This is a genomic window from Salinicola sp. MIT1003, assembly GCF_001858555.1.
Classification (GTDB): Bacteria; Pseudomonadota; Gammaproteobacteria; order Pseudomonadales; family Halomonadaceae; genus Salinicola; species Salinicola salarius.
In genome coordinates, this window is sequence record NZ_MCAP01000022.1 from 230,687 (window position 1) to 288,357 (window position 57,671).

At 64.7% G+C, this 57,671-nt stretch carries 51 protein-coding genes (2 of these 51 running past the window's edge); 20 read left to right on the forward strand and 31 right to left on the reverse strand.

The features are described from left to right. Positions 1-372, reverse strand: partial view of a primosomal protein N' gene (locus BC443_RS10875; RefSeq protein ID WP_071231849.1) — the 5' portion only. It extends 1,878 nt beyond the left edge of the window; the window shows 372 of its 2,250 coding nt (coding positions 1-372); its start codon is at positions 370-372; its stop codon lies off the left edge, out of view. 204 nt (positions 373-576) lie between these two features. Between BC443_RS10875 and rpmE the strand changes: the two genes are divergently transcribed. Further along, positions 577-792, forward strand: a complete 216-nt coding sequence (gene rpmE / locus BC443_RS10880) for a 50S ribosomal protein L31 (protein WP_071231850.1) — start codon at positions 577-579, stop codon at positions 790-792. A gap of 351 nt (positions 793-1,143) precedes the next feature. Further along, positions 1,144-2,412, forward strand: coding sequence for a malic enzyme-like NAD(P)-binding protein (locus tag BC443_RS10885; protein WP_071231851.1), 1,269 nt, complete (start codon positions 1,144-1,146; stop codon positions 2,410-2,412). 151 nt (positions 2,413-2,563) lie between these two features. Here BC443_RS10885 and BC443_RS10890 read toward each other — a convergent pair whose 3' ends face one another. Beyond that, entirely contained in the window at positions 2,564-3,310 is a 747-nt protein-coding gene (locus BC443_RS10890; RefSeq protein ID WP_071231852.1) for a DUF481 domain-containing protein, read from the reverse strand. 90 nt (positions 3,311-3,400) lie between these two features. After that, complete coding sequence (locus BC443_RS10895) at positions 3,401-5,923, reverse strand: penicillin-binding protein 1A (protein ID WP_071231853.1); 2,523 nt, start codon at positions 5,921-5,923, stop codon at positions 3,401-3,403. A gap of 280 nt (positions 5,924-6,203) precedes the next feature. On the opposite strand from BC443_RS10895, the gene pilM reads away from it, so the two are divergent. From pilM to BC443_RS10945, 10 genes are all read left to right on the forward strand, one after another. Beyond that, positions 6,204-7,220: a type IV pilus assembly protein PilM gene (pilM, locus tag BC443_RS10900; protein WP_244179810.1), complete on the forward strand. Its 1,017-nt coding sequence runs from the start codon at positions 6,204-6,206 to the stop codon at positions 7,218-7,220. Continuing rightward, the gene (locus BC443_RS10905) at positions 7,217-7,786 is read left to right on the forward strand and encodes a PilN domain-containing protein (protein WP_071231854.1); all 570 of its coding nucleotides are present in this window, start codon (positions 7,217-7,219) and stop codon (positions 7,784-7,786) included. The genes pilM and BC443_RS10905 overlap by 4 nt, the downstream gene beginning before the upstream one ends. Then, a complete protein-coding gene (locus tag BC443_RS10910) occupies positions 7,783-8,457 on the forward strand; it encodes a type 4a pilus biogenesis protein PilO (RefSeq protein WP_071231855.1) in 675 nt (224 codons plus the stop codon). Before BC443_RS10905 ends, BC443_RS10910 begins: the two co-directional genes overlap by 4 nt. After that, a complete protein-coding gene (locus BC443_RS10915) occupies positions 8,454-9,008 on the forward strand; it encodes a pilus assembly protein PilP (protein WP_083387333.1) in 555 nt (184 codons plus the stop codon). The genes BC443_RS10910 and BC443_RS10915 overlap by 4 nt, the downstream gene beginning before the upstream one ends. A gap of 11 nt (positions 9,009-9,019) precedes the next feature. Next, on the forward strand, positions 9,020-11,077 hold the full coding sequence (pilQ, locus tag BC443_RS10920) for a type IV pilus secretin PilQ (RefSeq protein ID WP_071231856.1): 2,058 nt from the start codon (positions 9,020-9,022) through the stop codon (positions 11,075-11,077). After that, positions 11,077-11,637 (forward strand): shikimate kinase AroK, encoded by a 561-nt coding sequence (aroK, locus tag BC443_RS10925; RefSeq protein ID WP_071231857.1) that lies wholly within the window; start codon positions 11,077-11,079, stop codon positions 11,635-11,637. Before pilQ ends, aroK begins: the two co-directional genes overlap by 1 nt. 85 nt (positions 11,638-11,722) lie before the next feature. Next, positions 11,723-12,835 (forward strand): 3-dehydroquinate synthase, encoded by a 1,113-nt coding sequence (gene aroB / locus BC443_RS10930; protein WP_071231858.1) that lies wholly within the window; start codon positions 11,723-11,725, stop codon positions 12,833-12,835. Positions 12,836-13,550: 715 nt separating this feature from the next. Further along, on the forward strand, positions 13,551-18,002 hold the full coding sequence (gltB, locus tag BC443_RS10935) for a glutamate synthase large subunit (protein WP_071231859.1): 4,452 nt from the start codon (positions 13,551-13,553) through the stop codon (positions 18,000-18,002). Positions 18,003-18,100: 98 nt separating this feature from the next. Further along, entirely contained in the window at positions 18,101-19,531 is a 1,431-nt protein-coding gene (locus tag BC443_RS10940) for an FAD-dependent oxidoreductase (RefSeq protein ID WP_071231860.1), read from the forward strand. A 137-nt stretch (positions 19,532-19,668) separates the two neighbouring features. Next, a complete protein-coding gene (locus BC443_RS10945; RefSeq protein ID WP_071231861.1) occupies positions 19,669-19,908 on the forward strand; it encodes a hypothetical protein in 240 nt (79 codons plus the stop codon). Between the two features lie 110 nt (positions 19,909-20,018). On the opposite strand, the gene BC443_RS10950 is transcribed toward BC443_RS10945, so the two are convergent. Further along, a complete protein-coding gene (locus tag BC443_RS10950; RefSeq protein ID WP_071231862.1) occupies positions 20,019-21,215 on the reverse strand; it encodes an NAD(P)/FAD-dependent oxidoreductase in 1,197 nt (398 codons plus the stop codon). 277 nt (positions 21,216-21,492) lie between these two features. Here BC443_RS10950 and BC443_RS10955 point away from each other — a divergent pair, with 277 nt between their 5' ends. From BC443_RS10955 to eno, 4 genes are all read left to right on the forward strand, one after another. After that, positions 21,493-22,800 (forward strand): solute carrier family 23 protein, encoded by a 1,308-nt coding sequence (locus BC443_RS10955; RefSeq protein WP_071231863.1) that lies wholly within the window; start codon positions 21,493-21,495, stop codon positions 22,798-22,800. 134 nt (positions 22,801-22,934) lie between these two features. Continuing rightward, positions 22,935-23,660: a gamma-glutamylcyclotransferase gene (locus BC443_RS10960; protein ID WP_071231864.1), complete on the forward strand. Its 726-nt coding sequence runs from the start codon at positions 22,935-22,937 to the stop codon at positions 23,658-23,660. Between the two features lie 138 nt (positions 23,661-23,798). Beyond that, entirely contained in the window at positions 23,799-25,457 is a 1,659-nt protein-coding gene (locus BC443_RS10965; RefSeq protein ID WP_071231865.1) for a CTP synthase, read from the forward strand. 186 nt (positions 25,458-25,643) lie between these two features. Next, a complete protein-coding gene (gene eno / locus BC443_RS10970) occupies positions 25,644-26,936 on the forward strand; it encodes a phosphopyruvate hydratase (protein WP_071231866.1) in 1,293 nt (430 codons plus the stop codon). A gap of 182 nt (positions 26,937-27,118) precedes the next feature. On the opposite strand, the gene fdxA is transcribed toward eno, so the two are convergent. Both fdxA and mutS read right to left on the reverse strand, forming a co-directional pair. Beyond that, entirely contained in the window at positions 27,119-27,442 is a 324-nt protein-coding gene (fdxA, locus tag BC443_RS10975) for a ferredoxin FdxA (protein ID WP_071231867.1), read from the reverse strand. Positions 27,443-27,683: 241 nt separating this feature from the next. Beyond that, positions 27,684-30,266, reverse strand: a complete 2,583-nt coding sequence (gene mutS, locus BC443_RS10980) for a DNA mismatch repair protein MutS (RefSeq protein WP_071231868.1) — start codon at positions 30,264-30,266, stop codon at positions 27,684-27,686. A gap of 224 nt (positions 30,267-30,490) precedes the next feature. On the opposite strand from mutS, the gene BC443_RS10985 reads away from it, so the two are divergent. Continuing rightward, positions 30,491-30,679 (forward strand): hypothetical protein, encoded by a 189-nt coding sequence (locus tag BC443_RS10985; RefSeq protein WP_071231869.1) that lies wholly within the window; start codon positions 30,491-30,493, stop codon positions 30,677-30,679. A 133-nt stretch (positions 30,680-30,812) separates the two neighbouring features. Here BC443_RS10985 and fabG read toward each other — a convergent pair whose 3' ends face one another. The 17 genes from fabG to hexR all read right to left on the reverse strand — a co-directional run bounded on the left by fabG (position 30,813) and on the right by hexR (position 47,658). Continuing rightward, entirely contained in the window at positions 30,813-31,550 is a 738-nt protein-coding gene (gene fabG, locus BC443_RS10990; protein ID WP_071231870.1) for a 3-oxoacyl-ACP reductase FabG, read from the reverse strand. Between the two features lie 41 nt (positions 31,551-31,591). Then, positions 31,592-32,086 (reverse strand): hypothetical protein, encoded by a 495-nt coding sequence (locus tag BC443_RS10995; RefSeq protein WP_071231871.1) that lies wholly within the window; start codon positions 32,084-32,086, stop codon positions 31,592-31,594. 50 nt (positions 32,087-32,136) lie between these two features. Continuing rightward, positions 32,137-33,318 (reverse strand): beta-ketoacyl-ACP synthase, encoded by a 1,182-nt coding sequence (locus BC443_RS11000; protein ID WP_071231872.1) that lies wholly within the window; start codon positions 33,316-33,318, stop codon positions 32,137-32,139. A gap of 19 nt (positions 33,319-33,337) precedes the next feature. After that, entirely contained in the window at positions 33,338-33,925 is a 588-nt protein-coding gene (locus BC443_RS11005) for a DUF3261 domain-containing protein (RefSeq protein WP_071231873.1), read from the reverse strand. After that, positions 33,922-35,220 (reverse strand): NAD(P)/FAD-dependent oxidoreductase, encoded by a 1,299-nt coding sequence (locus BC443_RS11010; RefSeq protein WP_071231874.1) that lies wholly within the window; start codon positions 35,218-35,220, stop codon positions 33,922-33,924. The genes BC443_RS11005 and BC443_RS11010 overlap by 4 nt, the downstream gene beginning before the upstream one ends. After that, positions 35,213-37,543, reverse strand: a complete 2,331-nt coding sequence (locus BC443_RS11015) for a hypothetical protein (protein WP_071231875.1) — start codon at positions 37,541-37,543, stop codon at positions 35,213-35,215. The genes BC443_RS11010 and BC443_RS11015 overlap by 8 nt, the downstream gene beginning before the upstream one ends. Further along, complete coding sequence (locus BC443_RS11020) at positions 37,540-38,094, reverse strand: outer membrane lipoprotein carrier protein LolA (RefSeq protein ID WP_071231876.1); 555 nt, start codon at positions 38,092-38,094, stop codon at positions 37,540-37,542. The genes BC443_RS11015 and BC443_RS11020 overlap by 4 nt, the downstream gene beginning before the upstream one ends. A gap of 41 nt (positions 38,095-38,135) precedes the next feature. Continuing rightward, positions 38,136-39,125 (reverse strand): glycosyl transferase, encoded by a 990-nt coding sequence (locus BC443_RS11025; RefSeq protein WP_071231877.1) that lies wholly within the window; start codon positions 39,123-39,125, stop codon positions 38,136-38,138. Further along, positions 39,122-39,877, reverse strand: coding sequence for a glycosyltransferase family 2 protein (locus tag BC443_RS11030; RefSeq protein ID WP_071231878.1), 756 nt, complete (start codon positions 39,875-39,877; stop codon positions 39,122-39,124). The genes BC443_RS11025 and BC443_RS11030 overlap by 4 nt, the downstream gene beginning before the upstream one ends. A gap of 3 nt (positions 39,878-39,880) precedes the next feature. Next, on the reverse strand, positions 39,881-41,629 hold the full coding sequence (locus tag BC443_RS11035) for an AMP-binding protein (RefSeq protein WP_083387336.1): 1,749 nt from the start codon (positions 41,627-41,629) through the stop codon (positions 39,881-39,883). Next, positions 41,616-42,242 carry a hypothetical protein gene (locus BC443_RS11040; RefSeq protein ID WP_071231879.1) on the reverse strand — a complete coding sequence of 209 codons (627 nt, stop codon included), beginning with the start codon at positions 42,240-42,242 and terminating at the stop codon, positions 41,616-41,618. The genes BC443_RS11035 and BC443_RS11040 overlap by 14 nt, the downstream gene beginning before the upstream one ends. Before the next feature lie 16 nt (positions 42,243-42,258). Continuing rightward, positions 42,259-42,525: a phosphopantetheine-binding protein gene (locus tag BC443_RS11045; RefSeq protein ID WP_071231880.1), complete on the reverse strand. Its 267-nt coding sequence runs from the start codon at positions 42,523-42,525 to the stop codon at positions 42,259-42,261. A 149-nt stretch (positions 42,526-42,674) separates the two neighbouring features. After that, positions 42,675-43,364 carry a beta-ketoacyl synthase chain length factor gene (locus BC443_RS11050; protein WP_071231881.1) on the reverse strand — a complete coding sequence of 230 codons (690 nt, stop codon included), beginning with the start codon at positions 43,362-43,364 and terminating at the stop codon, positions 42,675-42,677. Between the two features lie 249 nt (positions 43,365-43,613). Beyond that, positions 43,614-45,110 carry an ABC transporter permease gene (locus tag BC443_RS11055; protein ID WP_071231882.1) on the reverse strand — a complete coding sequence of 499 codons (1,497 nt, stop codon included), beginning with the start codon at positions 45,108-45,110 and terminating at the stop codon, positions 43,614-43,616. Beyond that, positions 45,107-45,805: an ATP-binding cassette domain-containing protein gene (locus BC443_RS11060; protein WP_071231883.1), complete on the reverse strand. Its 699-nt coding sequence runs from the start codon at positions 45,803-45,805 to the stop codon at positions 45,107-45,109. Before BC443_RS11060 ends, BC443_RS11055 begins: the two co-directional genes overlap by 4 nt. Before the next feature lie 5 nt (positions 45,806-45,810). After that, the gene (locus tag BC443_RS11065) at positions 45,811-46,665 is read right to left on the reverse strand and encodes a putative selenate ABC transporter substrate-binding protein (protein WP_071231884.1); all 855 of its coding nucleotides are present in this window, start codon (positions 46,663-46,665) and stop codon (positions 45,811-45,813) included. Between the two features lie 132 nt (positions 46,666-46,797). Then, positions 46,798-47,658, reverse strand: a complete 861-nt coding sequence (gene hexR / locus BC443_RS11070) for a transcriptional regulator HexR (RefSeq protein WP_071231885.1) — start codon at positions 47,656-47,658, stop codon at positions 46,798-46,800. A gap of 238 nt (positions 47,659-47,896) precedes the next feature. On the opposite strand from hexR, the gene zwf reads away from it, so the two are divergent. The 3 genes from zwf (at position 47,897) to BC443_RS11085 (ending at position 50,769) form a co-directional block, all read left to right on the forward strand. Then, positions 47,897-49,381, forward strand: coding sequence for a glucose-6-phosphate dehydrogenase (gene zwf, locus BC443_RS11075; protein WP_071231886.1), 1,485 nt, complete (start codon positions 47,897-47,899; stop codon positions 49,379-49,381). Beyond that, on the forward strand, positions 49,368-50,042 hold the full coding sequence (pgl, locus tag BC443_RS11080; RefSeq protein WP_071231887.1) for a 6-phosphogluconolactonase: 675 nt from the start codon (positions 49,368-49,370) through the stop codon (positions 50,040-50,042). The genes zwf and pgl overlap by 14 nt, the downstream gene beginning before the upstream one ends. A 64-nt stretch (positions 50,043-50,106) precedes the next feature. Then, complete coding sequence (locus BC443_RS11085) at positions 50,107-50,769, forward strand: bifunctional 4-hydroxy-2-oxoglutarate aldolase/2-dehydro-3-deoxy-phosphogluconate aldolase (RefSeq protein ID WP_071231888.1); 663 nt, start codon at positions 50,107-50,109, stop codon at positions 50,767-50,769. A 91-nt stretch (positions 50,770-50,860) separates the two neighbouring features. Here BC443_RS11085 and BC443_RS11090 read toward each other — a convergent pair whose 3' ends face one another. From BC443_RS11090 to glk, 8 genes are all read right to left on the reverse strand, one after another. Continuing rightward, the gene (locus BC443_RS11090) at positions 50,861-51,148 is read right to left on the reverse strand and encodes a DUF4235 domain-containing protein (protein WP_071231889.1); all 288 of its coding nucleotides are present in this window, start codon (positions 51,146-51,148) and stop codon (positions 50,861-50,863) included. A gap of 192 nt (positions 51,149-51,340) precedes the next feature. Beyond that, entirely contained in the window at positions 51,341-52,513 is a 1,173-nt protein-coding gene (locus BC443_RS11095) for an acetyl-CoA C-acetyltransferase (RefSeq protein WP_071231925.1), read from the reverse strand. A 22-nt stretch (positions 52,514-52,535) separates the two neighbouring features. Further along, positions 52,536-53,183, reverse strand: coding sequence for a CoA transferase subunit B (locus tag BC443_RS11100; protein WP_071231890.1), 648 nt, complete (start codon positions 53,181-53,183; stop codon positions 52,536-52,538). A 1-nt stretch (position 53,184) separates the two neighbouring features. Next, positions 53,185-53,886, reverse strand: coding sequence for a CoA transferase subunit A (locus BC443_RS11105; RefSeq protein ID WP_071231891.1), 702 nt, complete (start codon positions 53,884-53,886; stop codon positions 53,185-53,187). A 230-nt stretch (positions 53,887-54,116) separates the two neighbouring features. Then, positions 54,117-55,085, reverse strand: coding sequence for a carbohydrate kinase (locus BC443_RS11110; RefSeq protein WP_071231892.1), 969 nt, complete (start codon positions 55,083-55,085; stop codon positions 54,117-54,119). Between the two features lie 110 nt (positions 55,086-55,195). Next, positions 55,196-56,071 carry an aldo/keto reductase gene (locus BC443_RS11115; protein ID WP_244179809.1) on the reverse strand — a complete coding sequence of 292 codons (876 nt, stop codon included), beginning with the start codon at positions 56,069-56,071 and terminating at the stop codon, positions 55,196-55,198. Next, positions 56,068-56,979 (reverse strand): D-hexose-6-phosphate mutarotase, encoded by a 912-nt coding sequence (locus BC443_RS11120; protein ID WP_071231893.1) that lies wholly within the window; start codon positions 56,977-56,979, stop codon positions 56,068-56,070. Before BC443_RS11120 ends, BC443_RS11115 begins: the two co-directional genes overlap by 4 nt. Beyond that, positions 56,976-57,671, reverse strand: the 3' portion of a protein-coding gene (gene glk, locus BC443_RS11125) for a glucokinase (RefSeq protein ID WP_071231894.1). The gene runs 264 nt beyond the window's last position; only the last 696 of its 960 coding nucleotides appear in the window; the start codon falls outside the window, past its right edge; it ends in the stop codon at positions 56,976-56,978. Before glk ends, BC443_RS11120 begins: the two co-directional genes overlap by 4 nt.

A 57,671-nucleotide genomic window follows, 5' to 3' on the forward strand; every position in this document is an offset into this window, starting at 1 on the left:
CGGCCGTCCCTGGCGTAGCGGGCCGGGCAGGGCATGATGCAGCGTATCGCCCAGCGAATGCTGATAGTAGCGGGCGGTGAACTGGCACAGCCATAGCCAGTCCGCCGGCAGTGGCTCGTCGTCGAGGCGCTCCGTGATCGGCTTGAGCTGCTGGGCGGGCAGTTCGCTGTGCGTGGTACATTCCATCACGACCCCGACCAGGTGGCGCCGGCCGAACGGGATCTTGACGCGCAGCCCCGGTCGCCACCCGCCTGCGGGCGGTTGACCGGCGGGGCGATAGTCGAAAAGTCGCCTCAGCGGCGTAGGAACGGCAACGCGAAGAATCCGAGGAGGCGTTGATGCGCTCTCGGGGGCGATACGGGAATCTGCCAATTGGCCTCCATGAAGAGTTCTGCTAAAATACGCCGCCTTCCGACGTAGGGTTCGTCTTTTATCCGTGGTGCGATCATCGCCTGGCGATGCCGACTACGGGATTCCAGGCGGGCCGGTCGCGCGGGAGTGAACCGCGATTCCCTATCCGTGTACGGTGCCTGGCAAGAGATCAGGTGGCGGTACACCGCAAAGCGAGGCTTCACGATGAAACAGTCTATTCATCCCGAATACAAGACAGTCACGGCGACCTGTTCCTGTGGCGCGACCCATTCGATCGGCACCACGGCCAGCGAAGATTTCCACATCGACGTCTGCTCGCAGTGTCATCCGTTCTACACCGGCAAGCAGAAGCAGGCGACCACCGGTGGCCGCGTCGAGCGTTTCAACAAGCGCTTCGGTGCTGCAGTGCGTCGCGGTTAAAAGCGCGTCTCGCTACAACCGATTGGTTGTCGAAAAGCCCGCCTTGATGGCGGGCTTTTTTGTGCCCGCTCGATGGCTTTTTAAGTTTTAAAAGGCAAGGGTTAAGTTTTAAAAGATAAGGGGCATCGGATTTATCGACTGCCCCGAAGAGATGGATAAGGAATGTTTTATGGCTGAGGCTCTAGATATAAGTGTCGCCAAATGCACCCAAGTGGTTCAAACAGGCGCTTAAAATTCGCGAAAGGCAGAAAATGGGCAAAAGTTGTGTGGGGTGGGTTTTTTCTATAATCTGATCCGACTTCAGGCAAGACACTGTCGAAAATTCCCATCATTTGTCTTTGGAAAATCCTCATGAGTGACGATAAGAGACAGGCGGCGCTCGATTACCACGCAAAGCCGATTCCGGGTAAGTTGTCGGTCGAGCTGACCAAGCCGACCAACTCCGCCAAGCATCTTGCGCTGGCCTACAGTCCCGGCGTGGCGGAACCGTGCCGGGAAATCGCGCTGGATCCGGAAAACGCCTACCTCTATACCGGCAAGGGGAACCTGGTAGCCGTCGTTTCCGACGGCAGCGCCATTCTGGGGCTGGGCAATCTGGGACCGCTGGCGAGCAAGCCGGTCATGGAAGGCAAGGGCGTTCTGTTCAAGCGCTTCGCCGGCATCAACTCGGTGGATATCGAGGTCGAGGCCGACTCGGCCCAGGCTTTCATCGATACCGTGGCCAACATCGCCAATACCTGGGGCGGCATCAACCTGGAAGACATCAAGGCGCCGGAGTGCTTCGAGATCGAGGCGGCGCTCAAGGCGCGCTGCAGCATTCCGGTATTCCACGACGACCAGCATGGTACCGCGATCGTGACCGCGGCAGGGTTGCTCAACGCGCTGGATATCGCCGGCAAGACGCTGGCCGAAGCGCGCATCGTCTGTCTCGGGGCCGGTTCCGCCGCCATTGCCTGCATGAAGCTGCTCATCGAATGTGGCGCCAAGGCCGAGAATATCTTCATGCTGGATCGTAACGGCGTCATCCATAGCGGCCGCAACGATCTCAATCAATACAAGGCGCAGTTCGCGACCGAAACGCCGCTGCGTACGCTGGACGACGCCATCGAAGGCGCCGATGTCTTCGTCGGTCTGTCCGGGCCGAACCTGTTCAAGCCCGAGCAGCTCGAGAAGATGGCCGCGAACCCGGTGGTCTTCGCCTGTTCCAATCCGGACCCGGAGATCCACCCCGACGTGGCGCGGGCGACCCGGAGCGACGTGATCATGGGTACGGGGCGCTCCGATTACCCCAACCAGGTCAACAACGTGCTGGGGTTCCCGTTCATCTTCCGGGGTGCGCTGGATGTCCGGGCCACGGCCATCAACGAGCAGATGAAGATCGCGGCCGTTCATGCCCTGAAGGATCTGGCGCGAGAGCCGGTGACCCAGGAAGTGCTGGATGCCTACGAGCTCGACTCGCTGGAGTTCGGTCGCGGCTACATCATCCCGACGCCGGTGGATTCGCGCCTGCTCGAGAAGATTCCGGCGGCCGTCGCCCAGGCTGCGGTGGAATCCGGCGTGGCACGCAAGCCATATCCCGCGCACTACCCGCTGAAGAGCGTCAAGGAGATCTACGGCTGATCGCGAGCCTGTCATCTCCAGACGACGATGCCGCCCACAGGGGCGGCATCGTCGTTTGTGGCATCCAGTGCAGGTCTTCCACGCTGTCTCGCTACACTTCTGCGGCTCGTGGCTCGTGGCTCGTGGCTCGTGGCTCGTGGCTCGTGGCTCGTTACCAGCTGTAGAGAAGCGATACCGATGTCGTGGTATCGGTGCGCGCTTCGGCATCGGGCGGCGGGTGCGTGTTGCTCCTGACATCGTAGGAGACGCGTAGCGCGAGGTGGGAGTTCAACTGCGAGGTGATCGTCGACAGCGAACGGGTCGTGACGCTGATATGCGTTGCTTCCGCGGACAGCTCCTGGTCGAAGGAGATGTCATCGCTGAAGTGGTAGGTGTAGTCCAGTGCCGAGTAGGCCAGGGTCAGGTCGTCGCTACCGCCGGCCGCGTAGGCGTCGTGACGATAGCCCGGGCCGACTTCGGCGGAAAGCGTATGCGTCGGCCCGGTCAGCAGTTGACGGCCGTAGCCGGCGATAGTGGTGAGCTGCGAGTCGTAGCCGCTGAACCGGTCGCGCTCCCAGCGCGCAAAGCCGAACAGGTAGTTGTTGTTCTCCAGTTCGTAGCGTTCACGGGCACCGACCAGATACCGCTCGGAGGTGGTGTCGTCGTTGTCCTGGACACTGCGGGTTTCGGCGCGGAACGTATGGGTGTTGCGCCCGGTCAGCCAGGTCAGGCGAGCCTTGGCGAGCAGCGTCTGGGTATTGGCGTTGCCGGTCAACTTCGTATAACCGAGTTCCGCACTGCCGCTGAAGTTGGGGGCGTTCTCTTCCGGCGCCGGCGGTGCGTAGAAAAGCTCTGCATATGACGGTGATGCCATCAGGCAGGTGGTCAACAGCCACCAACGGCAACTAGGCAGGGACATGATATTTCTCTCAGCGTCGCTGCGACGTCCTGTTGCGGTGAAGAGCGAGTGTGGGACGAAAAAGTCGGGGCCAGAGCCCCGACTCATGTATCAGAAGATCGCTTCGTAAGTGCCGGTGCCCTGCGAGCCGCTCTCGTCTTCCAGTTCCGGACGAATACCGCGCGGCTGATACTCAGGCAAGTTGTCCTTGCGGAATATCTCGCTGATGCCGCCGGGCTGGTCATCGTGCAGGCGCTTGCCGGTATCCGGGTCGATGCGAACCTGAACGATATCGTCGGGGGCGTCCGGGATCACCTCGGGCGTGCCTTCCAGTGCCGGACCCATGAACGCTTTCCAGATCGGCAGGGCGGCTTGAGCGCCGTATTCCGCCGTGGTGGTGTTATCGTCCTTGCCGACCCAGACCGTGGCCACGAGCGAGTTGTTGAAGCCGGAGAACCAGGCGTCACGCTGATCGTTGGTGGTGCCGGTCTTGCCGACGATGTCGCTGCGATCGAGCGACAGGGCGCCGCGTCCGGTGCCGTGTTCGATGACATCACGCAGGATGCTGCGCAGGATGTAGAGCGCGTCGGGTTCCACCACGCGGGGGGCGATGCGACGCGGCTCGCCATCGATGACGGTCTGGGTCGCGCCGGGTGCGCAGTCACGGCACGCCACCAGCGGATTGGCCTGTTCGACCACGGTATTCTGGCTGCCCTGGGTGACCTTCTGAATGTACCAGGGCGACACCTGGAAGCCGCCGTTGGCGAGCACGGCGTAGGCGTTGGCGATCTCCAGCGGTGTCAGCGAGGCACTGCCGAGAGCCAGCGAGAGACCGTGGGGCAGGCGGTCCCGTGCAAAACCGAAGCGCTCGAGGAAGTTCAGCGCGTTGTCGAGTCCGAGCGACTGCAACACACGGATGGTCACCAGGTTGCGCGAGGTGTAGAGCCCGACGCGCAGACGCGTCGGCCCCTGGAACTGGCGCTCGGCATTTTCCGGGCGCCAATCGTCACCGCTGAACTGTGACATGACCACCGGCGCGTCATTGATGATGGTCGCCGCGGTCATGCCGCCTTCCTGCAGTGCAGCCAGATAGACGAACGGCTTGAAGTTGGAGCCGACCTGACGCTGGGCCTGGATGGCGCGGTTGAACTTGCTGGCGGCGAAGCTGAACCCGCCCTGAAGCGCCTCGATGGCACCGGTCTGCGGATCGAGGACGACGATGGCCCCTTCGGCGCCGGGGCGTTGCGACAGGCGCCAGTGGTCGCCTTCCTTGAGGATGCGTACCAGATCGCCGCGGCTCGCGATCGCTGCGGCATTGGCGGGAACCTCGCCGCGCCACTTGGCGCTGTGGTAGACCCTGGCCCACTTGAGGCCGTCCCAGTCCAGCGTGATCACCTTGCCGTCGGCATTGAGCACGCGCATCTGCTTGCCGTCGGTGGCGGTGACGATGGCCGGCTGGAGCGGGCCGAACGACGGCGTGCGCTCAAGCACCTTGAGCCAGTTGCTGACGTCACCGTCGACACCCTCGATCGTGGCCTGGCTGCTCTGGGCTGCCTGGCGGGCGGTTTCGATGACCTCGGGGGATTCCGAGAGCTCTTCTTCCAGGCCCTGGCGTTCGGTTCGGTCCTGCGCTTCGACCAGACTCGGCGGCACGTCCTTCTCTTCGGGGCCGCGCCAGCCGTGGCGGGTATCGTAGTCGATCAGGCCCTGCACCAGCGCATCGCGGGCCTCGGTCTGCAGACGGCTGTCGAGGGTGGTGGTGATGCGAATGTTGTCGGTATAGGCCTTGTCGCCGAAACGCTCGACGGCGTAGGCGCGGGCCATCTCCGCGACGTAGGGAGCATCGACTTCCGAACGCGCCGTATGGCGGCTGGCCGTGATCGGCGCCTTGACGGCCTGGTCGTAGCTCGCCTGGTCGATGGAGCCGAGCTCGCGCATGCGGTAGAGAATCCAGTTGCGGCGGATCAGGGCGCGCTCCGGATTGGTCAGCGGATTGAAGCTCGACGGTGCCTTGGGCAGCCCGGCGATCATGGCATACTGCGGCAGGGTCAGATCCGTCAGCGGCTTGCCGTAGTAGGTATTGGCCGCGGCGGCGATGCCGTAGGAACGGTGACCCAGATAGATCTTGTTGACGTAGAGTTCGAGGATCTCGGGCTTGCTCAGGATCTGTTCCATCTGCAGTGCCAGCAGAATTTCACGGATCTTGCGCGTGAAGGTCTGATCCAGAGTCAGCAGGTAGTTGCGTGCGACCTGCATGGTGATGGTGCTGCCGCCGGACTGGATATCACCGGAGGAGGCCAGCTCGACCGCGGCGCGCAGGAGCCCTTTGGGATCGACCCCGGGGTGGTTGTAGAAGTTGGCGTCTTCGGCGGCCAGCAGGGCGTTGATCAGCGGTTCGGGAATCTCGTCGTAGCTGACGGGCATGCGACGTTCCTCGCCGTATTCTCCGATCAGCTTGTCGTCTTCCGTATAGATGCGCAACGGAGTCTGGAGTTCGTAATTCTGGAGCTGATGCACGTCGGGCAGGCCAGGGGCGAAGTAGAGCCCGGCGCCAATGACTGCCAGCACCATGCCTGCGCAGAGCGACAGCAAAAGCCAGAAGGCAGTCGTCAGTAGGCGGGTAAAAAGCTTCATATAAAGGGGTAATCCTTGACTGGTGGCGGTCCGGCCGCGTGTTCGCTATCCCTGGCGTCGGATGATTCAGCATCGGAGCATTATATGGATGCGGTAGAGCCGGGGCCAGTTTCGCCCCTTCCGCTTCCTGCAAGTAAAGCGAAATAACTGTAACGGAACGTTCAAGTTGTCCGTGTCACCGCCGTTAAATCCGGTTAGGCTTTTCCTGCTTAGGCTTTTCCAGTTTCGGCGAGGTGAGACAGTGTTGCGCTTGAAAAGATCCTCGAAAGGATTGGTGGGAGTGGACATCACGTCTGCCACCGTCAAGCTGCTGGAGCTGGAACATCGCGCCGGCGGCTTGAGAATCGACAGTTATGCGGTGCGTCCGTTGCGTGAGGGGGCCGTGGTCGAAAGGCGCATTCGCGACAAGAGCGAAGTCGTGGATACGCTGGGCCGGGCGGTCGATCACGCCCGGCTGCAGTCTCGGCGCGCCGTGGTCGCGGTGCCCAACTCGGCCGCCATCACTCGCGTGCTGTCGTTGCCCTCGTCGCTCAGCGACGACGACATCGAGGCACGGATTCAGATGGAATCCGACAAGTACATCCCGTTCCCGCTCAATGAAGTCGCCTTCGATTTCCAGCGTCTGGGCCGCCATTCGCGTTACGACGACCAGCAGGAAATCATGCTGGTGGCCTGCCGTCTGCAGGATATCGATACGCTGTCGTCGGTTCTGGATGCCGTGGGGCTCGAGACGGTGGCCGTCGATGTCGAAGGCTTCGCGCTCGAGCGCGTCTGTCGTGCTTTGCAGACCTCCGAGGATAAGGAGGGAGATAGCACGGCACTGGTCGATATCGGCGCCAACCTGTGCGCGTTCCATGTGCTCAAGGAGGGGCGGATCGTCTATAGTCGCGACAGCCTGTGTGGTGGGCGGCAGCTCACCGATGCCATCAGCAAGCGCTACGGCATGAGTTTCGATGAAGCTGGTCGCGCCAAGAAGCGTGGTGGATTGCCCGACGATTATCGCCAGCAAGTCCTGTTGCCTTTCATCGATACCCTGATCCAGCACATCGGACGCTCGCTGCAGCTCTATTACACCTCCGCGGGCCAGCAGCAGATTCGGCGCCTGGTCCTGGCCGGCGGGTCGAGCGCATTGCCGGGCTTGGCGGAGCGATTGCGCGCCCAGAGCGGGCTGGAAGCCACGCTCGCCAACCCTTTCACGCACATGCGGATCCATCCGCGGCTGGACGTCACGGCGTTGGCCGCGGATGCGCCGGCCATGCTCACGGCCTGTGGCCTGGCCATGCGAGCGCTGCCATGACGATCGAAATCAATCTGCTGCCATGGCGGGAGCAGCGCCGCTTGCGGAAGACCCGGCGCTTCAAGCAGAGCCTGCTGCTGGTGCTGCTGCTCGGGCTGCTGGTCGGTTGGGGCATCGCTCAGTACGAAAAATCGATGGTGCGGGCGGGACAGGCCCGGTTGGCGCTGATCCAGCGGGAAACCGATGCGCTCACTCGCGATATCCAGGAGATGCACAATTTTCGTCAGCTGCGGGAGCGCATGCTGAAACAGATCGATCTGATCGGCGAGCTGCAGTCGAGCCGCCCGTTGACCATCCGCGTGCTCGATCAACTCACGGCCACGCTAGTCGATGGCGTCTACTATACCGAGTTGACTCGCAAGGGTAGCCGGCTCGAGTTGAGCGGCGTCGCGGCCTCGAATCGTCAGGTGTCCGACCAGATGCGAGCGCTCGACAACAGTCCTGCGTTCGATACGCCATTGCTCTCGGACGTGCAGTCCGCAGAAGGGCCGGCAGCGGCCAAGCGCTTTCACATGAGTGTCGATGAACATCTTGGCGACGACACTCAGGCTGGAGCTGGCCCATGAAGCGCCCGACGCTGAATGGTCCACGATGGAATGCCTTGCGGGAGGCGTTCACAGAGCAATGGCGCCAGCTGCGTGAACTGCAGTGGCGTGAACTCGATATCAGGGAGGCGGGTAGCTGGCCGGTCAGTCTTCAATGGCTGATTGCGCTGGGCGTGCTGATGGGTTCGATATGGGTCACGCAGTGGTTGTTCGCCTCCACTCCCCGGGAAACGCACGAGCGCCTGGTCATGCAGCAGCAGCAAGCGTTGCAGCGCTTCGAGACGCTCTCTTACCAGGCGGTCAATCTGCCGGCGATGGAGCATCAGATGGAAGAGCTCCAGGGGCGCATGCAGAGCGTGCTCGAGATGCTGCCCAGCGATGCGGAAGTCCCCGCCTTGCTGGACGCCATCAGTGATGCGGCGCGGCAGCAGCAGCTCGATATCGACAGCATCAAGCTGCGACCGGCAGTCGAGCAGGCGTTCTACATCGAGCAGCCTTTCGACATTCAGGTGCGCGGCGACTTTCACCAGATCGCCTCGTTTCTGGCTCGTGTCGCCGCGATGCCTCGGATCGTCACGCTTCATGATTTCACGCTGAAGCCGATGGGTGACCGCCTTCAACTGTCGATGCTGGCAAAAACGTACCGCTATCGAGAGGATGTCGATCCAGGCAAGGAGGGCGGAAAGTCGTGAGTTCACAACGATTCGTTCTCATCGGGCTGCTGTTTGCAAGCATCGTGCTGAGCGGGTGCGAGGACGCCGACCTGGAGGGGTTGCAGGCGCGACTGAATACCCTGCGAAACAATCCGAAGGGGCAGATCGCCTCGTTGCCGGAGATGCCCCGGTACGCCACGGCCAGTTACGACCAGCAGCAGCGGCGGAGCCCGTTCGTGGCCGAGCAGGCTGTCGCCGCCGCCGCCCCGAGCGAGGTCTCGCCGCTGCCGGATGCCGATCGGCCGCGCCAGCCACTCGAGGCCTTCGAGCTGGATAACCTGAGCCTGGTCGGCACGATGATCGTGGGCAAGACGCCCTCGGCGCTGATCGCCGCGCCGGACGGCAGGGTTCATCGGCTCTTCGAGGGAGATTATCTGGGCCGGGACTACGGCCGCATCATCAGCGTGGAACCCCGTGGGCTGACGCTCCTCGAGACCGTGCGCGGCCCTGGGGGAGAATGGACCGAGCGTCGTCAGCGCCTGGAAATGGCAGGACAAGACTCCGACGGTGCCAGCCGGCGGCAACAGTAGCAGGGGACAACATGACTTCTCGACGGCGCCTGGCCGCAGGCTTGGCAGCACTGACATTGTGGGGACTGGCGTTTTCCGCCTGGGCGGCACCGACCTTGACGGCGATGACCTTCACCGATCAGGGAGCCGGCCGCCTGGACGTCGGGCTCGATTTCGTCGGCGGCGTCCCGGAGATTCGCGGCTATCGTACGGAGGCGCCGCCACGGCTGGCGCTGGATCTGCTGCAGGCCCAGAGCGGCCTGACGCAATCGAGCTTTGCCATCGGCAGTGGCGGTGTCGATTCCGTCAGAGTGCTGGGGGCGGGGGCGCGTACGCGCCTGGTGTTCGATCTGGCCTCGCCCACCGATTATCGACTCGAACGTCTGGATGACAAGGTCATCGTGCATTTCGGTGACGAAGCTGCGCCGGCTGCGACCGACGCATCGCCCGAGCGTTCCGCGGCGGCGCTGCCGCGCCAGCCGGAGGTGAGCTCGATCGATTTCCGCCGGGGCGAAGACGGGGCCGGCCAGCTCGATCTGGCGCTAGATCGCGCCGGAGTGGCGGCGGAAGTCTCCGGGCAGGGGCGTCAGGTCTCGGTCTCGCTACCTGGCGTGACCTTGCCCGACGCGCAGTATCAGACGCTCGATGTCAGCGATTTCGGCACTGCCGTCGAGCGCATCGTGCCGCGTCGGAGCGCTGATGGCGTTACCTTCGATATTGTGGCATCCGATGCGGTGGAGCCGCTGGTGACCCAGAACGGGCGCCGTTTCACGATCGAACTGGCGCCCGCGGGCAGCCTCGAGCGCCCCGAGACGGACTCCGGCCCCAGCTATACCGGTCACCGCATTACCCTCGATTTCCAGGACATCCCGGTGCGTGACGTGCTGTCGATCATCGCCGAGGAGTCGGGACTCAACGTGGTCGCCAGCGATAGCGTGCAGGGTAACGTGACCCTCAATCTGACCGATGTCCCCTGGGATCAGGCGCTCGATCTGGTGCTGCGCAATCATGGCCTGTCGGCGCGACGTGAAGGCAACGTGATGATGGTGGCGCCGACCGGCGAGCTGGCCAATCTGCAGCGCCAGACGCTGGAAACCCGTGAACAGACGAAACAGCTGGCTCCGCTGGCCACGGAGTTCCTGCAGATCCGTTACGCCAAGGCCGAAGATCTGGCGGCGCTGCTGCGCGGTGGTGAGGGTGTCGGCATGATGTCGGAGCGCGGGCGTGTTACCGTCGACCCACGCACCAACACCCTGATCCTGCAGGATACGCGAGAACAGCTCGATGCCATTCGGCGAACCATCGAGCATCTCGATGTGCCGGTGCGCCAGGTGCAGATCGAGGCGCGAATCGTGATCGCCCGTGACAGCGCGACCCGCGAGCTCGGGGTCAACTGGGGGCTCTCTTCTCCGGCGGGTCGACATCTCGATCTGAGCGGGGCGGCCGATGGCGATCCCTCGACCGTGCCGACCACGTCGGACGACCCCGATACGTATGGCGGCGGCCTGGCGGTGGATCTGGGCAATGCCGTCAATCCCGCCAGCGCGTTCAGCTTCGGGTATGTTTCCGGCGACATCCTGATCGATCTGGAGCTGCGGGCGCTGGAGAGCGAAGGCAAGAGCCAGACCATTTCCCAGCCCAAGGTGATCACCGCCAACCAGCGCACGGCGATCATCAAGCAGGGCCAGGAAGTGCCTTATCAGGAAGCTTCGTCCAGCGGTGCCACCTCCACCGAGTTCAAGGAGGCCGTGCTGTCGCTCGAGGTGACACCGCAGATTACCCCGGACGACCGCATCATCATGGATCTGCGCATCAATAACGATGATATTTCCGACACCCGCTACGACGGCGCGCCGGCCATCGATACCAACGAGATCCAGACTCAGGTACTGGTCAATAACGGCGAAACCGTGGTGCTGGGCGGGATCCTGACCTCCGAACAGCTGCGGACGCTGTTCAAGACACCATTCCTCGGCGACCTGCCGGTGATCGGCAACCTGTTCCGCTATACCCAGAACAGCAACGAGAAGGTAGAATTGCTGGTATTCATCACGCCCAAGATCATCGAGGACGGACTGGCCATTCGCTGATGCGGTCGCTTCCCAATCTTTTTCTCATCGGTCCCATGGGGGCCGGCAAGAGCACAATCGGCCGCCTCCTGGCGGCCGAATTGCAGCGCGAATTCCTGGATAGCGACCATCAGATCGAGGCTCGCTGCGGGGCGAATATCCCATGGATTTTCGATGTCGAGGGTGAGCAGGGCTTTCGGGACCGCGAAACGGCCATGATCGACGAACTCACCCAGCGCAGCGACATCGTCATGGCAACCGGTGGCGGCGCGATCATGCGCGAGATCAATCGCCAACTGCTGCGGGAGCGGGGGACGGTCGTCTATCTCGCCACCACCGTCGAACAGCAGATCCGGCGCACCTCCCGGGATCGCAATCGGCCGCTGCTGCAGACGGCCAACCCCGAGCAGGTGCTGCGGGATCTGTTCGCGGTTCGCGATCCGCTCTATCGCGCAACGGCGGATATCATCGTGCGCACAGACCGCCGAGGCCCCAGGAGTGTGGTGAACGACATCCTGCGCCGGGTTTCGCATCTGACGGAGCCGCTTGGCGAATCGGTATCTCTTTCGCATCAGAGGTGATGTCTCATTCTCGTCGGCCTTTCCCGCGGCCGTCTTTTCTACACTCGTCTTCCTACATCCGTCTTCCATATCAAAGGTAATGCCCATGTCCTCCGCTTCGTCGCTTCCCGTGGAATCGCTGAACGTTTCGCTGGGTGACCGCAGTTACCCCATTCACATTGGCGCGGGCATTCTGACGAGTCGGGAACATCTGCTGCCATACCTGGCCGGGCGTCAGGTCATGATCGTGACCAACGAGGTGATCGCGCCCCACTATCTCGCGGCACTCAAGGCGACGCTCGCCGATGCCGACCTGGACGTCCGGGAAGTCATTCTGCCCGATGGCGAGGCGACCAAGTCGCTGGCCTCGGTCGAGCGCATCTGGGACGCCCTGCTGGCGGCCGGATTCAACCGCCGCTGTACCCTGATCGCGCTCGGTGGCGGTGTCATCGGCGACATGACGGGCTACGCCGCCGCCAGCTATCAGCGCGGTGTCGCTTTCGTCCAGATTCCCACCACGCTGCTGGCCCAGGTGGACTCCTCCGTGGGCGGCAAGACCGGTGTCAATCATCCGCGCGGCAAGAACATGATCGGTGCGTTCTGGCAGCCCCGGGCGGTAATCGTCGATACCGATACCCTGCGGACGCTGCCGGCACGGGAGCTCTCCGCCGGGCTGGCGGAAGTGATCAAGTACGGTCTGATCTGGGATTCGGCGTTTCTCGAATGGCTGGAGAACAACCTGCCCGCGCTGCGCGCGCTCGAGGAAGCCCCCGTTCGTCACGCCATCCGGCGCAGTTGCGAGATCAAGGCGGAAGTGGTGGCCGAGGACGAGACCGAGCAGGGCGTGCGCGCGCTGCTCAACCTGGGGCACACCTTCGGCCACGCCATCGAGGCGCATCAGGGCTATGGCAACTGGCTGCACGGCGAAGCGGTGGGGGCCGGCATGATGATGGCCGCGCAGCTCTCCTTCGAGCGCGGCTGGCTGAGCGAGGCCGATGTCGAACGTGTCGCTGCGATTCTGAAGGCGGCGGATCTCCCGGTTACGGCGCCGGCCAACATGCAGGCAGAGGATTTCCTTGCTCGCATGCGGCTCGACAAGAAGAATCTCGACGACCGGCTGCGGCTGATTCTGCTCGAAGCGCTGGGTAAGGCGTGCGTTCGAGACGATACGGACGCCGATCGGCTCGAGCGGCTGCTGGCGAATTTTCCGCGAGCCTGATCGGATCCGTTCTCGGGAGCCGGATCGTCCGTGATTCGGCCCTCGATCCCGATCCCCTGGCCAGCCTGGCTGACTTACTTCCCTTCCTTTGCCGATCACCTTGCCCTGTCGGCGCCGATTGGCGGCGTCCGTTTCCTGTCGCCTCCTCAAAGCCATCGTCTGGTACTGCTGTCGTCCGGATCCGTGTGATCGATGCCGCCCCATTACTTTGCCGCCCCATTGCCTTGTCGCTCCGTTATCTTGCCGGCACATGCGCGGTGGCGATGCCGCATGTCGACAATCTGGATGATCGCTGCTGCTTTTTCGAGGCGTTGACGATATAATTGGTATGCTCCATGCCGTATCGGTATGGGGTTCGCGCCACGATCCCACCCTGATCGGGCCACGGCTCAAAAGATTAAGACTTTAGTCTTACCCTCATGTCTAAGCCTTTGAGCTAACAGCGTATTTTGGCCAGTATTCCGCTAAGTATTCGATTTTAAATGCGTTTGCGGGGGAAATGCCCGACGGCTCAATTGCGCTGTGACGGGTAACTGGCTATTCTGTCCGGCCTTTTGGCGACCGCCAGTAGCAATATTGTCGGTGTTTCGAGACGAAAATAGGCCGGATATTCAGCCATCAATTCGGTCATAAAAATAACAAAACCTTAAATTATCTCTTTTTATTCGATCGAATGCAAGATCTGTATTCTGACACAGCTTTGTGAGGCACGCCCATGATGAGAGGTCTTCACCAGCCCGGCGAATTCCGCGACAACTGCGGTTTCGGCCTGATTGCTCATATGGAGGGGCAGGCCAGTCACGATCTGCTCAAGACGGCGATCGAATCCCTGACATGCATGACCCACCGAGGTGGTATCGCGGCGGACGGCAAGACCGGCGACGGTTGCGGCCTGCTGCTGAAGATGCCGATGAGCTTCATGCGAGCGCTGGCCCAGGAGCAACTGGACGTGACCCTGGGCGAGCGTTTCGCGGTCGGCATGGTGTTCTTCCCCGATGACGACGCTCGCGAGCAGCACGCACGGGAAATCCTGGAAGGCGAGCTGGCCGAGCGCGGCTTGAGCGTCATGGGTTGGCGCGACGTGCCCACGGACCCCAGCGTCTGCGGGCCGATGGCGCTCGAGTGCCTGCCGCGCATTCGTCAGGTGTTCGTCGAAGGGGATGCGTCCCAGTCCGACGCCGCGTTCAATGTCGAGCTGTTCATGGCTCGTCGCCTGGCCGAGCAGAAGCTGCGTCAGGAAGAAGAGTTCTACGTCTGCTCGCTGTCGTCCAAGGTGGTGTCCTACAAGGGCCTGATGATGCCCGTGGATCTGCCGACCTTCTATCAGGATCTGGGCGACGAACGTCTCGAAACCGCCGTCTGCGTCTTCCACCAGCGTTTCTCGACCAATACGGCGCCGCGCTGGCCGCTGGCGCAGCCGTTCCGCTTCATGGCGCACAACGGCGAGATCAACACCATCGAGGCCAACCGCAGCTGGGCCAATGCGCGCAAGGCCAACTTCGTCAGCGAACTGCTGCCGGAGATCGAAGGCCTCGACGAGATCGTCAACACCACCGGTTCCGATTCTTCGAGCATGGACAACATGCTCGAAGTGCTGCTGACCGGCGGCATGGATCTCTACAACGCGGTGCGCATGATGGTGCCGCCGGCGTGGCAGAACGTGGAGACCATGGACGGCGACCTGCGCGCCTTCTACGAATACAACTCCATGCACATGGAGGCGTGGGACGGCCCCGCCGGTATCGTCATGACCGACGGCCGCCATGCCGTCTGCATGCTCGACCGCAACGGTCTGCGTCCGGCGCGCTGGGTGATCACCGACAACGGCTACATCACCCTCTCCTCCGAGATCGGGGTATGGAACTATCAGCCGGAATCCGTCGTGGCCAAGGGCCGTGTCGGGCCGGGGCAGATCCTCGCCGTCGATACCCAGACCGGCGAGGTGCTGCATACCGACGATATCGATCAGCGGCTCAAGTCCGCCTACCCCTACCGTCGCTGGCTCAAGGAGCACGCCCACTATCTCGAGTCGGCGCTGACCGAGCTGGCCCGCTTCCAGCCGATGGAAACCGACGAGCTCAACGTCTATCAGAAGATGTTCTCGGTCACCTTCGAAGAGCGCGATCAGCTGCTCAGGCCGCTGGCCGAGAGCGGTCAGGAGGCGGTCGGGTCGATGGGCGACGACACGCCGATGGCGGTACTGTCGCGGCAGAACCGTCTGCTCACCGATTTCTTCCGTCAGAAATTCGCCCAGGTCACCAACCCGCCGATCGACCCGTTGCGTGAAGCGATCGTGATGTCGCTGGAAACCTGCATGGGCGCGGAACTCAACGTCTTCCAGGCCACCCCCGAGCACGCGCATCGCCTGATCCTGACCACGCCGGTGCTGTCGCCGCGCAAGTTCACCGCCCTGGTGACCCAGGAAGATCCGGCGTTCACCTCGATCCGGCTGCCGTTGCACTACGACCCGGAAACCACCTCGCTGCGCCAGGCGCTGGTAGCGCTCTGCCAGCAGGCCGAGCAGGCGGCTCGGGATGGCAAGGTGATCCTGGTGCTGTCCGATGCCGAACTCGAAAAAGGCAAGCAGCCGATCCAGGCGCTGCTGGCGACCGGCGCCGTGCACCATCATCTGGCCAGGCTGGCGCTGCGCCCGCGCGTCAATATCGTGGTCGAGACCGGCTACGCCCGTGACGCGCACCAGATGGCGGTATTCTTCGGGGTCGGCGCCACCGCGGTCTATCCGTACCTCGCCTACCAGGTGATGGCGGACATGCACCGCACCGGCGAGCTGGTCGGCAACCCGGCGGACGCGCGCGAGAACTACCGCAAGGGGATGCAGAAGGGGCTTTACAAGATTCTGTCGAAGATGGGCATCTCGCAGATCTCTTCCTACCGGGGTTCGCAGCTGTTCGAAGCCGTCGGACTGGGTTCCGAAGTCATGCAGATGTGCTTCGACGGCATGATGTCGCGCATCGAGGGCACCGGCTTCAGCGAGCTGCAGATGCAGCAGATGCTGGCGGCCCGCGATGCCTGGATTCCCCGTAAAGGCATCCGCCAGGGCGGCCTGGTCAAGTTCGTCCACGGGCACGAATACCACGCCTACAATCCCGACGTGGTGATGCTGCTGCAGCAGGCGGTCCAGCAGGGCGACTACGCCAAGTGGAAAGCCTTCGCGCGGCTGGTCAACGAGCGTCCGGTGGCCACGATCCGGGATCTGCTGAAGCTCAAGCCGGCTCCCGAGCCGTTGCCGCTGGACGAGGTCGAGCCGGTGGAAAACCTGCTGCCGCGCTTCGACAGCGCCGGCATGTCGCTGGGCGCGCTGTCGCCGGAAGCCCACGAGGCGCTGGCGCAGGCGATGAACGAAACCGGTGGCCGCTCCAACTCCGGCGAAGGCGGCGAGGATCCGGCCCGCTACGGCACCATCCGCTCGTCGAAGATCAAGCAGATCGCCTCCGGGCGCTTCGGTGTGACGCCGGCCTATCTGGTCAACGCCGAAGTGCTGCAGATCAAGGTCGCCCAGGGCGCCAAGCCCGGCGAGGGCGGCCAGCTGCCGGGTGGCAAGGTCAACGACATGATCGCGCGGCTGCGCTATGCGGTGCCGGGCGTGACGCTGATTTCGCCGCCGCCGCATCACGACATCTATTCGATCGAGGATCTGGCTCAGCTGATCTTCGATCTCAAGCAGGTCAACCCGAGCGCCCAGGTCTCGGTCAAGCTGGTCTCCGAGCCGGGCATCGGCACCATCGCCACCGGGGTGGCCAAGGCCTACGCCGACCTGATCACCGTCTCCGGCTACGACGGCGGCACCGCGGCGAGCCCGATCACCTCGATCCGCCACGCCGGGAGCCCGTGGGAGCTGGGCCTGCCGGAAGTGCACCAGGCGCTGCGCATCAACGGCCTGCGCGACAAGATCCGGTTGCAGACCGATGGCGGCCTGAAGACCGGGCTCGACGTGGTCAAGGCGGCGATTCTTGGCGCCGAGAGCTTCGGCTTCGGCACCGCGCCGATGGTGGCACTGGGCTGCAAGTATCTGAAGATCTGCCACCTCAACAACTGTGCGACCGGCGTCGCGACCCAGCATCAGGAGCTGCGCGACGAGCACTTCCGTGGCACGGTCGACATGGTCAAGCACTACTTCCGCTTCATCGCCGAGGAAGTGCGTGAATTGATGGCGCTGCTCGGCGTGCGCCAGCTCACCGACCTGATCGGGCGCACCGACCTGCTGGAAATGCTTGAAGGCGAGACTGCGGCGCAGCGCAAGCTCGACCTGAGCCCGCTACTGGCCAACGATTTCGTACCCGCGGACGCGCCGCAGTTCTGCGAGGTCCGCCGCAACGTGCCGCATGATCCGGGTGCCAAGAACCAGGAAGTGTTCGACGCGTTGCTGCCGGCGATCGAGTCGAAGTCCGGTGGCGAGTTCTCGTTCACGATCACCAACTGCGACCGCTCGGTGGCGGCTCGGGTTTCCGGCGAGATCGCCAAGCGCTACGGCGAGGCGGGGCTGGAAGATGCACCGATCACGGTCCGCTTCAAGGGTGTTGCGGGTCAGAGCTTCGGGGTATGGAACGCGCGCGGGCTGAACCTGTATCTGGAAGGCGATGCCAACGACTACGTCGGCAAGGGCATGAACGGCGGCAAGGTGGTGATCGTGCCGCCCAAGACCAGCCGCTTCCAGAGCCACGAGACGGCGATCATCGGCAACACCTGCCTGTACGGTGCCACCGACGGCAAGCTGTTCGCCGCGGGAATGGCCGGCGAGCGCTTCGGCGTGCGCAACTCCGGCACCCACGCGGTGATCGAAGGGGCCGGCGACCACTGCTGCGAATACATGACCGGCGGCCTGGTCTGTGTGCTGGGCAAGACCGGGATCAACTTCGGTGCGGGCATGACCGGCGGTTTCGCCTATGTGCTCGACGAGGATCGCGGTTTCGTCGACCGCTACAACCACGAGCTGGTGGAAATCCATCGGATCAACACCGAGTCGATGGAGGCTTACCGCCGTCACCTGCGCGAAGTGATTACCGAGTACGTGGAAGAGACGGACTCGCCACGCGGGCGAGCGATTCTCGAGGATTTCTCCGACTTCATCCGCCACTTCTGGCTGGTGAAGCCCAAGGCCGCAAGTCTCAACGGTTTGCTGGCCCAATCCAGGCGGCAGCCTGAATAAGAGGCGGCGACAGCCCGAACGGCCCCCGGTGTCAGCCACCGGGGCAGGGGCTACAGCTGCAATCCGAGAGCGTCGTCGGCCCAGTGAGGAGAAAAGACATGGCAAACCGTTTGAGTAACGACTTTCAGTTCATCGATGTAGGGCGACGCGATCCGCAGAAAAAGGATGCGCGCAGCCGGGCGAAGGAGTTCGCCGAAATCTACGAGCCGTTCAAGCCCAGCGAGGCGGCCAGCCAGGCGCATCGCTGCCTGCATTGCGGCAACCCGTACTGCGAGTGGAAGTGTCCGGTTCACAACTACATTCCCAACTGGCTCAAGCTGGTCAGCGAGGGGAACATTCTCGAAGCGGCGGAGATGTCGCACCGCACCAACTCTCTGCCCGAAGTGTGTGGCCGGGTCTGCCCGCAGGATCGCCTGTGCGAGGGCGACTGCACGCTGAACGACGGCTTCGGCGCCGTCACCATCGGCTCGGTGGAGAAGTACATCACCGATACCGCCTTCGCCATGGGCTGGCGTCCGGACATGTCCAGCGTGACCATGACCGACAAGCGCGTCGCCATCGTCGGTGCCGGGCCGGCCGGACTGGGCTGCGCCGATATCCTGATCCGCAACGGGGTCAAGCCGGTGGTGTTCGATCGCTACCCGGAGATCGGCGGTCTGCTGACTTTCGGCATTCCCGAGTTCAAGCTCGAAAAGCACGTGATGGAACGCCGTCGCGCGGTGTTCGAGGAGATGGGGGTCGAGTTCCGGCTCAATACCGAAATCGGTCGGGACATCACCTTCGAACAGCTCAACGACGAATTCGATGCGGTCTTCCTCGGCATGGGCACTTACAAGTACATGGTCGGCGGCTTTCCCGGCGAGGAGACGGAAGGCGTCTACAAGGCGCTCGATTTCCTGATCGCCAACGCCAACCATCACCTCGGCTTCGAGAAGGATCCGGCCGACTACGTGTCGATGGCCGGCAGGCGCGTCGTCGTCCTGGGCGGTGGCGATACGGCGATGGACTGCAACCGCACCTCGATTCGCCAGGGCGCGGCCAGCGTGACCTGTGCCTATCGTCGAGACGAGGAGAACATGCCGGGCTCCAAGCGCGAGGTGGCCAACGCGCGCGAAGAGGGCGTCGAGTTCCTGTTCAACCGCCAGCCGGTGGCGATCGTCGGCGAGGGCAAGGTCGAGGGCGTCAAGCTGGTACGCACCCGCATGGGGGAGCCGGACGAGAAAGGACGGCGCAGCGCGGAAGTGGTGCCGGGCTCCGAAGAGATCCTGGCCTGCGATGCGGTGGTCATCGCCTTCGGTTTCCAGCCCAGCGAGATCGAATGGTTCGACACGCACCAGATCGAGGTGGACGAGCGCGGCCGCGTGCTGGCGCCAGAGATTCCGGCGCAGATGGAACGTTTCGCCTATCAGACCAGCAACGAAAAAGTGTTCGCCGGTGGCGACATGGTGCGCGGCTCCGACCTGGTGGTGACGGCTGTCTACGAAGGGCGTCAGGCGGCGGAAGGCATCCTCGGTTATCTCGAGGTGTGAGGGTTGCGGCTCGTGCTGGCGGTAGCGCCGGCACGAGCCGCCCGGCGCTACCGATCGCGTTCAGCGGTGGTATAAAGTCGGATGAGCCTTTACAGTGGCGCGCTCGAAACGAACTGCAATTCTCAAAAGGTCACACCATGATCAGGCTTGAACGCAACATTCTCGACCAGGCAAACACGCAGCTGCGAGCGCTGGAAGACCATGTGCTGGATCAGGACGGCGGCTATCAGGCCACCATGATCAGTGGCCAGTTGAAGGCCCTGTTCTCGCTCGCCAAGCTGCATGACAGCGGGATGTCCGACGAGTGCGCCGGGATGCTCGAGGAGATCGAGCGTCGTTCCAATATCCTGGTTTCCCGCCTGCCCGAGTCCAGCTGACGCCGCGGGTCACCAGGCCCGGTTACCGAATTGCCGGATCAAAAGCGCCAACGTCATCGTTGGCGCTTTTTCGTTGAAGGCATTCGCATGAATGTCATGCAGGGCCCCGATCACGACCGGGCAATGCGGCCCATCAGGGTATCGGGGCGCTGCGGTGACTTGTCCGCCAATACCTCGCGAGCCTCGTCGAGCTTGTCGGCTTCCAGGTTGAGCAGCAGTACGCCGACGACGTTCTCAATCTCATTGTCGAGATAGTAATAGACGCCTTTGTCGTCTTCCACGTCCTCGACGGTTGTCAGCGAACTGTCGAGCTTGCCCACGGCTTTCCAGGCGAAGTCGAACACGTTCGAATAGAAGTAGGGCGTGTAATCGTAGGTCTCGTCGCTGCCGGCCATGATCCGGCCGACCGTCGCGCCCATCTGGTTGGCATTGTCGACGTGCTCTGCGTGCCAGCGGCCGAGAATGTGGTCCGGGTAGGTCACGATATCGCCGGCGGCGAAGATGGCGTCATCGCTGGTCTCGAGGCGCGCATCGACCACGACCATGCCGTCCTCGACCTCCAGCCCTGCCTGTGCTGCAAGCTCGACTCGCGGCTTGACTCCCAGTCCGAAGACCGCCGCGTCCACTTCCAGGCCGTTGCCATCGTCGAGTTCGAGCGTGACCTTGCCGTCGGCCTCGCGCCCGCCGCTGACCTTGCGGCCATTCAATAGCTCGACGCCCTTGTCGAGATAGGTCTGGTGGAAACGGTCTGCGAGGCTGGGCGGGAACATCTGGCTTCCCAGTACCTCATGGGGATGTATCAGGGTCACCCGGCATCCATTCTGGATCAGTGCCGCGGCCAGTTCCGTACCGATATAACTGCCGCCGATGACGGCAATGTGCAGCCCCTTGCCGGCAAGTCTTCTCAGGCAGTCGTAATCCTCGACCGTGCGGAAATAGCGCACGCGGTCGCTCGCCGGCAGATCGATCGTCATCGGTGCGCCGCCAGTCGCCAGCAGCAGTTTGCCGTAGCCGATGGTGTCGCCGTCATCCGTCGTCACCGTTTTCTGGTCGCGATCGATGGCCGTGACGCGAGTGCGGGTATGCAGCGTGGTGCCGTCGTCCTGCTCCGGCTGCATCCAGATCTTGTCGTAACCGAATTCGGGGTCGGTCCAGAGCTTTTTCGTTAGCGCTGGCCGCGTGACCGGGCCGTTGGGCTCGGCGCCCAGAATGCCGATCGTGCCTTGGGTGTCCTTCTCTCTGATGCCTTGAACGGCATTGGCGGCGACCATGCCGGCGCCGACGATCAGGTAGTCGTAGCGTTGCATATCCACTCCCTGGCATGCCTTGAGTTTAGACGAGACACCACCGTTCAAAGTGGCGTCGCTCGCTCGGTATTCCCGTTCGATCCTTGGGGTCGATGGTGTCAGCGTAGTTCAGTCGTGAGGCACTGTGCCAAAAACGCGAGGTCGGGAGGCATCCCGCCATCGCTGAAGGTAGAATGCGCGTCGGGTCGGTTATCCGCCGCTCGTCCATACAACAATCGCTTTCACGCATTCGGAAATCGCCGGCGTCGACCGGTCGTTTCCCTGGAGAACAAGTTCGATGTCATCCTGGTTCCCCCGCTGGCGCCGCGTCGATGCCGCTCGCCAAGATCTGGTCGCACCCGACGAGACGCTGCCACCCGCGCAGACGCTATTGATGGGCGTGCAACACGCCGTCGCCATGTTCGGTTCCACCGTGCTGGCGCCGCTGCTGATGGGGTTCGATCCCAACCTGGCGATCCTGATGTCGGGGATCGGTACGCTGCTGTTCTTCGTGATCGTCGGCGGGCGGGTTCCCAGCTACCTGGGGTCGAGTTTCGCCTTCATCGGGGTGGTGATTGCCGCCACCGGTTACGGCGGGAGCGGCGGCAATCCGTCGATCGGGCTGGCGCTGGGCGGCATCATCGCCTGCGGCGCGATCTATGCGGTCATCGGCCTGATCGTGATGGCCATGGGCACGCGCTGGATCGAGTTCCTGCTGCCGCCGGTCGTGACCGGAGCCATCGTCATGACCATCGGTCTCAACCTGGCTCCGGTAGCCGTTTCCAGCGTGGCCGGCTCCAACTTCGATGCCGCGATGGCGCTGGTGACCATCCTCTGCATCGGCCTGGCGGCGGTGCTGACTCGCGGCATGCTGCAGCGGCTGCTGATCCTGGTCGGGCTGGTTGCCGCCTACGCGATCTATGCGCTGGTCACCAACGGCCTGGGCTGGGGCACGCCGATCGATTTCTCGATCATCGAAGAGGCCGCCTGGTTCGGGATGCCCGCGTTCACCGCCCCGACGTTCAGCCCGCACGCCATGGTGCTGATCGCCCCGGTCGCGATCATCCTGGTGGCGGAAAACCTGGGCCACATCAAGGCGGTGGGAGCGATGACCGGGCGCGATCTCGATCCCTATATCGGCCGGGCCTTCCTGGGTGACGGACTGGCGACGATGGTCTCCGGGGCGTCCGGCGGCACCGGCGTGACGACCTATGCCGAGAACATCGGCGTGATGGCGGTGACGCGGGTCTACTCGACATTGATCTTCGTCGCGGCGGCGGGATTTGCCATTCTGCTCGGGTTCTCGCCGCGCTTCGGCGCGCTGATCCAGACGATCCCCGGCCCGGTGCTGGCCGGCGCTTCGATCGTGGTGTTCGGCCTGATCGCGGTTGCGGGCGCCCGCATCTGGGTCCAGAACCAGGTCGACCTGGGGGAAAATACCAATCTGATCGTCGCGGCGGTCACCCTGGTGCTGGGCGCGGGCAACTTCTCGATCGATTTCGGCGGCTTCACGCTCGACGGAATCGGTACGGCGACGTTTGGCGCGATCCTCCTGCATCTCGTCCTGCGTCACGGCACCGGAGGCGGGCGGGGTCGCGCGATCTGACGTTTGCATCTCGTCCAACTAGCGCTTCGCTTTGCGCCCGTTGGACGTTAGTCTGGGGTGATGGCATCGCCACGTCGATGCCATCACCCTTGTTTTCCATGAACGTATCGATCGCGCCCGAGATTAGAGTCCCAATGAGTGAGCCGCAGCCCAGCGCTATCAGTGTCGATGAAGAAGAGACTTCCGCCGGAAAGTCGATCGCCATGACCCGCGAGGTGCTGGAGCAGGATCTGATTCGTCGCCACTTCGAAGCCGTCTACCCCGACGTGGCCTTGAAGAGCCACGAAGAGCTGCAAAGCTCGATCCATCAGGTGCTGGCCTCGGCGCCGCCCGGCGTGCAGTGTCGCGACGGTGTCTATCTGTTCGCCTACGGCTCGTTGATCTGGAACCCTTGCGTGGAGGTCGACGAACGCCATACCTGCCGCCTCTACGGCTACCATCGCGATTTCTGCCTCAAGCTCGACCACGGCCGTGGCACGCCAGATACGCCCGGACTGATGCTGGCGCTGGCGCCGGGCGGCTCCTGCCGTGGCGTCGCGCTGCGGGTTCCCGGTGACAATCTCGAACGCGAGCTGACGCTGGTGTGGCGGCGCGAGATGCTGACCGGCGCCTACCGCCCGCGCTGGATCAAGCTGAAGACGGACGTCGGCCCGATCTGGGGCATCGCCTTCGTGATCAACCCGCATCACGACCGCTATATCGGTCGCCAGCCCGACGAGACGGTAGTGCATCTGCTACGGACCGGCCGCGGCGTGCTGGGGTCGTGTCGCGAGTATCTCGACAACACGGTGGGCGACCTGCATGCGCTGGGAATCCGGGATCGTCGCCTGGAGTCGTTGCAGCGCGCGGTGGCGAACTGACGTCCGGATGTCGGCGCGGCACGCGATCCAAAATTGAGCCTTTCGATCGAGTCTGGTAATCTGACGTCCCATCCTGGCCCGACTTCTCCCCCGGGTCTTTTCTCACGAGCTTTACGACCACGATTCGACAGGTTTTCCATGACACGATATATCTTCGTGACCGGCGGCGTTGTGTCCTCCCTGGGCAAGGGTATTGCCTCCGCTTCGCTGGCTGCGATCCTCGAGGCCCGCGGCCTCAAGGTCACCATCCTCAAGCTGGACCCGTACATCAATGTCGATCCGGGCACCATGAGTCCGTTCCAGCATGGCGAGGTGTTCGTCACCGAGGATGGCGCGGAAACCGATCTCGACCTGGGCCACTACGAGCGCTTCATCCGTACCAAGATGACCCAGAGCAACAACTTCACCACCGGCCGGGTCTACGAGCACGTGCTGCGCAAGGAGCGCCGTGGCGACTATCTCGGCGGTACGGTGCAGGTGATTCCGCACATCACCGACGAGATCAAGCATCGTGTGATCAAGGGGGGAGAAGGTTACGACGTGGCGCTGGTGGAGATCGGCGGCACCGTCGGCGACATCGAATCGCTGCCGTTCCTGGAATCCATCCGTCAGCTGCGCAGCGAAGTGGGTGCCAACCGCGCGCTGTTCATGCACCTGACGCTGGTGCCCTACATCAAGACCGCCGGCGAGACCAAGACCAAGCCGACCCAGCACAGCGTCAAGGAGCTGCGCTCGATCGGTATCCAGCCCGATATCCTGATCTGCCGCAGCGAAGTCGAGCTCGAGGAGAGCGAGCGGCGCAAGATCGCGCTGTTCACCAACGTCGAAGAGCGTGCGGTCATCCCGCTGCAGGATGCCGATACCATCTATCGCATTCCGCTGATGCTGCATGAGCAGGGTCTCGACGATATCGTCTGCGACAAGTTCCGCCTCGAGGCGCCGCAGGCGGACCTGGCCGAGTGGATCCACGTCCTCGACGCCAAGCTCAATCCGCTCAAGACGATCAACATCGCCATGGTCGGCAAGTACATGGAGCTGCTCGACGCCTACAAGTCGCTCAACGAGGCGCTGATCCATGCCGGCATCCAGACGCGGGTGAAGGTCAACGTCGAGTACATCGATTCCGAATTGATCGAACGTCACGGCACCGAGCGTCTGGCCGGCAAGGATGCCATCCTGGTGCCGGGCGGCTTCGGCGAGCGCGGCGTGGAAGGCAAGATCCAGGCCGCCCGCTTCGCGCGCGAGAACGACGTTCCCTATCTCGGCATCTGCCTCGGCATGCAGGTCGCGGTGATCGAGTTCGCGCGCCACGTGGCGGGTTGGGAAGACGCCAACTCCACCGAATTCACCCGCGATACCCAGCATCCGGTGGTCGGCCTGATTACCGAATGGATCAACCCGGAAGGGCAGATCGAGTTGCGCGACGAGGCCTCCGACCTGGGCGGCACCATGCGTCTCGGCGGGCAGGAATGCCGACTCAAGCCCGGTTCCAGGGCGCACGAGGTGTACGGTCTGGACACGATCACCGAACGTCACCGTCATCGCTTCGAGGTCAACGAGCAGTTTGTCGAACAGCTCGAAGCCGCGGGCCTGATCGTCTCGGGCAAGAGCGGCGATCAGTCGCTGGTCGAGATGATCGAGCTGCCGGACCACCCCTGGTTCCTGGCGTGCCAGTTCCATCCCGAGTTCACCTCTACGCCCCGCGACGGCCATCCGCTGTTCACCGGCTTCGTCAATGCGGCGCTGGAGCACAAGGCGCAACGCCAGCGCCAGCATGGCATGGCGCATCAGGAGTGATCGAATGACCGGCGGGGGATGAAGCGATTCATCCCCCGCCATCGTTGGAGACGCTGGACCTGACCCGCCAACGCTGGATAAGCTCCAGAACTGCTACCATGACCGAATCATCGCGCCCGGAGTCCGCGCAAGAGCCGGGCGCTTCACCCTCGATCATTGATTTTTCAACCGACAGGACGACGTAACATGGCTGAGATCGTTGATATCCGCGCCCTCGAAGTACTCGATTCCCGCGGCAACCCCACCGTCCAGGCACAGGTCACGCTGAGCGGCGGCATCACGGGCAGCGCCTGTGCGCCCAGCGGTGCTTCAACCGGCTCTCGCGAAGCGCTGGAACTGCGTGACGGGGACAAGTCGCGCTATCTGGGCAAGGGCGTGTTGAAGGCCGTCGACGCCGTCAACGGCAAGATCCGCGAGCGCCTTCTGGGCATGGACGCCAGCGATCAGCGCGCTCTCGACGACGCCATGCTGGCGCTGGATGGCACCGACAACAAGGCAAGCCTGGGCGCCAACGCGATTCTCGCCGTATCGCTGGCCGCGGCCAAGGCAGCGGCGACCGAGAAGGGCGTGCCGCTCTACGCCCACATCGCCGAGCTCTACGGCCAGCCGGGCCAGTACACCATGCCGGTGCCGATGATGAACATCCTCAACGGCGGCGAACATGCCGACAATAACGTCGATATCCAGGAATTCATGATCCAGCCGGTGGGCGCGCCGAACTTCCGCGAAGCGCTGCGCACGGGCGCCGAGATCTTCCATTCGCTGAAGAAGGTGCTCTCTGCCAAGGGGCTTTCCACCTCGGTCGGCGACGAGGGCGGTTTCGCGCCGAACCTCTCCTCCAACGCCGAAGCGCTGGCGGTCATCAAGCAGGCGGTCAGCGACGCGGGCTACACCCTGGGCAAGGACGTCACGCTGGCGCTCGACTGCGCCTCCAGCGAATTCTTCAAGGACGGCACCTACGATCTCGCCGGTGAAGGCAAGCATTACGACGCCGCCGGCTTCACCGACTATCTGGCCGATCTCTGCGACCAGTATCCGATCGTTTCCATCGAAGATGGCATGGACGAGTCGGACTGGGATGGCTGGAAAGCGCTGACCGACAAGCTTGGCGACAAGATCCAACTGGTCGGCGACGATCTGTTCGTCACCAACACCAGGATCCTGAAGCGCGGTATCGACGAGAAGATCGGCAACTCGATCCTGATCAAGTTCAACCAGATCGGTTCGCTTTCCGAGACGCTGGATGCGATCAAGATGGCGCAGGATGCCGGCTTCACCGCGGTCATCTCCCACCGTAGCGGCGAAACCGAAGACACCACCATTGCCGATCTCGCCGTGGGCACCGCCGCCGGCCAGATCAAGACCGGCTCGCTGTGCCGCTCCGATCGCGTCGCCAAGTACAACCGCCTGCTGGTGATCGAGCAGGAGTTGGGTGATAAGGCCGCCTATCCGGGCCTAAAGGCCATTAAAGGACAGTAATGTCTGCCTGATCGATCGAAACGCAAGAAGGCCGCTCAATGAGCGGCCTTCTTGCGTTCTTAGGCAGCGAGCGTGAGCGCAGACCAGACAAGGCGAAATCAATCTAAAAAGCGGAGTTTACGAGTTGTAAATGAGCACTTTGAGATTGATTTCAACACAGTATGGCCAAGCGCAATAGCAAATCAGCGTTCGAGCAGTTCGATCTTGTTCGGCTTGCCATCCCACTCCTTGGCGTCCGCCGGCGGGTCTTTCTGTTCGGCGATGTTGGGCCACACCTCGGCGAGTTCGGCGTTGAGTTCGATGAACTGCTGCTGGCCTTCGGGCAACTCGTCTTCCGAGAAGATCGCCTCCGCGGGGCATTCCGGCTCGCAGAGCGCACAGTCGATGCACTCATCGGGATGAATGACGAGGAAATTGGGTCCCTCGTAGAAACAATCCACCGGGCAGACTTCGACGCAGTCGGTGTATTTGCACTTGATGCAGTTCTCGGTGACGACGAACGTCATGGGTGTTCTCTCCTGATTGACGGCCCGGCCACGTGACTGGTTTTGCCACAGCCCTAAGTCGAAGCTCTATGTCACAGCTCTTGGTCACGGTATTGGCGGATAGGAAGACGTTGTTGAAATCACCGTTTCCACGGTGCCGCCGCATGCTGTTCGAATGGCGCCATATTTTAGGCGGGTGGCGCCAGCGTCGGCAAGCCGCGGCGTGAAACATCGAGGAATGGTGTTATAGCCACCGGGCCATTCAGCACTGCTCGCGCCAGGCATAGAGCAGGTCCAACGCGGCCCGCGGCGTCAGCGAGTCGACGTCCAGCGACCCCAGCGCTTCCAGTACCGGGTGCGGCGTCGCGGCAAACAGGTCCGCCTGCTGCGGCCCGGCGGACTGCGTGCGGGCGTCGGTGGCGACCGGCATGGCTGCGGGCTGCTCGAGACTGGCCAGCTTGTCGCGGGCACGGGCGATCACGCGCTGCGGCACGCCGGCGAGCTGGGCGACCTGCAGGCCGTAGCTCTGGCTGGCGGGGCCGTCCTCGACCCGGTGCATGAAGACGATGCCATCCTTGTGCTCGGCGGCCGTCAGATGGACGTTGGCGACCGTCTCCTGCTGTTCGGCCAGCGCGGTCATCTCGAAGTAGTGGGTCGCGAACAGCGTGAAGGCGCGCTGGGCCGCCAGGTGTTCGGCGCTGGCCCACGCCAGCGAGAGGCCATCGAAAGTGCTGGTGCCACGGCCGATCTCGTCCATCAGCACCAGACTTTCCGAGGTGGCGTTGTGGAGAATGCTGGCGGTCTCGGTCATCTCCACCATGAAGGTGGAGCGCCCGCCGGCCAAATCGTCGCTGGAACCGATACGGGTAAAGATCCGGTCCACCGGGCCGATCTCGGCGCTGTCCGCCGGCACGAAGCTGCCGGTATGGGCGAGCAGAGCGATCAGCGCCGCCTGACGCATGTAGGTCGACTTGCCGCCCATGTTGGGGCCGGTGATCACCAGCATGCGGCGATCCTCGTCGAGACGCAGGTCATTGGGCACGAATGGATGCTGGCTGACCTGCTCGACCACCGGATGGCGGCCGCCGACGATATTGAAGCCGGGGGTTTCCAACAGTCGAGGACGTACGAACTCCAGGTTTTGCGCACGCTCGGCGAAGGCGCAGAGAACGTCCAGCGCCGCCAGCGCCCGGCCGGTGGCCTGCAGCGCGTCGAGATCGGCATTGAGGGTGTCGATCAGGCTCTCGTAGAGCAGCTTTTCCCGTGCCAGCGCGCGGGACTTGGCGGAGAGCGCCTTGTCCTCGAACTCCTTGAGCTCGGGGATGATGAAACGCTCGGCATTCTTCAGCGTCTGGCGACGAATGTAGTCCGCCGGCACCTCGCGCGCCTGGGCGCGGGGGATCTCGATGTAGTAGCCGTGGACCCGGTTGTAGCCGACCTTGAGACCGGGCAGGCCGGCGCGTTCGCGCTCACGGACTTCGAGCTGGACCAGATAATCGCCGGCGTGCTCGGCCAGGCCGCGATACTCGTCGAGTTCAGCATCGAAACCCTCGCGGATGACGCCGCCGTCCCGGATCACTACCGGCGGGTTGTCGATCAGCGCCTGGGTGAGCGTCTCGGCGAGCTCGGGATAGGGATGAATATGACGGGCGAGATCGTCCAGTGCGCTTTCGCCTTCGATGCGCTGCAGGTCGCCCTGGAGCGCCGGCAGCACGTTGAGCGCATCGCGCAGGCGGGCCAGATCTCTCGGCCGGGCGCTGCGCAGCGCCACGCGGGCCAGGATGCGCTCGACGTCGCCGACCTCGTTGAGTGGCTCGCGAATCAGCAGGTACTGGTCATTGTCCAGCAGCAGTTGCACGGCGGCCTGGCGCCCGCCGATCTGGGCGCGATCCCGCAGCGGGCGGTTGAGCCAGCGCTTGAGCAGCCGCGAGCCCATCGGCGTGACGGTGGTGTCGAGTACGCTGGCCAGGGTGTTGTCGCCGGTGCCGCCGAGGTTGATGTCGATCTCGAGATTGCGCCGGCTGGCGGCATCGATCACCACGGATTCGTCGCGGCTCTCGACGCCCAGCGCGGTGACATGCGGCAGGCGCGACCGCTGGGTATCCCGCGCGTAGTCGATCAGTACGCCGGCCGCGATCAGCGCGGTCTCGAGATGCGTGCAACCGAATCCCCGCAGATCGGCGACCTCGAACTGGTCGCACAGCAGCCGGTGGGCGGTCTCCAGATCGAAGTGCCAGTCGTTCTGGCGGCGCAGGCCGGTTCGGGTGGCCAGCGAGGGCGGCAGGTCGAGGCTCTCGGCGGCGAGCAGTTCGGCGGGCTGCAGGCGATGGATCTCGGCCAGCATGTCGGCTTCGCCTTCGACCTCGAGCACGCTGAAGCGGCCGCTGGAGAGTTCGAGCCAGGCAAGCCCCCAGCAGTTGCCCGTCTGGTGCAGAGCCACCAGCAGGTTGTCGCGCCCGGCATCCAGCAGCGCCTCGTCGTGCAGCGTGCCCGGCGTGACGATACGCACGACGCGACGCTCGACCGGCCCCTTGGAGGTAGCGGGATCGCCGATCTGCTCGCAGATCGCCACCGATTCGCCGGACTTCACCAGCCGGGCCAGGTAGGACTCGGCACTGTGGTAAGGAATGCCGGCCATGGGGATGGGCTTGCCCGCCGACTGGCCGCGCGCCGTCAGCGTGATGTCGAGCAGCCGCGATGCCCGCTTGGCATCATCGAAGAACAGCTCGTAGAAATCGCCCATCCGGTAGAAGAGCAGTACGTCAGGATGCTCGCGCTTGATCTTGAGGTACTGCGCCATCATCGGCGTATGCTGAGTGCTCTTGCTGGAGGCCACGTCCTGCATGGTGTCTCGGAAGCTCCGTCGATTCTTGGGGCACAGAGGGGCATCGAAATGCCGGGTCGTACGGTGAAGGGCAAGGTTACCACGCCGTGGCCGGGTCCAGCACGGCGCGGGGTCGACGGCCGGCCTGCCTTAGAGGGGATCATGCCTCAGGTCTAGTGATTTCAGCCTGAGTACCTGTCGATAACTCGTTACAGTGTCAGAAACCGGCACTCGAGGACTCCCATATGGCCCGGTTGGTGCTCAACCACCTCAGCGATTCCACCTATCGACTACTGGCGACCGAGGCCAGCAAACGTAACGTCAATGTCAGTGAGCTGGCCGTGGTTCTGCTGGAGATCGCCGTCGCCGAGCTGGCGGCTCGTCAACCGGCAGTGATGACACCGCCCGTCCGGGAGCCCCGCGAGCCGGAGTGATGCCCGCTGCTATGATGGGACTGGATCGGCGGGACTCGATCAGCCCCGTGTTTCGAGCCGCCTCGTTGCCGGGCGGCCGGACGAACACCTTGCCGGAGGCATGAACCGTTCAGCTCGGTGCTGGAACGAGCGATCAATACATGCCGCCGTTCACCGCGATCACCTGACGCGTGATGTAGGCGGCATCCGCCGAGCAGAGAAAGCTCACGGTGCCGGCGACTTCCTCGGCGGTCCCGGTGCGCTGCATGGGAATCAGCTTGCGAATCTCGTCGCGGGGCAGCTCATCGGTCATGCGCGTCTCGATCCACCCCGGCGCGACGCAATTGACTGTGATGCGGCGCTTGGCCAGCTCGACGGCCAGCGCCTTGCTGGCGCCAACGATCCCAGCCTTGGCCGCGCTGTAGTTGACCTGGCCGCGATTGCCTATCAATCCGGACATCGACGAGAGCGCGACGATACGTCCGGGCCGGCGCCGCTGGATCATCGGCATGACCAGCGGATGCAGGACGTTGTAGAAACCGTCCAGATTGGTTCGCAGCACGCTGTCCCAGTCCTCGCCCGTCAGCGCGGGAAAGGGCTTGTCCGCGGTGATGCCGGCGTTGCAGATCACGCCGTAGTAGCAGCCGTGCTCGGCGATGTCCGCCTCCAGCACCGCCTTGACGGTTTCCCGCTCGGCGACGTCGAAGTGGACGATGCGCGCCTGGCGTCCCTCGGCTTCCACTGCGGCCTTGACCGCGTCGATGTCGTCGCCGGGGCGCCGGCAGTGCAGTACCAGATCGTGACCGTCGCTGGCCAGGCGTCTGGCGATCGCTTCGCCGATGCCGCGATTGGCGCCGGTGACCAGAATCGTCTCGGGATGTCGTTCTTCCATGGGGCCTCGAGCGCAGAGCTGCGAATGGTGAAGTCAGGGCGTCAGGCGCCGTTCAGTGCCGGCATCGCGGCGGGGCGATAGAGCGTCAGGCTGCCGCGAGCCAGCGGCTCGGCATCGTCCGGCACCGCCGTGGCGTGCTTGTCGATGGCATGCAGGGCGCCGCTGACCTGGGTGATGCCATTGTCGGCGACGAAGTCGATGGTGACGGTGACACGGATCCGATGGTCGAAATCGAAGACCGGCACGCGCGCACGATAGCGTTTGGCGCCCAGCAACAGACCCGGGGCCGGTGCCTCGCCCGATGCGGCGGCCCGGAAACCGGCCCAGGCGGCGACGGCCTGAGCCAGCCACTCGACGCCGACCCACGCCGGGATGCCGTCGGGCTCGGCGAACAGATCGTCGCGCCGGGTCACGGTTTCGGCAGTCGCCCCCTCTTCGTGGACCTCGACCAGCTGCGTCAGCAGGCACATCCCTCTAGCGTGGGGGACCAGTGGCGCGACGGGGCAGGGGAGCGAAGGCGTATCGGATGCAGTCAAGGGAATTCCGTCGTCGTTCTTGCGTTTCTCTTTCCGGGCAAGCCGGCGCTTCAATCGGCCCGGGACAGCAGCAGACTGGCGTTGTTGCCACCGAAGGCAAAGCTGTTGCTCAGGGCATGACACAGCGGGCGCGCCGGCGTGGCGTTTTGCGTCACCAATGGCAGGGCGGGAATGTCCGGGTCGTAGTCATCGTCGAAGACGTGTATCGGCAGATGGCCGCGATCCAGAGCCAGCCAGCAGAACGCCGCCTCAAGTGCACCGGCCGCGCCCAGAGTGTGGCCGGTCAGCGCCTTGGTCGAGCTGCAAGCCGGGGGCGTGGCGAACAGCGTCGCGACGGCCGCGGCCTCCATGCTGTCGTTGAGCGGTGTGCCGGTGCCGTGGAGGTTGAGGTAGTCGATCTCCGCCGGATCGCGTCCGGCCATCGCCATTGCCTGGCGCATGGCCTCGGCGGCGCCGCTGCCGTCGGGACGCGGAGCCGAGATGTGGTGCGCATCGACACTCTCGCCGACGCCGGCAAGCTGGATGCCGCCGGCCTCCGGGGTAACCACGAACAGCGCCGCCGCCTCGCCGAGATTGATCCCGTCGCGATGGCGGGAAAAGGGCAGGCAGGGCGCGTCGCTGACGGCTTCCAGGCTGGCGAAGCCGTTGACCGTGAGGCGGCAAAGGCTATCCGCGCCGCCGGCGATCACCGCGTCGCATTGGCCGCTCTTGAGCAGACGCCTGGCGCTGGCCAGCGCCCGGGCGCTGGAACTGCAAGCGGTGGAGAGGGAATAGCAGGGCCCGGCGCTGCCCAGCCGCTCGGCAATGAAACGTGCCGGCGCGCCCAGTTCCTGGCGGGCGTAGGCGAAGTCCTCTGGCAGCGGCCCTTCACGGCCGCTGGCGGCCAGCGCCAGCTCGGTTTCGCCGATGCCGGAAGTGCTGGTGCCGATCACCACGCCGATCCGATCGCTGGGCACCCGGGTCAGCAGCGGTTCGATTTCCGCCTCTAGCCGTTCCAGCGCCAGCGCCAGCAAACGATTGTTGCGGCTGCGGTGATTCTTCGGCCAGCCGGTGACGTCCGGCAGTTCGCCGACGACCCGGCCCAGGGGCAGGGGGCGGCCCGGAGTGAAGGCATCGCTGGTCGTCAGGCCGCGCTCGCCAGCGAAGAGCGCGCGAGCGATCGCATCCAGATCGTCACCCAGCGAGCAGACGACGCCGGGGCGGGACAGGCGACAGGGAAAGACAGCACTCATGAGTCAGCGTTCTTCTGCATTAGTTCTTCTCCATTGGCGCTTCTCCATCATCGCGCGCCTGCATCGGGTCGATCGTCAGTCGATAGTCGCCCTGGCGATCGTCCAGGGTCAGCGTCCTGGCGTGTTCGCGGTCCGGCACCGGGGTGATGCGGGCGGCCAGCTCGCCGCGATAGAGAATGTCGCGATGCGCCGAGTCGTCGACGACCTGCCAGGCGCTTCCGTCGAAGGCGTCACGCAAGGCGTCGAGCGGCCACAGGCTCCACTCCAGGCGCGATGCCAGCCACGCTGGCGGGATCGGCAGCGGCGATTCGCCCGGGGCGTCGCCGGCCTCGAATCGCGCGCCGTCGGCATCGCGGACCAGCGTCGTCACGCGCTGACCGTACGGCGTGACCAGCACGGCTCGCAGTCGGTCGGGATCGATGCGGATGAAGGCGATCAGCGTACGGGGTTCGCCCTCGTCAGGCTGGAACGTCAATCGACTCTTCAAGGTATCGGCGGTGGTCGCGGCGGCCAGGGGCGGCGTCGGTGATACCGGCGGCGTCAGGCTGCAGGCGCTCAGGACCATCGCCAGACAGAGTAGCCCTAGCGGCCGCAGGCTGCGCTTCATGGTCTGTTCTCCGTCGCCCGGGCGGGCGGCCGTGGGGTCTCGGTCTGTGTCGTCGAAGACTCCGCCTGCCTTTCGCAGATGGCCGCGAGCGTGTCGAGATGACGACGCGATGCGCTGACGAACGGATTGCTTCGGTCCCACGCGTATCCTGCCAGGATGGCACTGATGCGCCTCTTGATGTCGCTCGGCGCGTCGGCATGGAAGATGATCGTCTGCAGGCGGCCGTCGTACCAGGCATCGACGAAGGCGCGAAACGTCTCGATACCCTCGCGCAGCGGTACCTCGAACTCGGCATGCCAGTCGATCGCATCGCCACCCAGTTGGCGGTCGACCAGCGGCGCCGCCAGGCTGGCCGACCGCAGGGCGATGGTCACGCCGGACGAGAACACCGGGTCCAGGAATTCGCCGGCATTGCCCAGCAGCGCATAGCCGGGGCCGTGCAGACGTGTCACATCGGCGGAGTAGCCGCTGAGCTCGCCCACTGCACGCGTGGGCCGAGCGCCTTCGAGGAGCTGGCGGAAACGGGGTTCGGCATCGATCAGCGCTTGCCATCGTGCTGCCGGGGTGGCGCCGTAGGCTTCGAGGCGCTCGGTCTCGCCGACCACACCTACCGAGGCACGCTGGTGCCGGAACGGGATCAGCCAGTACCAGATGCCGGCATCGTCGGGATGCACGCCGATCAGGATCTTTTCGCGATCGTGGCTCGAATCCGCAGGGTAGGCCTCGACGTGGGTAAACAGCGCCGTGCGGGGATCCTGACGCGCGTCGCGCTCGAGATGCTCGAGCCGGGCCAGCACACGGCCATAGCCGCTGGCGTCGAGCACGAATCGGGCGGTCAGCGTGCGGGCGTTGCCGGATTCATCGACCACGTCGACCTGCGGGCGGTCGTCGTCGGCCCGGAACGCGGTGACGGTAACGCCGAATTCGACCTCTGCACCCTGGTCGCGGGCGCCATCGATCAACCGATGATCGAAATCGGCGCGTTCGACCTGGAACGTGGTGCCCCAGCCCGGGGTGAACTTCTCGCGGAAGTCGATTGCCGTCTCCAGGCCGTCGCGGGTGAACGCGGCGCCATTCTTGGGCTGGTAATCGGCGGCCAGGACGCTCTCCAGCAGACCGGCCTCCTCGAGATGACTCATGCACTGCGGCAGCAGGCTTTCGCCGATGGAAAAGCGGGGAAAGTGGCTGCGCTCGACCACCAGCACGCGTCGGCCGAAGGCTGCCAGGCGTGCGGCGGCCGCGGCCCCGGCCGGCCCGGCACCGATGACGATGACATCGTGATCGACTTCAGCCATGTTCGTTCTCCTGTTGATGGATCCGGTCTGGATCGACAGGTCTTACCCAGGGAACCAGAACCCACACGCTGGCCAGCCCGATCAGGCAGGTCAGACCCAGATAGTGCAGCGCCGGCGTGGCACTGAAGGCGAGCATGCCGAACGCCAGCAGACTGGTCAGGGTCGACAGCGTGATCGCGAGCCAGGCGGATGGCTGTCTGGCGTGCTCCACGTTGAAGATGCCGGCATCCAGCCCGATCCCCAAGACCAGCAGCAGGCCCAACTGGTTGAAGATATTGAGCGGGACGCCGCCAAGGGCGAAGGCCGCCAGCACGATCAGGGTGGCACCGAAGGGCGGCACGATCACGCGCCACGCGCGGCGCCGATACCGCCACACCAGCGCCAGCGTCATCAACGCCATCGCCAGCACGACCCAGAGCGCGGTATGGCGGCGCAGCTCGCCGAGCAAGGCGCCGATCCGGTCGACCCGATCGACATACTCGACCCTGGCTTGCGGGCCGCCCACGGCCTCGGCCACTGCCTGCAGGGTGCGCCCGGTCTCGGCGTCTCTGGCCCCGGAGACGACCACCATCGCGGCGACGCCGCCCTCCGGTGTCTCGCCCAGCCATAGCCGCTGCTGGTACTGCCCCAGCGGCGTGTCCAGCCAGTCGGACACGGTCAGCGGGGCAGAGGTGTCGAGCCGCGCCCTGGCTTTCTCGGCCACCTCGGCCGGTAATCCGGCGCGCCGGATCAGATCGTCTAATGGCTCGCCATAGAGGGAACGCACCCTTGCCAGGTTGGCCTGCTGCTGCGCTGCCGTCGGCACTGCGTCGGCCAGCGATTGAAAGTCGATTTCGAGCCCGTCGGCAATGGCGCGATCGAGCGCGGTGTCGAGCGAGTCGAGCCGGGCCAGCAGCGTTTGGGTATCCTCGGCCTGAACCAGGAAGTAACGGCTGCCGGTATCGCGATCGAGCAGTTGCTGTACCCGCTGCTCGTCCTGCATCAGCGCCGCCGGCGAGGGGTTGAGCAGCTCCAGGCTGTCGTCGCTGGTCAGGCGGACGGCGCAGATGACGACCAGCACGACGGCGCCGATCAGGGCGAGCCAGGGCGGCAACCGCCAGCGAGGTTGGCACAGCCGCCACCAGCGTGTCGCCAGACGTGCGGTGAACGGGCTGGCATGAAGCGTGAAGCGAGGCAGCCACAGCACGACCGTCAGCCAGGCACCGACAAGGCCGAAGGCGGCGAAGGCGGCCATCTGGCGCAATCCCGGCATCGGTGTCAGCGCCTGCGCCACGTAGGCGACGACGCTCGAGATCAGGCCCAGCGCGAGACTCGGCAGCAGCCGGCGCAGGCGGAACCCGGCGCCGGTGATGGCGCGATCGCACTGCAGGTGCAGCACATAATCGATGGCGATACCGATCAGGCTGGCGCCGAAGGCTAGCGTCAGCAGGTGCAGGCGGCCGAAGAAACCCAGGGTCAATGTCAGCGCGAACAGCGAGCCGGCCAGCAGTGGCACCATCAGTTGCAGCAGCACCCGGGGCGAGCGAAAGACGAACCCGATGATCAGCAGCACCCCGAGCAGGGAGGCCGCGCCGATGGTGGACATCTCGTGCTTCGCCTGGCGCGCGCCGGCGGCGGCGTGGAACACCAGGCCGGAGCGCAGCAGCTCGGCGTCGGGATGCTGCTGCTGGAACTGCTCGAGCGTCGCGTGCAGAGCGTTCTGCATCGGCTGGTCGTAGGGCGAGCCCTCGAGTTCGCCGATCAGCACGCTCCACTGTCGGCCGTCGCGACCCAGCGTCAGCAGGCCATCGGCGGCCCCGATGGGGCTGCCGGGCAGGCGTGCAAGCCAGGTATCCAGCAGGCCGAAAGGGTCGGCGACGGGGTCCGGGCGTGCCGTCGGCGAGAACAGCCGGCGCAGCGCCGGCTCCACCAGCGTGCCGGCGTCGCCGCGATCGATGGTTTCCTGCCATTCCGGTGTCAGCAGGCGATAGCGCCACTGGCCCATCCAGTCGTGAGGATCGGCATCGGCCAGATCCAGCTCGCGCCAGTCGATGGCCGCAAGCTGGCAGTCGTCGACCAGCGTCTGCAACGCCTGCCCCAATGCCCGGGTCGTCGTGACGCGCTCGTCGTCGCCGAGCAGCAGCAGGAAGCGATTCTCGAAGCCGCGTCCCAGTTCGCGGTCCGCCTGCTCGATCAGCGGCGCCTGCCGATCGGCGGGCAGCAGCGCGGTGAGGTCGGTATCGGCGGGCAATCCGTGGCGCAGCATCCATCCGAGCCAGATGGTGCAGAGCGCCAGAACCGCGAACCAGAGCCAGCCGAGCCGGCGATAGCCTGCGCGGCTCATGAACCGTTCAGCGGGTGCTGGTCGAACAGACGAACCTCGAGCCGGTCGCCATTCGGCGTGCGCATGTCGAGACGATCGATGGTGCGATCACCCTGCAGGGTGATTCCGGCGATACGTTCACGCAGCGCCGCTTCTTTCGGGGTCAGCGCGACCTGCCAGGCATCCTGATCGCCGGAGAGCGCCAGCGTGAAGCGCGACTCCAGCGCCTGCCAGTCCCCTTCCAGCAGTTGCAGGAACAGCTGGGCCACCTGTTCGCCGCCGGGGGGCGCACTTTCGCCGCTGCCATTGGTGATCGCTTCCGGGGTGAGCTCGATGCGCTCCTCGACCGGGGTTTCGAGCTGCCAGACGACGCGCTTGCCGCGCTCGAAGAGGAACGTGCCCCGGCTGGTGAGAGAGCTATCGAGATCCGCCAGTTCGCGCTGCTGTTCGAAACTGCCTGCCAATGCCGGGGTGGCGGCGAGCTGGCGTTGCAGGTCGTCCAGATCGAAGGCCTGGGCGCTCAATGGCGCCAGTAGAAGCAGAAGCGTGATCAACCATCGGCGAAGCGGCATGCGGAAGTCCTTTTGGGGTTTCAGGTCTCGAGTGGCGAGGGTCAGCCGGCGGGTCGCCCGTCCTCGGAGCCGGCGTCCGGGTGGGCGTCGTCGCAATCCAGCCAGAAGGGAAAGAAGTTGAACCACTGCAGCGGCGTCTTCTCGCATTGCCGTGTCAACCAGTCGACATAATGCTGCATGGCGCTGTCGATCCAAGCTGCCCGATCCCGGCGGCTCAGTTCGCTGGTATCGTCGAAGTGGTCGAAATCGACGCGGTAGCCCTTGGCCTCGCGAAAGCAGCCGATGGTGTAGACCGGACAGCGCAGCAGGCTGGCCAGCCAGAACGGCCCCTCCGGGAATCGTGCCGGGTGGCCCAGAAAGGGCAGGGTACGGGCGCGGCCGCTGTCGCTGATCGGCACGCGGTCGGCGGCGATGACCACGAAACCACCTTCCGCGATCCGGCGGCCCAGCTTCATCGCCGTCGTCGGGGTGATCTCGCTGACCTCGATGATCTCCGGCGGATTCTCGCGGTGGGTCGAGCGAGCGAGGACTTCGTCGAACTGCTGCGCGTTACGGGTGTGCATCAGCAGCGTCGCGCGGAAATCGTCCTGCATGTCGCTCATCGCGGTGCAGATCTCCATGTTGCCGACATGGGAGACGAGCATGATGCCCCCGCGTCCGCCGGCGACCGCCTGGCGAAAGCGCTCTCGAGTGTCGCCCTCGAAGCTGAGCGCCGGCGGGATGCCGCTCCAGGCGTCGATCTTGTCCATCAGGCTCTGGCCGAAGCTGCGGAAGTGGCGCAGGCTCAGCCAGGTCAGATGGCTGGGGGGCTGACCGTGAAGATGCCGCCACAGCCTGGTCAGGTAGGTATGAGAAGCGCGTCGGTGCAGACCGTGGGCGATGTAGTAGTAGACGATCACCAATAGCAGCATGATCTGGAACGGTAGCCGGCCCAGCTTGCGCCGGATCCAGACCATGGCGCGAATGCCGCCGGCGGTGCCGGTTTCGCGAATTCTCGACCAGTGATTGGGATTGCTGCTGATCGGTGTCATGAAGGCGTTTCCTGGCGGCGTCGCAAGAGGATGGGAAGACGTCCGAGCATGCCGAGCGCCAGACGCAGATGCATGCGGGCCAGCAGCACGTTGTCTCGCCACAGCTTGAAGTGGGAGACGCCATCGATCGGATAGTGCACCCGCACCGGCAGATTGCCGACGCGCCCGCCCTGCCAGTGCCAGCGCACCGGCAGCTCGCTGTCGAACTCCATGCGGTCCCCGCAGGGGTGTTCGGCGATCAGGCGATTGACGGCGGCAACCGGATAGAGCTTGACCCCGCACATGGTATCGCGGAGGTCGAACGACAGCGTCGCCAGCCACACCAGCGAGTGGGTGATGTAGCGGGAATAGAAACGGTGTCTGGGGACGCTGGCGTCGAACCGCGGATAGCCGAGCAGCAGGATCTCGTCGTCGGCGCGAAGCCCTTTGATGAAAGGCGGCAGGTCGCTGGCCTCGTGCTGGCCATCCGCGTCCACCTGGAGCACGTGGGTGAGCCCGCGCTCGGCGGCTCGCGCCAGCCCTGCGCGGATGGCGGCGCCCTTGCCGCGATTGACGGGCAGCCTGACCAGGTCCACCTGTGGATCGCGGGCGAGATCGTCCAGCACGCCGGCACAGTGGGCGTCGCTACCGTCGTCGATCAGGATGATCGGCAGGTCCAGCAGCCGGAGCCGCGCCAGCGTCTGGCCGATGGCTTCGGCGTGGTTGTAGACGGGGACCAGCACCGCGATGCGGGCGGTATCTTCACTCGACATCGACTACCTCTTCAGCTCTTGCCGGGCCGTTAGCGCGATGCGGCCGCTGACGTGCTTGCCGCGCTGGCTGTCGCACTCGAGGCGCAGGCTCGCCCCGGCGTCGTCCTGGCGATGCTCGAGCGTCATCTCGAAGCGGTCGCCGGGCAGCAGCGGCTGCGGGAATCTCAGCCGCTCGAGGCCGCTGAAATCGGCGTCAATGGCGAACAGCCGGCGCGCCTGCTGCATCGCCCAGTGTACCAGCGCGATGCCGGGGAGGACGGGCTGGCCGTCGAAGTGACCGTCGACATAGATGCAGTGCTCGGGCACTTCCAGAATGATGCGCCAGCCGCTCTCGTGCGGGCGCTCGCCCAGCCAGCGCGGTGCGCGTCGGTCTTCCAGATCCTGAAACAGCCGCTGACGAATCTCCGCGCTCAGCTTGCCCTGGGTGTTGGTGGGCCAGTGATCGACGAAGCGCCAGTAGCGGGGCAGCGCCGGGGTCTCGAAGCGCGCGGCGAGTGCCCTGCGCAGCCGTTTCACCGTTTCGCGACGCTGTCGGTGGTCATGTGGCATCGCGTCGGGTGACAGCTGGATGACCGCGGCCAGCCGCAGGTCGCGCCGCTGCAGTGTCCAGGTGGTCGCCCGTTCGACGCCGGGCAGCGTGGCGAGGGCGCGATCCATGGCCGTCAGCGAGAGTCGCTTGCCGCCGATCTTGACGATGCGGTCGGCCCGGCCCAGCAGCTCGAACCCGTCATCGGTCGGCGCGATCAGGTCGGCCTGGCGCTGCCACTGGTTCGGCGTCTCCAGATGGGAAGAGCGCAGCCACAGGCGACTCTCCTCGTCATGACGCACCTCGACGCCGGGCAGGGCGGTCCACGCCGAACCGCGCTGCTGAACGCGCCAGGCGATGCCGCCGGTCTCGGAGCTGCCGTAGATCTCGTGAACCGGCTTGCCGAGCCGCTCGAAGACCTGGTCACTGGCACCCTTCGATAACGGCGCGCCGGAGCTGTATATGGTCTCCAGGACGGCGCGCTCCGGCTGCCAGTCGAGCGCTTCCGGTAGCCGCGACAGTGCCGGTGGGGCGCTGACGAGAACGATCCGGCGGCCTTCCGTCTTACAGCACCGCAGCCAGGTATGCAGGGTCTCCGGGTAGCGGCAAGGCTGCGCCGAGAAGGGGCTGGCCTCGCAGAGCGGACGCAGGATCGAGAACAGTAGTCCGTAGATATGCTGGTGGCTGACCTGGCTGACCACCAGTTGGCCGCGCAGGGGCCAGAGCGATGCCTGGGTGGCGAGTTCGGCATCCAACTGGTCGAAACGCTTGTCGATCCGCTGCGGATCGCCGCTGGAGCCGGAGGTATAGAGCGAAACGGCGACGGCGGGCAGCGGTTCGGAGGACCACCGAGGCGGTCGGCTCGGGAGCCTTGTCGACGGCATCTGTTCCGGCGTCTGCCCGCTCGATCCCAGAACGACGCCCGCGTCGCGCAGGCCCGATAGCGTTTCCGGCTGGTTGTCCGCCGGCAGGACGACGCGGTCGCCGCGTTCCCAGATCGCGATCAGGGCGGCGCCGAATTCGATCGGATCCGGCTCGTAGAGTCGCCAGCTGTCGCTGTCGTTGGGCGTGTCGAGCAGCTGTTGCTGCCAGGCGCCGATCCGTCCGTGCCACTCGCCGACGCTGAACCAGCGCGCGGGCGTATTGCCCTCCGGCGGTAGCCAGGCGAAGGGCTCCGAAAGAGGGCGATGGCGCCATGGGCGCGCGCTCAATTCACGAAACGTCATGCGGCCTCTTTTCGTCGTGTCCTGCTGCGTCATGCATTCTCTCGTCATGCGCTGCGGCCCGGCGCTTGACGCGCTGGCGGATGCACCATTCGCCCAGGAACATCGCAAGCATCAGCGCGTAGACGATGCCGCCGTTGTACCAGGCCCAGACGTCGAGATCGGCATGGATCGCGGTGATCAGCGCCACGCTGCCGTTGAGCACGAAGAACACGCACCAGGCCTGAGTGACTCGGCGGGTATAGCGTACGGCATGAGGCGGCAGATCCGGTTCCTGGCGACGGGCGAGTCGCTCGATCAGCGTTGGCGGGTGACGCAGTCCGTGGGAGAAGAGCAGCAGCAGGGCGAGGTTCACCACCACCGGCCACAGGCGAAGCCCCAGCTCGGCACTGTCGGTCATCATCAACAGCAGGAGCAGCGGCAGCAGGCCCCAGCCCCAGCGGCGCTGTGCCGGCGGCAGGCGCCACCAGGCGATGGCGGCGAGCGCGATCAGCAAGGGCCAGGCACCGTAGTGCGGCAGCAGATAATGCACCACCAGCGGCCAGAGCAGGCCAACGAGACCCGCTGCGGCCCACAGGAGGCGGTTGCGGCCCTGGGCAGGCGCTGACGGAATCAAGAGGACACCGCCGGGTTCATTTCTGGCGACGCGATTCGACCAGTGCCGCCAGGCTTCGCAGGTTGGCGAAATGCTGGCGCGACGATTCCGCTTCGGACTCCAGCGTGATGCCATAGCGCTTCTGCAGCGCGAGCCCCAGTTCCAGCGCATCGATGGAGTCGAGCCCCAGCCCTTCGACGAACAGCGGCTCGTCGGGGTCGATGTCATCCGGCGTGACATCCTCCAGTTCCAGGGTCTCGATGATCATCTCTTTGAGTTCGTGTTCCAGCGCTGTCGTTGCCATCGGTCTTGGTCGTCCTTGTCACTCGTTCATTATCAGTTGCGGGCGCTCGATCCCGCATCGGGCGCGTTGCCGGTGGCGTCCGGCGTGCAGGCCTGTCGTTTCGGCCTCGGGAAATGTCATGCGGTAAACGTCATGTCATGGGCTGCGGATCATGGCCGAACGCTGGCGAGTTGCCAACCACGGCGGCTCATGGGACACGCCACGGTCGCACGCTTGTCCATCAGCCAGTCGATGATGTCGAGTGGCTGCAAGGTCGGCGTCTCCACCGTGACCGAGGTTTCCGAGAGTCGTCGTGCATCGGGGGCCGGGGCCTGGCCGATTCGAAGGGCAACGGCTGCCGAGCAGGATTCCGGCGCGTAGGCGGCGAAGCGTCGAGGAACGGGCTGGTCACTGAAAACGACCACGACGCTCGAATGGTCGTCGGCGAGATAGCCGCGCGCCTCGGCGATCAAGGCGGCCCACTCGCCGCCGCTGGCTGCGATCGCCTGCTGGCTGCGTCGATTGCCGCTGGCGATCGAGTAGACGCCGGCGATGGCATTGTGTACCGACAGGCCGAAACGCGCCGGCGACAGCGGCTCGCCTTCAGTCAAGCCGTACAGCATCTCCAGCGTGCGCTCGCCGTCGCCATGACGAGAGGCGTGAAGCACGATGGCGTCTGCACTGGGATCGAGGTCCAAGAGCATGTCGCAAACCGCGCGTCCGAGCAGGTTGAGACGGCGCCGCAACATCGAGGGAATGGCCTTGCCGGCAGGCTTGTCACGCGTGTCGAGCCGGGATTCCCCGTCGGTTTCGCGGTGAGGTGTCCAGGCTCGCCAATCCTGTAGGTAAAGGTCCGTCATGGCGTCGTTTCAACGATCCGTATTGCTGCAACTTTACGCATCATAACGGAAAATAAGGTCAGCGCGGTGCAAGCTTTATGCATTCTGAAGGAGGGTGGCGCCATGGGCGGAGGGCATCAGAGCGCCGAACCGGGGTTCGACGCACCCCGGGAGGACGATCCCTTGGGCCTGAATAAGCCTACCCTCGGTTTCCTCGGTTGAACTTGATACAGATCAAATATCGACGGGCGTTGGCCCACAAACCGGCCCCTAGCGACTACAGGGATCGTCGAGCGGGACGTCGCGAGGCCGGAAACGGCGGGAGATGGTGTCGATGGCGATGTTGAGGCCGGCGGTGACCAGCAGCAGAAAGAAGGCCTGATCGAACATCAGGTACTGGAAGCTGGAGTCGATGTAGAAGCCCAGCGTGGCGACACCCAGCATGCCGAGCAGGGCGGTTTCGCGCATGATGACTTCCGCGCGATAGCAGAGCAGTGCCAGCAGGTTGGGGTAAAGGCGCGGCAGCAGTTCGTAGGCGTAGCGTCCGGAGGCCGGCAGATCCGCCATGCCGATCGTCAGGCCGTCGGCGTGGCGTGCGACCAGAAAGGCGATCAGCGCGCCGTTATGCAGGGCCAGGGCGAGCCAGGCCGGCAGCATCGAAGGCCCCAGCATCAGCAGGAAGATGAAGGCGAGCATCAGTTCCGGCGTCGAGCGCAATACGACCAGCAGCAGCCGGCCGCCGAAGCGCTGCCATGGGTGGCCGAAGTGAAAGCTGGCCAGCGGCCACAACAGCAGCGCCAGTACCAGGCTGCCGACGGTGCCCATCAATGCCAACAGTAGCGTATTGCCGATGGCCGGCAGCAGGTCCGGCAGGCTGGACAGCCACGACCCCAGACCGGCCAGGTTCCCGTCGAGTAGCGGTGCCGGCCACAGATCATGGCTGACGAAGCGCCATAGCAGATGGCCATCGACATCGGGCCACGGCCCCAGAAAGAACAGCGCGCCGATCAGCAGCGGTAACAACAGCCGGCGATGCCCCCACCACGGCAGCGTGGCGACGAGGGCATAGAAGAGCCACAGCAGTGCCCCGGCTTCACCGAAACGCCCCTCGCGGAAGGCGCTCTCGAGATAGAAGCCGAGCGTCGGCAGCCCCACGAAGCCGAGCAGCACGCTGGCCCGCATGGCGCATTCGAAACGGTAGCGGGTGTAGCTGGCAAGCCGTTCCCAGACCAGCGGCAGCTCGGCATAGAGAAAGCGGGACAGCCGGTCGGTGCCGGCAGGCAGCGCCTCCGTCGGGGCTTTCGGCGTGAGTTCCAGAATCTCTGCGTAGACCTTGGCAAAGATCCCGGCGTAGGGGATCGCCAGCGCGGCGAGCGCGGTGACCGCGGAGAGGCCGAAGACCTGCAGGAACAGCAGCGCCCAGAACAGCTCATGGATGGCGCGCATGAAGGCGCAGAAGGCGCGCACGAGCCGCGAGCGATGAAAGATCAGCGCCAGCGGGAAGCCGAGCACGGCGCCGATGAGGGTTCCCCATAGCGCGACGCTGACGGTCAGGGCGATCGCTCGAAGCGGGCTTTCCAGCGCGACGAAGTCGGGCCGGACGAAACCTTGCGCCATTCGCCACACTTCCCCCCACGGATCGACGGCGACGATCCGCAGGTCGGCGAAGGGGAGCAGCAGCAGGCACAGCAGAATCAGCGCCAGCGAGCGGCGTGCCAGAGTGAGTCCAGGGCTATTGCCTTGCAGCAGTCCGGGAGGCGCGCTCATGTCGTGGCATCTACCTCGGTCCCGCGACTCGATTTCCTCGCATCCGGATAAAGCGCGTCCAGCTGGGCGAGCGTCAGCTCTCGCGCTGGGGCATCCAGGACTATCCGACCGTCACGCAGGCCGATGACCCGATCGAAATGCGCTAGCGCCAGCCGATGCTGGTGCAGGGCGATGACGCTGGAGGCATGGCGAGTCTGGATATGCTCCAGCAGTCGCAGCGCCTGATGAGGATCGACGCTGGCCAGCGGTTCGTCGCCAAGGAAGACCTCGCGCTGCTGGTAGAACGCTCTGGCGATCGCGACCCGCTGGCGCTGACCGCCGGAAAGCTGCGCCACGGGGCGGCGCAGCAATCCTTCGAGGCCCAGCTCGTCAGCCAGGGCTTCGATGGTCTGCCACGCCTGGCGACGAGGCTTGAGGAGGTTGAAGAGGTTGCTCAGCGCGGCGTGCCGTTCGAGCTGCCCCATATAGATGTTGTGATAGACCGAGAGCAGTGGCACCAGCCCGTGTCCCTGCGGGCACCAGGCGGCGGTATTGCCCAGCCGGCGACGAATCTCGGCAAGCAGCGTCGACTTGCCGGCGCCGCTCTGACCCAGTAGCGCCACGCGCTCGCCGGCTTCCAGGGAGAGCGTCAACGCCGGCAGCACCACCTGCGTCCCGTAGCCCAGGTCGGCGCTATCGAAAGTCAGTAGCGGCATGGGTCTCAGCGCAGCAGGCCGATGGACTTCCCGACCGACTCGATCGGGCCGTAGTCATCGTTGCTGGCCGGAATGAAGCCCGAGCGCGGAAAGCTCTCCAGCAGTGCCGGATCGGTCATGTCGACCAGTGCCTGCTGCACCTTCTGCGTGAAGCCTTTGCCGTAACGCTCGTCGGCGTCGCCGCGCAGCGTCCACTGATAGTCCGGATAGGTCGGCGATTCCCAGATCACTTCGACCTTGTCGGTATCGACGCGCCCATCCTCGACGGCAGCCTGCCAGACGGTGAAGTTCACCGCGCCGACATCGTAGGTGCCGGATTCCACCAGCGCGATGGTGCGCGTGTGATCACCGGAGAAGCCCACGCGGGAGAAGACCTGCTCGGGAGCCTCGTCGAAGCGCTGGCGAATGAAGTGCTCCGGCATCAGGCGACCGGACGTCGAGGTCTTGGCGCCGAACGTGAACGAGTGGCCGGCCACGGATTCGGGCAGCGCTTCCTGCTGCGGCTCGATGCCGGTGGCGGTATTGGCGATGAAGTAGCTCACGAACTCGGCATCTTCCTTGCCCTGGGCGATGGCTTGCGAGCCGGGCACCAGTTGGCGGGCCTGGACGCCGGAGAGGCCGCCGAACCAGGCAAGCTGTACCTGGTCGTTGCGGAAGGCGGTGACCGCGGCGCCATAGGACGTGACGGGAACGTATTCGACATCGACGCCGAGCCGATCCGAGAGGTAATCGGCAACCTTGGAGAAGCGTTCGACCAGGCGAGACTGGTCCTCATCGGGGATGGCCGTGAAGCGGAAAGTCTCGTCGGCATGGGCGAGCGAACAGCCGATCGACAGAACCAGGGCAAACATCCAGCGCATGGGAAACGGGCCTCGATGATTTCAGAAGGCGGCCATGATAACCGCATGAGCGCATCGGCATTAAGCCGCGTGTGGTTATCCATGTTGATGGACGTCTGGCTGCCCGGTGACTCGAAGGCCGAGAGACTGTCGTCACTTATCCTTCGGCGGGAATTTGGTCGGCCGCAGGCTCTCCTTGATCTTCTTGAGATGAGGCAGGAACGACTCGCCTCGGCGCAGCGTCACGCCTGTCGCGAGCACGTCGATCAACGCCATGTGGATCATTCGCGAACTCATCGGCATGTAGACTTCCGTGTCTTCCGGCAGGTCGACCGGCAGGATGTCGGTGCAGACTTCCGCCAGCGGCGACCCATCGCGAGTGATGCCGATGACCAGTGCACCGCTGTCGCGGGCCACCTTGGCGACTTCCACCAGTTCACGGGTGCGGCCGGTATAGGAAATCACCACGATGACGTCGCCGGTATGGGACGCCGCCGCGATCATGCGCTGCATCAGCACGTCGTTGTAGGCGGCCACCGGCAGGTTGAAGCGGAAGAACTTGTTCTGCGCATCGAAGGCCGCCGGCGCCGAGGCGCCGAGGGCGAAGAAGCTGATCTGGCGGGCCTGGGAGAGATGATCGACGACGCGCTCGATCCGCTTCGGGTCGATCTCGCGGCGAGCCTCGTCCAGTGCGGCGATGGTCGCGCCGATGATCTTGTCGGTATAGGCCGCCGCATCGTCGTCGCTCTCCACGCTGCGGCTGACGTAGGGCGTTCCGCCTGCCAGACTCTGGGCCAGCTGGATCTTGAAGTCCGGATAGCCTTTGGTTTCGAAATTGCGACAGAAGCGGTTGACCGTGGGTTCGCTCACCGTGGCAGCCTGTGCCAGAGTGGCTATGCTCATGCCAATTGCCGCGTTGGGGTCCTGCAGGATGACGTCGGCGACCTTGCGTTCCGAGCGATTGAGGTCGTCGACCCGCGAACGAATGCGGGCGATGAGATCGTGCATTGCCATGGTTGCGGGGCATCTCCTTGCGGCGGAATGACGGGTGAATCATCACAGGCCCTGCATCCTAGCGTCTGCCGGCAACAGCGCCAAGCGGTGATAGGCCGTGATCGCCAGGTTACGCCCTCGTGGCCCTGCGGCGCGGTATACTGGTAGGAGGCGGTAATTTAATGACGAAGTCGAATGTCAAATGACGCCTGGATGGCGTATTTTATTCGTAAATTAACGACACTGGCGGAGGGAGGCAATGACTCGAGAGGCAACGCCCAACGTGGACTTGGCTCTGTTCGGCGCGCTTGGCGACTTGGCGCTGCGCAAACTTTACCCGGCACTCTATCATCTGGATCGCGATGGCCTGCTGGGTACCGATACCCGAATTCTGGGGCTGGCACGTCGCGAGCATGACATCGACAGTTTCCGCAGCACCGTACTCGGGACGCTCAAGAAGCGCATCAAGCCCAAGGAGCTGGAGCAGAGGTGTCTCGACCGCTTCCTGGCCCGGCTCGAGTACGCGCAGCTCGATTTCGACACCGTCGACGGCTACGAGAAGATTCGGGACTGGCACGCCCAGAGCCCGGATCCCCTGTGTCCGCTGACCATCTACCTTGCCGTGCCCGCCAGCATCTACGGGGCGATCTGCGCCAATCTCGAGCAGAGCGGCAGCCTGGATGGCGAATCGCGGGTGGTGGTCGAGAAACCGATCGGTTATGACCTCGAGTCCTCGCATGAGATCAACGACGCCATCGGTGCCGTCTTCCCCGAATCTCGCATCTATCGCATGGATCACTATCTGGGCAAGGAAACGGTCCAGAACCTGATCGCACTGCGTTTCGCCAACCCGATGTTCGGCAACCAGTGGAACCAGAGCCAGATCTCCCACGTCGAGATCACCGTGGCCGAGCAGGTTGGTATCGAAGGGCGCTGGGGCTACTTCGACAAGGCCGGCCAACTGCGCGACATGGTCCAGAACCATCTCCTGCAGCTGCTGACCATGCTCGCCATGGATCCGCCGGCCAACCTGGACGCGGATGCCATTCGCGACGAGAAGGTGAAGGTGCTCAAGGCGCTCAAGCCGCTGGAAGGCGAGGACCTCAACCGCCACGTGGTTCGCGGGCAGTACGTCGCCGGCACCATAGACGGCGAGAGCGTCCCGGGGTATCTCGACGAAGAGGACGCCAACACCTCCAGCACCACCGAGACCTTCGTCGCCATGCGTCTCGAAGTGGCCAACTGGCGCTGGGCCGGCGTGCCGTTCTACCTGCGTACCGGTAAGCGCATGCCGGAGAAGCTGTCGCAGATCGTGATTCACTTCCGCCAGCAGCCGCACTACATCTTCGATCCGGACCAGCGCAACCTCGCTGCCAACAAGCTGGTGATCCGGCTGCAGCCGGAAGAGGGGATCGCGCTGCAGGTGCTGACCAAGGACGGCGGCCTCGACAAGGGCATGCGCCTGCGCCCCGGCCCGCTGCATCTGGATTTCAACCACGCCTTCCCCAAGGAGCGGATTCCGGACGCCTACGAGCGCCTGCTGCTGGAGGTCATGAAAGGCCAGCAGTATCTGTTCGTGCGTCGCGACGAAGTCGAGTACGCCTGGAAGTGGGTCGATCACCTCATCGCTGGCTGGGAAAAGCGTGATATTCCGCCGCGTCGCTATCCGGCGGGCTCCTGGGGGCCCGTGGCCTCCATCGCGATGATCACGCAGGACGGTCGCTCCTGGTATGAAGACTACTGACAGCGCTCGCGAGCAGATCGGTGCGCAGCTGGCTGTCGCTGCCGCCCAGGCATTGACGGCGGACCTGGCCAGCCAGCCACGCGCGCTGCTGGTCGTCTCCGGCGGTTCGACCCCGCTGCCGTTCTTCCGGCGGCTGGCCGAGCAGCCGGTGGCGTGGTCGCGGGTCGATATCACCCTCGCCGACGAGCGCTGGGTGCCCGAGGAGCACGCCGACAGCAATGCGCGCCTGGTCCGGGAAACGCTGCTGACAGGGCCGGCCGCCGCGGCGACCTTTCACTCGCTGACCACCTCCGACCCCACGCCGGAGCAGGGCGCGGCGACGGTCGCCGCCCGTCTGGCGACGCTGCCGTGGCCGGCCAGCCTGGTCGTGCTCGGCATGGGCGATGACGGCCATACCGCTTCGCTGTTCCCGGATAGCGGCGAGCTTTCGCTGGCGCTGAGTACGGATGAGAGCGTCGTCGCGGTACGCGCGCCCAGCGTGTCGCAGCCTCGCATTACCTTGAGCGCGGCGCGATTGCATGACGCGCGCCGCCTCGCGCTGCATCTGGTCGGCGACGCCAAGAAGGCGGTGCTGGCCCAGGCGCTCAGCGGGGATGACGTCCGCGAACTGCCGATCCGTGCCTTCCTGGCCTGTCCGCTTACCCTCTACTGGGCGCCTTAGCGCCTGCCGGCACCTGCCCGCCGACCGAGCGAGTGCCGATATTCTTCAAAGGAGTCTCCTCTCTATGTCATCCGCTCAACGTTTGCCCGCTTCACACATCGAGCGTCTGGACGAAATCTGCCGCTCCGGCGCCATCATCCCCGTTCTCGTCATCGAGCGTCTCGAACATGCCGTACCGCTGGCCAAGGCGCTGGTCGAGGGCGGTCTGAATGTCCTCGAAATCACGTTGCGTACCGAGTGCGCGGTCGAGGCCATCAAGCAGATCAAGCAGGCGCTGCCGGATGCGATCATCGGCGCGGGCACCGTGCTGGGCATCGATCAGTACCGGGTCTGCGAGGAGATCGGCGTCGATTTCGTCGTCACGCCCGGCACGACGCCGGCCCTGTTCGAGTATGGCGCCGGCAGCGACGTGCCGCTGCTGCCGGGCGTGGCCACGGTTTCCGAGGTCGTCACCGGCTGGGAGTACGGCTATCGCCGTTTCAAGTTCTTCCCGGCGGAAGCGAATGGCGGTGCCAAGGCGCTGAAATCCTTCGGCGGTCCGCTGCCGGAAGCGCTGTTCTGCCCGACTGGCGGGGTCACCGTGGACAACGCCGCAGACTATCTGGCGCTACCCAACGTGATGTGCGTCGGTGGTTCCTGGATGGCGCCAAAGTCGCTCATCGATAACGAAGATTGGGCGGGTATTACCGAACTGACACGGGAAGCCACGCAGCGCTATCCGCGCTGAACCGGCATCGAGCGCCCGGTCTTCCGGGCTCGGGCGCTCGGGCCGCGCTCCCTGGTGATCGACCGGGTCGACCGGGATTAGCGATGGGGTATCAGTCCTCGAGGCGCGCCAGAAGACGCTGACCGCGACGCGAGCGGCGAGTACGCCGCATGCCGGCCGATGCCAGTTTCCAGCCAACGATGCGCGCCATTCCTACTGCCATGCCGGAGGCCGCACCCCAGAGCAGCGCCTGACGCCATTCGACATCATCCTCGTCGGGATTGATCGGTGGCTCGAAAACGCCCTTGCGAAAGGTCTGTTTGAGGCTTTGACGAGCCAGCACGCCGGATAAAACCGCCGTGCTCGTGCCAACGATGGTCCACAGTGTCTGAGGCTTCACGAAATTCTCCTTCCTGGATAGATTGTCCCGATAGTCTGGTCGATCCTTCGAAGACTCACCAGTCGAATGCCCGAGGCGCACACCGGGCGAATTCGACGGCCAGGGCTTACGGTTTGGGGTTTAGGATCATGGACATGGAGGATCACGGCTTCGGCAGGCACGACGGCGTTCTGCCGCCTGACGTTCTGGCGTCTACCGCTCGATCGCCGTCGCCACGCCCTGGCCACCGCCGATGCATAGCGTCGCCAGTCCCTTGTGGACGTCGCGGCGCTGCATCTCGTGCAGCAGCGTCACCAGAATGCGGGCGCCGGAGGCCCCGATTGGGTGACCCAGCGCGATGGCGCCGCCGTTGACGTTGACCTTGCTGCCGTCCCAGCCGAGATCCTTGGCCACGGCCAGCGTCTGGGCGGCGAAGGCTTCATTGGCCTCGATCAGGTCCAGCTCGTCGATCGTCCAGCCGGCACGTTCCAGACAGCGTCGGGTCGCCGGTACCGGGCCGATGCCCATGGTCGCTGGGTCGACGGCGGCGTTGGCGTAGGCACGGATCGTCGCCAGCACGGGTAGCCCAAGGGTCCTGGCCCGTTCGGCGCTCATGATGAGCAGGGCGGCGGCACCGTCGTTGAGCGAAGAGGCGTTGCCGGCGGTGACGCTGCCGGTCTTGGAGAACGCCGGCTTGAGCTTGCCCAGCGATTCGGCGGTAACGCCGTCGCGGGGCTGTTCGTCGCGCTCGATCATGATGGGGTCGCCGCGCCGCTGAGGCACGCTCACCGGCGTGATCTCGGCATCGAAGCGTCCGGCTTCGCGAGCCTGCGAGGCACGCCGCTGGGATTCGGCGGCATAGGCATCCTGCTCTTCGCGGGAGATGCCCCAGCGCTCGGCCACGTTCTCCGCCGTGATGCCCATGTGATAGTCGTTGAAGGCGTCCCACAGGCCATCGTGGATCATGCTGTCGAGCAGCTCGGCGTGACCCATGCGCAGGCCGGTGCGGGCCTTGGGCAGTACGTAGGGTGCCAGGCTCATGCTCTCCATGCCGCCGGCGACGATGATCTCGGCATCGCCGCAGCGGATCGCCTGGACCGCCAGGTGCACCGCTTTCAGCCCGGAGCCGCAGACCTTGTCGATGGTCATCGCTGGCACGCTGTCCGGCACGCCGGCTTCGATCGCGGCCTGGCGCGCGGTGTTCTGGCCCAGGCCGGCGCGCAGCACGTGCCCCATGATCACCTCGTCGACGCCGGTCGGGTCGATGCCTTCCAGAACGCGTCGAATGACGGTCGCGCCCAGCGTTACCGCTGGAACGCTGGAAAGGCCGCCCTGGAATGTGCCGATCGGCGTGCGCGTGGCGGCGACGATCACCACGTCGCGCATGGGCGTGGTCGGTCCGGAAACGTCAGGCATGGGAAGTCTCCCGTTTGTCGATCAGCTTGCAGCCTGTGGCTGCGGAAATTTCCTCGAGGGTGACACCGGGTGCCAGCTCGACCAGGGCCAGCCCTTCCTCGGTGATATCCATCACGCCCAGGTCGGTAATGATCCGATCGACCACGCCGACCCCGGTCAGCGGCAGCGTGCATTCGCTCAGGATCTTGTGCTCGCCCTTGGCCGTGTGGCTCATCAGCACCACCACGCGCTGCACGCCAGCGACCAGATCCATCGCGCCGCCCATGCCCTTGACCATCTTGCCCGGGATCATCCAGTTGGCGAGGTCGCCTTTCTCGGAGACCTGCATCGCGCCCAGAATCGCCAGGTTGATATGGCCGCCGCGAATCATGGCGAAGGATTCGGCATTGTCGAAGTAACTGCTGCCCGGCAGGGCGGTGACGGTCTGTTTGCCGGCGTTGATCAGATCGGGGTCGACGGTCTCTTCGGTCGGGAAGGGGCCGATGCCGAGCAGGCCGTTCTCCGACTGTAGCCAGACGTCCATGCCCTCGGGAATATAGTTCGCTACCAATGTCGGCTGACCGATGCCGAGGTTGACGTAGAAGCCGTCACGCAATTCGCCGGCGGCGCGCTCTGCCATCTGTTCCTTGGTCCAGGCCATCTCAGTTCACCTCCCTGAGCGTGCGTTTCTCGATGCGTTTTTCCGGTGTCGGATTATGGACGATGCGATGCACGAAGATCCCCGGCAGATGGATATCGTCGGGATCGATGGCGCCCGTCTCGACGATCTCTTCGACCTCGGCGACGCAGACCTTGCCGGCCATCGCGGCCAGCGGGTTGAAGTTGCGCGCGGTCTTGTTGAAGCGCAGATTGCCCGCCTTGTCGGCGACCTTCGCCTTGATCAGGGCGACGTCCACCGGCAGGCCGCGCTCCATCACGTAGTGCTCGCCATCGAATTCGCGCACCTCCTTGCCTTCGGCGATCCTGGTGCCGTAGCCGGTCTTGGTAAAGAAGGCGGCGATGCCGGCACCGCCTGCGCGCAGGCGCTCGGCCAGCGTGCCCTGCGGGCAGAATTCGAGCTCCAGTTCGCCGGAAAGGTACTGGCGCTCGAACTCCTTGTTCTCGCCGACATAGGAAGAGAGCATCTTCCTGATCTGACGCGACTCGAGCAGCAGCCCGAGGCCGAAGCCGTCGACGCCGGCATTGTTGCTGGCGACCGTCAGATCCTTCTTGCCGGTGTCACGCAGGGCGACGATCAGCGATTCGGGGATGCCGCACAGGCCGAAGCCGCCAACGGCGAGAGTCATGCCGTCTTCGATGAGACCTTCCAGCGCTTCAGCGGCGCTGCCAAACACTTTGTCCATGAGTCCTCGTCCTGTGAAACGGAAGTCGTGCAAAAGATCGCTTCGAAGCCGCTGTGCCGCAACGTTCGCTCCGTTCAGATTGGCAATGAACGTGCGGACACGCGCTATCTCAAGCGATCGATGGAGGAAGACATTACCACCCGAGCGAGAGCGACGTGGGCAGGTTAGACGATAGTAGCAGCGCCGCCAGGAAGGCGGCGCTGGTTGTCTCGATGAAGGTGGATGGCGGCCTAGCGGGGCAGGTCGTCGAGATCGTCGGTGCCGGGCAACGAGACGAAGGCGCCGGCACGAGTGGCCGCGAAGGCACCGCAGCGACAGGCGAACGTCAGCGCCTCGGTCAGCCGGGTTTCGTCGGCCAGCCAGTCGGCGAGTGTCTCGCAGGTCACGTCGTCTCGCGCCAGGGAGGCCAGCAGGCCGCCGATGAAGGCGTCGCCGGCCGCGGTGGTATCCACTGCCTGAACGCTGGGCGGAATCGCCTGCAGCTGGCGATCGGCCAGGTGCGCGCTCACCGGCCCCGGGCCGTCGGTGATCACGATCAGTCGGGTGCCCTTGGACAGCCTGGCGCTGATCCATTCCTCGGCGCTGCGATCACCGCGCAGGATGTCGAGCTCTTCGGCGGAGAGCTTGATGACATGAGCGCGTTCGAGCAGCTGTTCGACCAGGGGCACATCGATCTTGCCCTGGGGCCACAGCATCGCGCGCAGGTTGGCATCGACGCTGATCAGACAGCCGCCGCGCCGCGCAATGCTGGCGAGATCCAGCGTGGTGCGGGCAATGGCGGCATCGGTCAGGCTGTTGCTGCAAAGATGGACCAGCGCGGGCTCGGTGAAGATGCCCGGCGGCAGGTGCTCGCGACGGTAGAGCAGATCCGCGGCGGGCGGACGGTAGAAGTCGAACTGGCGCTCGCCGCGGCTGTCGCGGGAAACGAAAGCCAGTGCCGTGCGAGCCTCGCGGGTGCGCACCACGTATTGGGTGTCGACGCCGTAGCGGGTCAGTTCGTCGATCAGGAAGTCGCCGAAACGGTCATCACCGATCATGCCGAGAAAGAGGCTGGGGACACCCTGGCGGGCGCAGGCCACGGCAGCATTGGCGGGCGCGCCGCCGGCGTAGGGCGTAAAGGTCTCGGGGCCGCTGTCGTCACCCAGACGGCTGGACAGCATGTCGACGAGGGCTTCGCCGAAGGCGATGATGGGAGTCATGGGTCAACCGGCTCTCTATGTCGAACGAAAATCGAGGTGCGGCGTGCTTGATCTCATCGAAGCTGATTTCATCGAAACTGATCTCAAACAGGATGCCGCACCGAACGTCATCACGGCACGCGGTAACTGCGGGCTTCCTCAAGCAGCGCAAACCACGTCGGGCGATCGAGTTCGAGATTACTGCTCAGCAGCAAATTGTCGATACGTCTTTCATTCAACGTTCCGATCACTGGAATCGGCTGGCCGGGAAGGCGCCGCAGCCAGGCCAGTGCCAAGCCGGCCGTGGTCGAGTTGAGCTGGTCGGCCAGCCGCGAAAGCGCCGTGCCGAGAACGTCTTCGAACACCGAGCCGCCGCCCAGCGGCGACCAGGCCATCGGTGCCAGTCCGTCGGCCAGGACGGCGTCGTAGAAACCATCGAACAGCGCGTCGGGATGGGCCAGCGAAAGCTCGAGCTGGTGAGCGCCGAGCCGGTGATGCATCGCGGCTTGCAGGCGCCGCCACTGTTCGGGCAGGAAGTTGGAAACGCCTACGGCGCCGACCTTGCCGGCAGCGATGGCGTCATCCAGTGCTCGGGCCGTGGCTTCGGCATCCATCAGTGGGTCGGGGCGGTGCAGCAGGAAATGATCGAGCCGGTCGACGCCGAGGCGGGAGAGTGAACTGTCGATGACCTGGGCAAGATAGCGCTCGGACGTGTCGTAATGCTTGACTCCGAACGGAGAGATGTCGCGATGCGGCAGGACGATATCGCCTTTGGTCACCACTCGAACCCGGGACTTGAGCGCCGGGCGATGCGACAGCGCCTCGCCGAACAACTGCTCGCACTTGTGGTTGCCGTAGATGTCGGCGTGATCGAACCAGTGCAGGCCCTGATCGACGCGCGCTTCCAGCCAGTCGGCGAGCTTCTCTGGCTCGTTGAAGTCGGGCCTTTCGTGCAGCCGCATCATGCCCAGAATGAACGGGGCATCGAAGTAGAGATCTTCGCTCACGCCGGGGTTTCCTCTCGGCTGATCGTGGTGGCGAGCAGATGCTGGCCATCCGGCACCAGCCAGACGGGATCGACCCGGGTGCAGGCCGCTTCGATGCACAGAAAGCGCTGGCCGACGGCGGCGGGGGTATCTCCCGGCAGGCCGTTGCCCGGGTGCCAGACGACGGTGGAGTCGCTGCCCTGCTTGCTGATCCGCAGACGTCGTTGGCCATCGTCGAGAACGACAGGGCGGTTCGACTGGTAGATACGGTCCAGCGCGCCACGAATGCCCAGTTCCCCCTGCTGATGATGCTCGGCAAAGTGTTCGAGCTTGTCCAGATAGCGGGCGCCGGCCAGCCCTTCGATACGGCACCGGTGCGTATCGGCGACGGCAAAATAGGTGTGCAGCGCGCCGGTCAGCTTGACCGGGGTGGTGCCGGCGTGGCGAGTCATCAGTTCGACGCTCAGGCGCTGGGCGTTGGCGTGAACCACGGCATTGGGAACGAGCTGATCGTGCAGCCGCTCTTCGGGGGAGAGGTGAATCTCGACCCCGCCGCCGGTCACGCTCTCGTCGACGGCATCGATGCGCCATTGCACTGTGCGGGCGGGGCCATGCATCGGGCCCTTGCCGTCCGGCGACTCGTCGGCGAACCACGGCCAGCACAGCGGGATCCCGCCGCGAATGGCACCGGGCATCGGCTGCGGCGTCGGGGTGACCCAGAGCCAGCCATCCTCCGTGCCGGATGCCGGTCGGACGCCTTGCCCGGCTTCGGGGGCGAAAGGTAAAAAGTGCAGAACCTGAGCGCCCTGCAACGAAATCGCCAGCTCGCCCCAGTCGGCATTGATCAGCAGCACGCGCCGACCTTCCCATTCGGCTTCCCGCTGACCGTTCGTCGCGTCGATCAGCTGCCGCAGCGTATCGGGAATCATGTCACCTCCTCGTTGTGCAGGGCTTCCGCCGCACCCAGAAGGCCGGTCCACGGCGCCGTCACCACCCAGGTGGGAATTCCCGCATTGTAGGCGCTCAGCCGGCCCTTGTCGGCAAAGGCGCGACGGAAATCGCTGCGCGGCAGCCACTCGATCAGACGTGGCGTGATACCGCCGCAGAGATAGACCCCGCCCAGCGCGCCGAGGGTCAGCGCGGCGTCGCCGGCCACGCTGCCGAGGATCTTGAGAAAGCGCATCAAGGTCTCGCGGGCAACGCGATCGCCCGCCCGGGCGGCCCCGGTAATCTCCGCCGGGGTGTTGTAGTGGGCGGTGACATTGAGTAGTGCCGCATGGGCGAGATAGAGATCGAGCAGGCCCTGGCCGCACAGCAGACGTTCGATCGAGACCCGGCCATAACGGGCTCGGAAATGGTCGAGAAGCTGGTATTCGCGCTGATCGGTAGGGGCAAAGGTGGCGTGGCCGCCTTCGGTCGTCAGCGGAATCCAGGCGCGCCGACTGGGGACCAGTCCGGCGACGCCGAGCCCGGTTCCCGGGCCGATCACCAGGCGCGGGCGTCGAGGTTCGGCCTCGCCTTCACCGATCTTGACCAGTTCCTTTTCGTCGATGTGAGGAATGCCGAGGGCCTGGGCGGTGAAGTCGTTGATGACCTTGAAATTCGACAGGCCGAGTTCCTC

Excerpts from the sequence above, each read along its gene's own strand:
- BC443_RS10965 (WP_071231865.1), top strand. The coding sequence starts at position 23,799 with ATGACACGATATATCTTCGTGACCGGCGGCGTTGTGTCCTCCCTGGGC.
- BC443_RS10945 (WP_071231861.1), top strand. The coding sequence starts at position 19,669 with ATGATCAGGCTTGAACGCAACATTCTCGACCAGGCAAACACGCAGCTG.
- aroB (WP_071231858.1), top strand. The coding sequence starts at position 11,723 with ATGTCCTCCGCTTCGTCGCTTCCCGTGGAATCGCTGAACGTTTCGCTG.
- BC443_RS10890 (WP_071231852.1), bottom strand. The coding sequence starts at position 3,310 with ATGTCCCTGCCTAGTTGCCGTTGGTGGCTGTTGACCACCTGCCTGATG.
- BC443_RS11000 (WP_071231872.1), bottom strand. The coding sequence starts at position 33,318 with ATGAGTGCTGTCTTTCCCTGTCGCCTGTCCCGCCCCGGCGTCGTCTGC.
- BC443_RS11015 (WP_071231875.1), bottom strand. The coding sequence starts at position 37,543 with ATGAGCCGCGCAGGCTATCGCCGGCTCGGCTGGCTCTGGTTCGCGGTT.
- BC443_RS11105 (WP_071231891.1), bottom strand. The coding sequence starts at position 53,886 with ATGGACAAAGTGTTTGGCAGCGCCGCTGAAGCGCTGGAAGGTCTCATC.
- pgl (WP_071231887.1), top strand. The coding sequence starts at position 49,368 with ATGAAGACTACTGACAGCGCTCGCGAGCAGATCGGTGCGCAGCTGGCT.
- BC443_RS10950 (WP_071231862.1), bottom strand. The coding sequence starts at position 21,215 with ATGCAACGCTACGACTACCTGATCGTCGGCGCCGGCATGGTCGCCGCC.
- BC443_RS10905 (WP_071231854.1), top strand. The coding sequence starts at position 7,217 with ATGACGATCGAAATCAATCTGCTGCCATGGCGGGAGCAGCGCCGCTTG.
- BC443_RS11005 (WP_071231873.1), bottom strand. The coding sequence starts at position 33,925 with ATGAAGCGCAGCCTGCGGCCGCTAGGGCTACTCTGTCTGGCGATGGTC.
- eno (WP_071231866.1), top strand. The coding sequence starts at position 25,644 with ATGGCTGAGATCGTTGATATCCGCGCCCTCGAAGTACTCGATTCCCGC.
- BC443_RS11025 (WP_071231877.1), bottom strand. The coding sequence starts at position 39,125 with ATGACACCGATCAGCAGCAATCCCAATCACTGGTCGAGAATTCGCGAA.
- BC443_RS11030 (WP_071231878.1), bottom strand. The coding sequence starts at position 39,877 with ATGTCGAGTGAAGATACCGCCCGCATCGCGGTGCTGGTCCCCGTCTAC.
- BC443_RS11110 (WP_071231892.1), bottom strand. The coding sequence starts at position 55,085 with ATGACTCCCATCATCGCCTTCGGCGAAGCCCTCGTCGACATGCTGTCC.
- BC443_RS10960 (WP_071231864.1), top strand. The coding sequence starts at position 22,935 with ATGAGTGAGCCGCAGCCCAGCGCTATCAGTGTCGATGAAGAAGAGACT.
- BC443_RS11050 (WP_071231881.1), bottom strand. The coding sequence starts at position 43,364 with ATGACGGACCTTTACCTACAGGATTGGCGAGCCTGGACACCTCACCGC.
- BC443_RS11085 (WP_071231888.1), top strand. The coding sequence starts at position 50,107 with ATGTCATCCGCTCAACGTTTGCCCGCTTCACACATCGAGCGTCTGGAC.
- BC443_RS10985 (WP_071231869.1), top strand. The coding sequence starts at position 30,491 with ATGGCCCGGTTGGTGCTCAACCACCTCAGCGATTCCACCTATCGACTA.
- BC443_RS11065 (WP_071231884.1), bottom strand. The coding sequence starts at position 46,665 with ATGCGCTGGATGTTTGCCCTGGTTCTGTCGATCGGCTGTTCGCTCGCC.
- BC443_RS10940 (WP_071231860.1), top strand. The coding sequence starts at position 18,101 with ATGGCAAACCGTTTGAGTAACGACTTTCAGTTCATCGATGTAGGGCGA.
- BC443_RS11045 (WP_071231880.1), bottom strand. The coding sequence starts at position 42,525 with ATGGCAACGACAGCGCTGGAACACGAACTCAAAGAGATGATCATCGAG.
- zwf (WP_071231886.1), top strand. The coding sequence starts at position 47,897 with ATGACTCGAGAGGCAACGCCCAACGTGGACTTGGCTCTGTTCGGCGCG.
- pilQ (WP_071231856.1), top strand. The coding sequence starts at position 9,020 with ATGACTTCTCGACGGCGCCTGGCCGCAGGCTTGGCAGCACTGACATTG.
- BC443_RS11060 (WP_071231883.1), bottom strand. The coding sequence starts at position 45,805 with ATGCCGCTACTGACTTTCGATAGCGCCGACCTGGGCTACGGGACGCAG.
- BC443_RS10895 (WP_071231853.1), bottom strand. The coding sequence starts at position 5,923 with ATGAAGCTTTTTACCCGCCTACTGACGACTGCCTTCTGGCTTTTGCTG.
- fabG (WP_071231870.1), bottom strand. The coding sequence starts at position 31,550 with ATGGAAGAACGACATCCCGAGACGATTCTGGTCACCGGCGCCAATCGC.
- BC443_RS11100 (WP_071231890.1), bottom strand. The coding sequence starts at position 53,183 with ATGGCCTGGACCAAGGAACAGATGGCAGAGCGCGCCGCCGGCGAATTG.
- BC443_RS11020 (WP_071231876.1), bottom strand. The coding sequence starts at position 38,094 with ATGCCGCTTCGCCGATGGTTGATCACGCTTCTGCTTCTACTGGCGCCA.
- BC443_RS10955 (WP_071231863.1), top strand. The coding sequence starts at position 21,493 with ATGTCATCCTGGTTCCCCCGCTGGCGCCGCGTCGATGCCGCTCGCCAA.
- BC443_RS11095 (WP_071231925.1), bottom strand. The coding sequence starts at position 52,513 with ATGCGCGACGTGGTGATCGTCGCCGCCACGCGCACGCCGATCGGCACA.
- fdxA (WP_071231867.1), bottom strand. The coding sequence starts at position 27,442 with ATGACGTTCGTCGTCACCGAGAACTGCATCAAGTGCAAATACACCGAC.
- BC443_RS11035 (WP_083387336.1), bottom strand. The coding sequence starts at position 41,629 with ATGACGTTTCGTGAATTGAGCGCGCGCCCATGGCGCCATCGCCCTCTT.
- hexR (WP_071231885.1), bottom strand. The coding sequence starts at position 47,658 with ATGGCAATGCACGATCTCATCGCCCGCATTCGTTCGCGGGTCGACGAC.
- BC443_RS11010 (WP_071231874.1), bottom strand. The coding sequence starts at position 35,220 with ATGGCTGAAGTCGATCACGATGTCATCGTCATCGGTGCCGGGCCGGCC.
- BC443_RS11120 (WP_071231893.1), bottom strand. The coding sequence starts at position 56,979 with ATGATTCCCGATACGCTGCGGCAGCTGATCGACGCGACGAACGGTCAG.
- BC443_RS11055 (WP_071231882.1), bottom strand. The coding sequence starts at position 45,110 with ATGAGCGCGCCTCCCGGACTGCTGCAAGGCAATAGCCCTGGACTCACT.
- BC443_RS10910 (WP_071231855.1), top strand. The coding sequence starts at position 7,783 with ATGAAGCGCCCGACGCTGAATGGTCCACGATGGAATGCCTTGCGGGAG.
- aroK (WP_071231857.1), top strand. The coding sequence starts at position 11,077 with ATGCGGTCGCTTCCCAATCTTTTTCTCATCGGTCCCATGGGGGCCGGC.
- mutS (WP_071231868.1), bottom strand. The coding sequence starts at position 30,266 with ATGCAGGACGTGGCCTCCAGCAAGAGCACTCAGCATACGCCGATGATG.
- gltB (WP_071231859.1), top strand. The coding sequence starts at position 13,551 with ATGATGAGAGGTCTTCACCAGCCCGGCGAATTCCGCGACAACTGCGGT.
- rpmE (WP_071231850.1), top strand. The coding sequence starts at position 577 with ATGAAACAGTCTATTCATCCCGAATACAAGACAGTCACGGCGACCTGT.
- BC443_RS10885 (WP_071231851.1), top strand. The coding sequence starts at position 1,144 with ATGAGTGACGATAAGAGACAGGCGGCGCTCGATTACCACGCAAAGCCG.